This window comes from Serratia sp. DFXYC6, from assembly GCF_057196085.1.
In genome coordinates this window covers 66,623-121,106 of record NZ_JBXUNV010000004.1, presented here as the reverse complement: position 1 = coordinate 121,106, position 54,484 = coordinate 66,623, and the positions used below count along the sequence as shown (strand labels likewise).

At 58.4% G+C, this 54,484-nt stretch carries 58 protein-coding genes, 4 tRNA genes and 1 riboswitch (1 of these 63 only partly in view); of the genes, 15 read left to right on the top strand and 47 right to left on the bottom strand.

Translation table 11 applies throughout. The features are described from left to right. A protein-coding gene (gene ppiB / locus AC2CGQ_RS19595) for a peptidylprolyl isomerase B (protein ID WP_004940183.1) crosses the window boundary here: on the bottom strand, positions 1 to 430 show its 5' portion. It extends 65 nt beyond the left edge of the window; 430 of the gene's 495 nt are visible here — the first part of the coding sequence; the start codon lies at positions 428 to 430; its stop codon lies beyond the left edge, outside the window. A gap of 309 nt (positions 431 to 739) precedes the next feature. On the opposite strand from ppiB, the gene cysS reads away from it, so the two are divergent. After that, on the top strand, positions 740 to 2,125 hold the full coding sequence (gene cysS / locus AC2CGQ_RS19590) for a cysteine--tRNA ligase (protein WP_015376913.1): 1,386 nt from the start codon (positions 740 to 742) through the stop codon (positions 2,123 to 2,125). Between the two features lie 60 nt (positions 2,126 to 2,185). On the opposite strand, the gene ybcJ is transcribed toward cysS, so the two are convergent. Together ybcJ and folD are read right to left on the bottom strand one after the other, a co-directional pair. Next, a complete protein-coding gene (ybcJ, locus tag AC2CGQ_RS19585) occupies positions 2,186 to 2,398 on the bottom strand; it encodes a ribosome-associated protein YbcJ (protein WP_015376914.1) in 213 nt (70 codons plus the stop codon). Between the two features lie 10 nt (positions 2,399 to 2,408). Next, entirely contained in the window at positions 2,409 to 3,275 is an 867-nt protein-coding gene (gene folD / locus AC2CGQ_RS19580; RefSeq protein WP_004940177.1) for a bifunctional methylenetetrahydrofolate dehydrogenase/methenyltetrahydrofolate cyclohydrolase FolD, read from the bottom strand. A 205-nt stretch (positions 3,276 to 3,480) separates the two neighbouring features. Here folD and AC2CGQ_RS19575 point away from each other — a divergent pair, with 205 nt between their 5' ends. Next, entirely contained in the window at positions 3,481 to 3,690 is a 210-nt protein-coding gene (locus AC2CGQ_RS19575; RefSeq protein ID WP_171453459.1) for a hypothetical protein, read from the top strand. A gap of 412 nt (positions 3,691 to 4,102) precedes the next feature. Further along, positions 4,103 to 4,179, top strand: a tRNA-Arg gene (locus AC2CGQ_RS19570). Between the two features lie 337 nt (positions 4,180 to 4,516). On the opposite strand, the gene AC2CGQ_RS19565 is transcribed toward AC2CGQ_RS19570, so the two are convergent. The 4 genes from AC2CGQ_RS19565 to AC2CGQ_RS19550 all read right to left on the bottom strand — a co-directional run bounded on the left by AC2CGQ_RS19565 (position 4,517) and on the right by AC2CGQ_RS19550 (position 7,065). After that, positions 4,517 to 4,867 (bottom strand): helix-turn-helix domain-containing protein, encoded by a 351-nt coding sequence (locus AC2CGQ_RS19565; RefSeq protein WP_075201918.1) that lies wholly within the window; start codon positions 4,865 to 4,867, stop codon positions 4,517 to 4,519. 145 nt (positions 4,868 to 5,012) lie between these two features. Next, a complete protein-coding gene (locus tag AC2CGQ_RS19560; RefSeq protein ID WP_134954104.1) occupies positions 5,013 to 5,423 on the bottom strand; it encodes a hypothetical protein in 411 nt (136 codons plus the stop codon). A gap of 291 nt (positions 5,424 to 5,714) precedes the next feature. Further along, the gene (locus tag AC2CGQ_RS19555) at positions 5,715 to 6,245 is read right to left on the bottom strand and encodes a nuclear transport factor 2 family protein (RefSeq protein ID WP_197762514.1); all 531 of its coding nucleotides are present in this window, start codon (positions 6,243 to 6,245) and stop codon (positions 5,715 to 5,717) included. Positions 6,246 to 6,432: 187 nt separating this feature from the next. After that, a complete protein-coding gene (locus tag AC2CGQ_RS19550; RefSeq protein ID WP_033634142.1) occupies positions 6,433 to 7,065 on the bottom strand; it encodes a hydrolase in 633 nt (210 codons plus the stop codon). 420 nt (positions 7,066 to 7,485) lie between these two features. On the opposite strand from AC2CGQ_RS19550, the gene AC2CGQ_RS19545 reads away from it, so the two are divergent. The 6 genes from AC2CGQ_RS19545 (at position 7,486) to AC2CGQ_RS19520 (ending at position 14,068) form a co-directional block, all read left to right on the top strand. Next, positions 7,486 to 8,055, top strand: a complete 570-nt coding sequence (locus tag AC2CGQ_RS19545; protein WP_172574533.1) for an NADPH-dependent FMN reductase — start codon at positions 7,486 to 7,488, stop codon at positions 8,053 to 8,055. Between the two features lie 178 nt (positions 8,056 to 8,233). Continuing rightward, positions 8,234 to 9,151, top strand: coding sequence for a LysR family transcriptional regulator (locus AC2CGQ_RS19540; protein ID WP_099982416.1), 918 nt, complete (start codon positions 8,234 to 8,236; stop codon positions 9,149 to 9,151). Between the two features lie 159 nt (positions 9,152 to 9,310). After that, positions 9,311 to 9,454 carry a hypothetical protein gene (locus AC2CGQ_RS19535; RefSeq protein WP_015376917.1) on the top strand — a complete coding sequence of 48 codons (144 nt, stop codon included), beginning with the start codon at positions 9,311 to 9,313 and terminating at the stop codon, positions 9,452 to 9,454. A gap of 125 nt (positions 9,455 to 9,579) precedes the next feature. Continuing rightward, positions 9,580 to 11,112, top strand: coding sequence for a glycosyltransferase family 39 protein (locus tag AC2CGQ_RS19530; RefSeq protein WP_172574534.1), 1,533 nt, complete (start codon positions 9,580 to 9,582; stop codon positions 11,110 to 11,112). A gap of 324 nt (positions 11,113 to 11,436) precedes the next feature. Beyond that, positions 11,437 to 11,988, top strand: a complete 552-nt coding sequence (locus tag AC2CGQ_RS19525) for a flavodoxin family protein (RefSeq protein WP_085336537.1) — start codon at positions 11,437 to 11,439, stop codon at positions 11,986 to 11,988. A 631-nt stretch (positions 11,989 to 12,619) separates the two neighbouring features. Continuing rightward, positions 12,620 to 14,068 (top strand): GGDEF domain-containing protein, encoded by a 1,449-nt coding sequence (locus AC2CGQ_RS19520; protein WP_033634141.1) that lies wholly within the window; start codon positions 12,620 to 12,622, stop codon positions 14,066 to 14,068. A gap of 6 nt (positions 14,069 to 14,074) precedes the next feature. Here AC2CGQ_RS19520 and AC2CGQ_RS19515 read toward each other — a convergent pair whose 3' ends face one another. Both AC2CGQ_RS19515 and AC2CGQ_RS19510 read right to left on the bottom strand, forming a co-directional pair. Further along, a complete protein-coding gene (locus AC2CGQ_RS19515) occupies positions 14,075 to 14,236 on the bottom strand; it encodes a YnfU family zinc-binding protein (RefSeq protein WP_015376921.1) in 162 nt (53 codons plus the stop codon). 81 nt (positions 14,237 to 14,317) lie between these two features. Continuing rightward, positions 14,318 to 14,797 carry a cold-shock protein gene (locus AC2CGQ_RS19510; RefSeq protein ID WP_015376922.1) on the bottom strand — a complete coding sequence of 160 codons (480 nt, stop codon included), beginning with the start codon at positions 14,795 to 14,797 and terminating at the stop codon, positions 14,318 to 14,320. A 166-nt stretch (positions 14,798 to 14,963) separates the two neighbouring features. Here AC2CGQ_RS19510 and AC2CGQ_RS19505 point away from each other — a divergent pair, with 166 nt between their 5' ends. Further along, the gene (locus AC2CGQ_RS19505) at positions 14,964 to 15,473 is read left to right on the top strand and encodes a VOC family protein (RefSeq protein ID WP_004940041.1); all 510 of its coding nucleotides are present in this window, start codon (positions 14,964 to 14,966) and stop codon (positions 15,471 to 15,473) included. Positions 15,474 to 15,509: 36 nt separating this feature from the next. Here the strand turns inward: AC2CGQ_RS19505 and AC2CGQ_RS19500 are convergent, their stop codons facing one another. The 6 genes from AC2CGQ_RS19500 to AC2CGQ_RS19475 form a co-directional block, all read right to left on the bottom strand. After that, positions 15,510 to 16,337, bottom strand: coding sequence for an amino acid ABC transporter ATP-binding protein (locus AC2CGQ_RS19500; protein WP_015376924.1), 828 nt, complete (start codon positions 16,335 to 16,337; stop codon positions 15,510 to 15,512). A 9-nt stretch (positions 16,338 to 16,346) separates the two neighbouring features. Next, positions 16,347 to 17,234 carry an amino acid ABC transporter permease gene (locus tag AC2CGQ_RS19495; RefSeq protein ID WP_004940038.1) on the bottom strand — a complete coding sequence of 296 codons (888 nt, stop codon included), beginning with the start codon at positions 17,232 to 17,234 and terminating at the stop codon, positions 16,347 to 16,349. Between the two features lie 31 nt (positions 17,235 to 17,265). Then, on the bottom strand, positions 17,266 to 17,793 hold the full coding sequence (locus tag AC2CGQ_RS19490; RefSeq protein ID WP_004940037.1) for a GNAT family N-acetyltransferase: 528 nt from the start codon (positions 17,791 to 17,793) through the stop codon (positions 17,266 to 17,268). Positions 17,794 to 17,802: 9 nt separating this feature from the next. Next, positions 17,803 to 18,723 carry an ABC transporter substrate-binding protein gene (locus AC2CGQ_RS19485; RefSeq protein WP_004940036.1) on the bottom strand — a complete coding sequence of 307 codons (921 nt, stop codon included), beginning with the start codon at positions 18,721 to 18,723 and terminating at the stop codon, positions 17,803 to 17,805. 26 nt (positions 18,724 to 18,749) lie between these two features. Next, the gene (locus AC2CGQ_RS19480) at positions 18,750 to 20,075 is read right to left on the bottom strand and encodes an LLM class flavin-dependent oxidoreductase (protein WP_172574535.1); all 1,326 of its coding nucleotides are present in this window, start codon (positions 20,073 to 20,075) and stop codon (positions 18,750 to 18,752) included. 188 nt (positions 20,076 to 20,263) lie between these two features. Continuing rightward, complete coding sequence (locus AC2CGQ_RS19475; RefSeq protein WP_033633940.1) at positions 20,264 to 21,427, bottom strand: M20 peptidase aminoacylase family protein; 1,164 nt, start codon at positions 21,425 to 21,427, stop codon at positions 20,264 to 20,266. A gap of 345 nt (positions 21,428 to 21,772) precedes the next feature. Here AC2CGQ_RS19475 and cspE point away from each other — a divergent pair, with 345 nt between their 5' ends. Then, a complete protein-coding gene (cspE, locus tag AC2CGQ_RS19470) occupies positions 21,773 to 21,982 on the top strand; it encodes a transcription antiterminator/RNA stability regulator CspE (protein WP_004940030.1) in 210 nt (69 codons plus the stop codon). 57 nt (positions 21,983 to 22,039) lie between these two features. On the opposite strand, the gene AC2CGQ_RS19465 is transcribed toward cspE, so the two are convergent. From AC2CGQ_RS19465 to crcB, 3 genes are all read right to left on the bottom strand, one after another. Further along, positions 22,040 to 23,230, bottom strand: coding sequence for a multidrug effflux MFS transporter (locus AC2CGQ_RS19465; RefSeq protein ID WP_021504628.1), 1,191 nt, complete (start codon positions 23,228 to 23,230; stop codon positions 22,040 to 22,042). Positions 23,231 to 23,236: 6 nt separating this feature from the next. Beyond that, on the bottom strand, positions 23,237 to 23,833 hold the full coding sequence (locus tag AC2CGQ_RS19460; protein ID WP_033633938.1) for a TetR/AcrR family transcriptional regulator: 597 nt from the start codon (positions 23,831 to 23,833) through the stop codon (positions 23,237 to 23,239). Between the two features lie 288 nt (positions 23,834 to 24,121). Continuing rightward, positions 24,122 to 24,505 (bottom strand): fluoride efflux transporter CrcB, encoded by a 384-nt coding sequence (gene crcB, locus AC2CGQ_RS19455; RefSeq protein ID WP_004940022.1) that lies wholly within the window; start codon positions 24,503 to 24,505, stop codon positions 24,122 to 24,124. Positions 24,506 to 24,584: 79 nt separating this feature from the next. Then, a riboswitch (Fluoride riboswitch) is annotated at positions 24,585 to 24,647 on the bottom strand. An 83-nt stretch (positions 24,648 to 24,730) separates the two neighbouring features. On the opposite strand from crcB, the gene AC2CGQ_RS19450 reads away from it, so the two are divergent. Continuing rightward, entirely contained in the window at positions 24,731 to 25,159 is a 429-nt protein-coding gene (locus AC2CGQ_RS19450) for a GNAT family N-acetyltransferase (RefSeq protein WP_049278950.1), read from the top strand. 1 nt (position 25,160) lies between these two features. Here the strand turns inward: AC2CGQ_RS19450 and AC2CGQ_RS19445 are convergent, their stop codons facing one another. Continuing rightward, complete coding sequence (locus AC2CGQ_RS19445; protein WP_033633936.1) at positions 25,161 to 26,228, bottom strand: diguanylate cyclase; 1,068 nt, start codon at positions 26,226 to 26,228, stop codon at positions 25,161 to 25,163. Positions 26,229 to 26,446: 218 nt separating this feature from the next. Between AC2CGQ_RS19445 and tatA the strand changes: the two genes are divergently transcribed. Beyond that, entirely contained in the window at positions 26,447 to 26,662 is a 216-nt protein-coding gene (gene tatA, locus AC2CGQ_RS19440) for a Sec-independent protein translocase subunit TatA (protein ID WP_004940019.1), read from the top strand. A gap of 93 nt (positions 26,663 to 26,755) precedes the next feature. Here tatA and lipA read toward each other — a convergent pair whose 3' ends face one another. The 13 genes from lipA to leuS all read right to left on the bottom strand — a co-directional run bounded on the left by lipA (position 26,756) and on the right by leuS (position 40,254). Then, positions 26,756 to 27,721 (bottom strand): lipoyl synthase, encoded by a 966-nt coding sequence (gene lipA, locus AC2CGQ_RS19435; RefSeq protein WP_004940018.1) that lies wholly within the window; start codon positions 27,719 to 27,721, stop codon positions 26,756 to 26,758. Continuing rightward, on the bottom strand, positions 27,714 to 28,382 hold the full coding sequence (gene lipB / locus AC2CGQ_RS19430; RefSeq protein ID WP_015376934.1) for a lipoyl(octanoyl) transferase LipB: 669 nt from the start codon (positions 28,380 to 28,382) through the stop codon (positions 27,714 to 27,716). The genes lipA and lipB overlap by 8 nt, the downstream gene beginning before the upstream one ends. A 134-nt stretch (positions 28,383 to 28,516) precedes the next feature. Then, positions 28,517 to 28,783, bottom strand: a complete 267-nt coding sequence (gene ybeD, locus AC2CGQ_RS19425) for a DUF493 family protein YbeD (RefSeq protein ID WP_004940012.1) — start codon at positions 28,781 to 28,783, stop codon at positions 28,517 to 28,519. Positions 28,784 to 28,887: 104 nt separating this feature from the next. Beyond that, complete coding sequence (gene dacA / locus AC2CGQ_RS19420; protein WP_004940010.1) at positions 28,888 to 30,099, bottom strand: D-alanyl-D-alanine carboxypeptidase DacA; 1,212 nt, start codon at positions 30,097 to 30,099, stop codon at positions 28,888 to 28,890. 180 nt (positions 30,100 to 30,279) lie between these two features. After that, positions 30,280 to 31,362 carry an endolytic peptidoglycan transglycosylase RlpA gene (rlpA, locus tag AC2CGQ_RS19415; protein WP_166444935.1) on the bottom strand — a complete coding sequence of 361 codons (1,083 nt, stop codon included), beginning with the start codon at positions 31,360 to 31,362 and terminating at the stop codon, positions 30,280 to 30,282. A gap of 10 nt (positions 31,363 to 31,372) precedes the next feature. Beyond that, on the bottom strand, positions 31,373 to 32,485 hold the full coding sequence (gene mrdB / locus AC2CGQ_RS19410) for a peptidoglycan glycosyltransferase MrdB (protein ID WP_004940006.1): 1,113 nt from the start codon (positions 32,483 to 32,485) through the stop codon (positions 31,373 to 31,375). Positions 32,486 to 32,493: 8 nt separating this feature from the next. Further along, positions 32,494 to 34,389, bottom strand: a complete 1,896-nt coding sequence (gene mrdA, locus AC2CGQ_RS19405; protein ID WP_015376936.1) for a peptidoglycan DD-transpeptidase MrdA — start codon at positions 34,387 to 34,389, stop codon at positions 32,494 to 32,496. A gap of 38 nt (positions 34,390 to 34,427) precedes the next feature. Further along, the gene (rlmH, locus tag AC2CGQ_RS19400) at positions 34,428 to 34,898 is read right to left on the bottom strand and encodes a 23S rRNA (pseudouridine(1915)-N(3))-methyltransferase RlmH (protein ID WP_004940002.1); all 471 of its coding nucleotides are present in this window, start codon (positions 34,896 to 34,898) and stop codon (positions 34,428 to 34,430) included. Between the two features lie 3 nt (positions 34,899 to 34,901). Next, complete coding sequence (gene rsfS / locus AC2CGQ_RS19395) at positions 34,902 to 35,219, bottom strand: ribosome silencing factor (RefSeq protein ID WP_015376937.1); 318 nt, start codon at positions 35,217 to 35,219, stop codon at positions 34,902 to 34,904. Positions 35,220 to 35,413: 194 nt separating this feature from the next. Further along, positions 35,414 to 36,076 (bottom strand): nicotinate-nucleotide adenylyltransferase, encoded by a 663-nt coding sequence (gene nadD / locus AC2CGQ_RS19390; RefSeq protein ID WP_015376938.1) that lies wholly within the window; start codon positions 36,074 to 36,076, stop codon positions 35,414 to 35,416. After that, positions 36,066 to 37,100 carry a DNA polymerase III subunit delta gene (gene holA / locus AC2CGQ_RS19385; RefSeq protein WP_033633934.1) on the bottom strand — a complete coding sequence of 345 codons (1,035 nt, stop codon included), beginning with the start codon at positions 37,098 to 37,100 and terminating at the stop codon, positions 36,066 to 36,068. Before holA ends, nadD begins: the two co-directional genes overlap by 11 nt. Beyond that, positions 37,097 to 37,657, bottom strand: coding sequence for an LPS assembly lipoprotein LptE (gene lptE, locus AC2CGQ_RS19380; protein ID WP_049188482.1), 561 nt, complete (start codon positions 37,655 to 37,657; stop codon positions 37,097 to 37,099). Before lptE ends, holA begins: the two co-directional genes overlap by 4 nt. A gap of 14 nt (positions 37,658 to 37,671) precedes the next feature. Further along, on the bottom strand, positions 37,672 to 40,254 hold the full coding sequence (gene leuS / locus AC2CGQ_RS19375; RefSeq protein WP_031299996.1) for a leucine--tRNA ligase: 2,583 nt from the start codon (positions 40,252 to 40,254) through the stop codon (positions 37,672 to 37,674). A 286-nt stretch (positions 40,255 to 40,540) separates the two neighbouring features. Between leuS and AC2CGQ_RS19370 the strand changes: the two genes are divergently transcribed. Further along, a complete protein-coding gene (locus AC2CGQ_RS19370; protein WP_004939988.1) occupies positions 40,541 to 41,023 on the top strand; it encodes a zinc ribbon-containing protein in 483 nt (160 codons plus the stop codon). Between the two features lie 40 nt (positions 41,024 to 41,063). Here AC2CGQ_RS19370 and AC2CGQ_RS19365 read toward each other — a convergent pair whose 3' ends face one another. From AC2CGQ_RS19365 to miaB, 12 genes are all read right to left on the bottom strand, one after another. After that, positions 41,064 to 41,768 carry an FMN-dependent NADH-azoreductase gene (locus AC2CGQ_RS19365; RefSeq protein WP_484593827.1) on the bottom strand — a complete coding sequence of 235 codons (705 nt, stop codon included), beginning with the start codon at positions 41,766 to 41,768 and terminating at the stop codon, positions 41,064 to 41,066. Between the two features lie 148 nt (positions 41,769 to 41,916). After that, a complete protein-coding gene (rihA, locus tag AC2CGQ_RS19360) occupies positions 41,917 to 42,849 on the bottom strand; it encodes a pyrimidine-specific ribonucleoside hydrolase RihA (RefSeq protein WP_015376943.1) in 933 nt (310 codons plus the stop codon). Between the two features lie 113 nt (positions 42,850 to 42,962). Beyond that, positions 42,963 to 43,688 carry an amino acid ABC transporter ATP-binding protein gene (locus tag AC2CGQ_RS19355; protein WP_004939983.1) on the bottom strand — a complete coding sequence of 242 codons (726 nt, stop codon included), beginning with the start codon at positions 43,686 to 43,688 and terminating at the stop codon, positions 42,963 to 42,965. Further along, positions 43,688 to 44,362: a glutamate/aspartate ABC transporter permease GltK gene (gene gltK, locus AC2CGQ_RS19350; RefSeq protein ID WP_149559360.1), complete on the bottom strand. Its 675-nt coding sequence runs from the start codon at positions 44,360 to 44,362 to the stop codon at positions 43,688 to 43,690. The genes AC2CGQ_RS19355 and gltK overlap by 1 nt, the downstream gene beginning before the upstream one ends. After that, on the bottom strand, positions 44,362 to 45,102 hold the full coding sequence (locus AC2CGQ_RS19345; RefSeq protein ID WP_004939979.1) for an amino acid ABC transporter permease: 741 nt from the start codon (positions 45,100 to 45,102) through the stop codon (positions 44,362 to 44,364). The genes gltK and AC2CGQ_RS19345 overlap by 1 nt, the downstream gene beginning before the upstream one ends. Before the next feature lie 213 nt (positions 45,103 to 45,315). Continuing rightward, complete coding sequence (locus AC2CGQ_RS19340; RefSeq protein ID WP_004939976.1) at positions 45,316 to 46,212, bottom strand: amino acid ABC transporter substrate-binding protein; 897 nt, start codon at positions 46,210 to 46,212, stop codon at positions 45,316 to 45,318. A gap of 394 nt (positions 46,213 to 46,606) precedes the next feature. After that, the gene (lnt, locus tag AC2CGQ_RS19335; protein ID WP_015376946.1) at positions 46,607 to 48,136 is read right to left on the bottom strand and encodes an apolipoprotein N-acyltransferase; all 1,530 of its coding nucleotides are present in this window, start codon (positions 48,134 to 48,136) and stop codon (positions 46,607 to 46,609) included. A 7-nt stretch (positions 48,137 to 48,143) separates the two neighbouring features. Then, positions 48,144 to 49,022, bottom strand: a complete 879-nt coding sequence (gene corC / locus AC2CGQ_RS19330) for a CNNM family magnesium/cobalt transport protein CorC (protein WP_004939973.1) — start codon at positions 49,020 to 49,022, stop codon at positions 48,144 to 48,146. Between the two features lie 85 nt (positions 49,023 to 49,107). Further along, positions 49,108 to 49,581, bottom strand: coding sequence for an rRNA maturation RNase YbeY (gene ybeY / locus AC2CGQ_RS19325; RefSeq protein ID WP_004939970.1), 474 nt, complete (start codon positions 49,579 to 49,581; stop codon positions 49,108 to 49,110). Continuing rightward, positions 49,578 to 50,633: a PhoH family protein gene (locus AC2CGQ_RS19320; RefSeq protein WP_004939969.1), complete on the bottom strand. Its 1,056-nt coding sequence runs from the start codon at positions 50,631 to 50,633 to the stop codon at positions 49,578 to 49,580. The genes ybeY and AC2CGQ_RS19320 overlap by 4 nt, the downstream gene beginning before the upstream one ends. A 234-nt stretch (positions 50,634 to 50,867) precedes the next feature. After that, a complete protein-coding gene (locus tag AC2CGQ_RS19315) occupies positions 50,868 to 51,203 on the bottom strand; it encodes a zinc ribbon domain-containing protein YjdM (protein WP_021504619.1) in 336 nt (111 codons plus the stop codon). 118 nt (positions 51,204 to 51,321) lie between these two features. Further along, positions 51,322 to 52,746: a tRNA (N6-isopentenyl adenosine(37)-C2)-methylthiotransferase MiaB gene (miaB, locus tag AC2CGQ_RS19310; RefSeq protein ID WP_099982411.1), complete on the bottom strand. Its 1,425-nt coding sequence runs from the start codon at positions 52,744 to 52,746 to the stop codon at positions 51,322 to 51,324. Positions 52,747 to 52,943: 197 nt separating this feature from the next. Here miaB and ubiF point away from each other — a divergent pair, with 197 nt between their 5' ends. Then, on the top strand, positions 52,944 to 54,125 hold the full coding sequence (gene ubiF, locus AC2CGQ_RS19305) for a 3-demethoxyubiquinol 3-hydroxylase (RefSeq protein WP_021504618.1): 1,182 nt from the start codon (positions 52,944 to 52,946) through the stop codon (positions 54,123 to 54,125). A gap of 87 nt (positions 54,126 to 54,212) precedes the next feature. On the opposite strand, the gene AC2CGQ_RS19300 is transcribed toward ubiF, so the two are convergent. From AC2CGQ_RS19300 to AC2CGQ_RS19290, 3 genes are all read right to left on the bottom strand, one after another. Continuing rightward, positions 54,213 to 54,287: transfer RNA gene (locus AC2CGQ_RS19300), tRNA-Gln, on the bottom strand. 4 nt (positions 54,288 to 54,291) lie between these two features. After that, positions 54,292 to 54,368: transfer RNA gene (locus AC2CGQ_RS19295), tRNA-Met, on the bottom strand. Positions 54,369 to 54,409: 41 nt separating this feature from the next. Then, positions 54,410 to 54,484 (bottom strand) — tRNA-Gln (locus AC2CGQ_RS19290).

Here is a 54,484-nt window from a genome sequence, read left to right as displayed (position 1 = left end):
TGCGGCCGGTTTTCACGCCTTTGATCTTGTTGACCACGTCCATGCCTTCAACCACTTCAGCGAACACGCAGTAGCCCCAGCCCTGCACGTTTTCGCCGCGGAAGTTCAGGAAGTCGTTGTCAGCCACGTTGATGAAGAACTGTGCGGTGGCGGAGTGCGGATCGTTGGTGCGCGCCATTGCCAGGGTACCGATGGTGTTTTTCAGACCGTTGTTGGCTTCGTTCTTGATGGTCGCGTTAGTCGCTTTCTGGTTCATGCCCGGTTCGAAACCGCCGCCCTGGATCATGAAGCCGTTGATCACACGGTGGAAGATGGTGTTGTCGTAGAAACCGGCGCGGCAGTAGTTCAGGAAGTTTTCAACGGTAACCGGCGCTTTGTCAGCAAAGGTCTTGATAACGATATCGCCGTGATTGGTGTGGAAAGTAACCATAGTTTTAATCCTAACAAGGTGAAGTGAGACGTCACGTAAAGCGAGTGAACATTCAGACCGCCCTTATAACATATCCGCCCCAGCGAGTCAGCAGCGGCTCAACCGCGCACTGTCTGTGGTAATTGCATTTGTGTTATATTATAACAATTGTGCCGGCCGGCGAATTTCGCGCATTTTATTCGCGTGAAGTCAGCAAAGCTTGGCCTTAACCTTGCAATAGATCAGGCTTCAGGTTTCAATACGCTACCGGGCGTAAAACCTGAAGCCCGGTTATCTTTTTTGTTATCACGCACACCACGGAATCTCCCGATGCTAAAGATTTTTAATACCCTGAGTCGTCAAAAAGAGGAATTCAAACCCATTCATGCCGGGAAAGTGGGCATGTACGTGTGCGGGGTAACCATCTATGACCTGTGTCACATCGGCCACGGTCGTACCTTTGTCGCTTTCGACGTGGTGGCGCGTTATCTGCGCTATCTCGGCTATTCGCTGAACTACGTGCGCAACGTCACCGACGTAGACGACAAAATCATTCGCCGCGCGGCGGAAAATCATGAGACCTGCGACCAGCTGACCGAACGCATGCTGGCGGAAATGCATGCCGACTTCGACGCGCTGCTGATCGATCGCCCGGATCAAGAGCCGCGCGCAACCCAGCACATCGCCGAGATCATCGAGATCACGCAGCGTCTTATCGATCGCGATCACGCTTACGTGGCCAGCAACGGCGACGTGATGTTCTCCATCGACAGCGATCCGCAATACGGCCTGCTGTCGCGTCAGGATCTGGATCAGCTGCAGGCCGGCGCGCGCGTGGAGATCGACGACGTGAAGCGTAACCCGATGGACTTCGTGCTGTGGAAAATGTCCAAGCCGGGCGAGCCGAGCTGGCAGTCGCCGTGGGGGCCGGGTCGTCCGGGCTGGCATATCGAATGCTCCGCCATGAACTGCAAACAGCTGGGCACCCACTTCGACATCCACGGCGGCGGTTCCGATCTGATGTTCCCGCACCACGAGAACGAGATCGCGCAGTCGAGCTGCGCCCACGACGGCCCGTACGTCAATTACTGGATGCACTCCGGCATGGTGATGATCGACAAAGAGAAGATGTCCAAATCGCTGGATAACTTCTTCACTATCCGCGACGTGCTCGGCCATTACGATGCGGAGACGGTGCGTTACTTCCTGATGTCCGGGCACTATCGCAGCCAGCTGAACTACAGCGAAGAGAACCTTAAGCAGGCGCGCACCGCGCTGGAGCGCCTCTATACCGCGCTGCGCGGCACCGACGCCGATGCCGCGCCGGCCGGCGGTGAAGCGTTCGAAGCCCGCTTCCGCGAAGCGATGGACGACGACTTCAACACTCCGGAAGCCTACTCGGCGCTGTTCGATCTGGCGCGCGAAGTTAACCGCCTGAAGAGCGAAGACATGGCGGCGGCCAACGGCATGGCGGCGGAGCTGCGCAAGCTGGCGAAAGTGCTCGGCCTGCTGCAGCAAGAGCCGGAGCAGTTCCTGCAAGGGGGCGCACAGGTTGACGACGGCGAAGTGGCGGAGATCGAAGCGCTGATCAAACAGCGTAACGAAGCGCGTGCCGCCAAGGACTGGGCGCTGGCGGACGCCGCTCGCGATCGCTTGAACGAGATGAACATCGTGCTGGAAGACGGGCCGCAGGGCACCACCTGGCGCCGTAAGTAAGCCGGCCGAAGTGAAAACAAAAAAGGCGCTGAATTCAGCGCCTTTTTCTATGGCTGCAGGTTAGGGTTTAACCATGACCTTGCCGCCGTTGAACTCCACCACCTGATCGGCGACGATCTTGCAGCGCTTGCGGGTTTCGACCTTGCCGTCGACTTTCACCAGCCCTTCGGCGATGACTTCTTTGGCGGCGCCGCCGCTTTCACACCAGCCCTGGAACTTCAGCAGATCGCACAGTTCGACGTGGGGATGATTGTCCAGATTGAAAATTTCCATACTGCCTTACTTATTTAGGTTGAACGTCGTGATATTCCTCGCAGGCCTGCAAGGTATTTTGGATCAGTGTAGCCACGGTCATCGGGCCAACGCCACCCGGCACCGGGGTGATGTAGGCGGCGCGCTCGCTGGCGGCGTCGAAATCGACATCGCCCACCACTTTACCGCTTTCCAGACGGTTGATGCCGACGTCTACCACGATGGCGCCCGGTTTGATCCAGTCGCCCGGGATGAAGCCCGGTTTACCGACCGCCACCACCAGCAGATCGGCGTTCTCGACGTGGTGACGCAGATTTTTGGTGAAACGGTGGGTGACGGTGGTGGTGCAGCCGGCCAGCAGCAGCTCCATGCTCATCGGGCGGCCGACGATGTTGGAGGCGCCGACCACCACGGCGTTCAGGCCGTAGGTATCGATGTTATAACGCTCCAGCAGGGTGACGATGCCGCGCGGCGTGCACGGGCGCAGCTTGGGCGCGCGCTGGCACAGGCGGCCGACGTTGTAGGGGTGGAAGCCGTCGACGTCTTTATCCGGATGGATGCGCTCCAGCACCTTGACGTTATCGATGCCGGCCGGCAACGGCAGCTGCACCAGAATGCCGTCGATTTCCTCATCGGCGTTCAGCTGGTCGATCAACGCCAGCAGCTCGGCTTCACTGGTGGCAGCGGGCAGGTCGTAGGAGCGGGAGAGGAAGCCGACTTCATCGCAGGCGCGGCGCTTGCTGGCGACGTAAATTTGCGAGGCCGGGTTCTCGCCGACCAGCACAACCGCCAGGCCTGGGGCGCGTTTGCCGGCCGCCAGACGTTGTTTCACTTGCTCAGCCACTTCGTTTCTAACCTGCTGCGCAATCGTTTTACCATCAATAATCTTTGCTGACATCAGTGTGGAAATCCATCAATTAAGAAAAGCGGGGATGCCGCTATTCTGTCAGAAGCTGAGCGCGCTGTCAGGCGCAGAATCACCCTCGCCGCCGTTGCCGAGGCCGATTTATGCCTTTTTTATGCCGGCTTCAGGAACCTCTACGCCATTTTTACCGGCATTTGCATACGCTGGGGCCATACACAGGGCGAAAGAGGGCAGGATCATGAGAGCGATAACCCGGCTTTATCCGTTGCATCACCAGCCTGGCGAGCAACCGGCGCAGCCTAAACACGTGGGGGAGACGGTGTTCGATTCTTCGCTGCATCCGGCGGACAGTGAGCAACTCACCGCGCTGCATCAGCTCGGCAAGCATGAGGCTGCGCCGTCGTGGCGGGCACGCCTGAATGCGCTGTGGCGGAAGTTATGCGTATGAAGGGCTGCGCCTGGGCAGGCTGTACGCTGTTGCTGGTTTGGGCATCGGGGAGCCAGGCTTCTTTAAACAGCGCACGCCCTAACGTTGCATGGGTTGAAAACGTGGCGGCGACTTGCAACACACGGGTGATTGAGCATGCCGATTGGGGGGACATTGCCGCAGTGGTGATGTCTGCTCGCCTCTGCCAGCGGCGGGACAACGGGCGGCAAGGGCGTGAGCACGCGCCGATTTACGTAGGCGCCGGGCTGGCTCAGCGTAACGGCGCCCGTTGACGAGAACCCTCGCCGCGCGGGCGCTGGTGGAAAAAACGCCATAAAGCACGGCCGCCGCCGTAACGTCATGAAAAGGCATTGACTCGCTAACCTCTGACCGTATAATCGCAACCCGCAGCCGCAGGTTGCCGCATCTCAATGCGCCCTTAGCTCAGTTGGATAGAGCAACGGCCTTCTAAGCCGTAGGTCATAGGTTCGAATCCTATAGGGCGTGCCATTAACACTTCTCCTGATGTCTACTACAGTCCATAAATCCCCCGTATTTCTGCAAGTTCTCGATTATTCCTATGTCTGCTCGCATTTATTGATAGCACTTCTTATTTTATTGTATTGGGATATTGTTATCAGGTATATGACGTACAGATGTCCTAAATAAGCGACGCGTAGAGAGGCCTGACTCTTATCTCAAGTATGACAAGAATAATGTCAGTATTTTACTTCGTGATTTTTCGACCTGACTCTACTTAGACACCCGATCGTTTAGACGAGAGAAGGATTAACTCGGTACACGATATGAATGGGAAGAATTTTCCCATGATGATTAACTTGTTATATTATTTTTTGTCATTGTGCTTCATTTTTATTTTTCCGGGAGAGATGCCATAGCATTTTTTGAAGCTCCTAATAAAGGATTGTTGAGTCTTGAATCCTACAGCACAAGAAACAGCAAATACGGATAATTTTGTTGTAGAAAGCAAGTTATAAGATTTTTTTAATTTTCTTTCAAGAATATAGTCACCAAGGTTTTTTCCCGTATGTTTCTTAAATAACCTTTGAAAGTGCCAGTTTGAATAGCCTGATACCTTGGAAATGTCTGCAAGACTGATGCGATGTTCAAGGTTGTTTTCTATCCAACTCATGATCTCTGTGGTGATTTTTTTTTGAAAGCAAGTGTTTTCTTTCATGATATGCCTGAGTCATATTTTCAATTGATTATGCGTGTTTTTTTAATTGATCTATTTTAAATCTAATTATTGCAATTGAGTTTATTCTTTAAGGAAGTTGGATTAAAGGGCTTAGCATATGCTGCCCTTTGTGATGTTATCATGCTTAGCGCATTGTTTCTTTATGTGATAAAACAAGTGCGCAGGTTGAAAAAATAAATCCAACCGCCCAAAAAAGAGGCCCTAAAATCCCTGGCCAAATAGGCGTGTAACCAGGGATTAGAATGTAAATAATAAAGCCAATATCAGTGGCGCTGACAACGGCTAAATTTATCCACCATCCTCTGATGTCATTGCGCCAATTCAAGAAAATAGACGTCAAGGCAGCGCAAAGTGCAAAGCAAAATAAATTCCATGCATCTTGTTCTACTCGCCCACTTGCCATTCCTGGTGGCATGCTATCGCCTAATTTATAAACTCCCCAGGCAGCTTGAAAATGTAGAAGAGCCCAGATGAAATAAGCAATAGCCCCCCCTTTGGCGAACCAGGAAGATAAGTCTTTTTTCTGCATTGTCATGATACCTCAAGTTTGTTAATTATCGATCATCAACTGTTGACGGCATTCCTATTTACCACTCACTGCTTTTTAAAACTCTGGCTGGGCAGTGTAATAAATATATTTTCTTTTGTTGCTAGTGTTTTAAATGTATTATATGAGTCTGGAAGTATGGCTAATTATTTATGACAAAAACAATCCGATTGAAAAACGTCCTGTGTTCGCTGGTTGTTTTTGATGATGCAATGATGTGACTGAGGATATAGTTTTTAATCAGGTTATATCCTCAATCGTTATATCGCTCTCCCTGTATCAAATTTCCACTGTCGCACCACTGGGATCGGCTTTGATATGGTAGGTTCCACTCTCGCGAAAACTTCGTACTGTGGCGAAGGTATCTTCCATGAACTGTACGAAAGTTAACTTACCGTCCTTGGCGCGAGCCAAAATCGAGAGGGGGGAGGTGACCGTCTTACCCAAAACAGTAGAGCGATAAGTAAAATAACCGAAGACGGCAGCACCGTCGGCATTCTCAAAAGTGTCCTGTAATTCGAATGCCAGTGTAGACCAGTAGGCGTTCACATCCTTGAAGGTCTGGACCAAGCCTTCGGTTCCTGCTGTCGTCCCTGCCCAAGGCATGATGGCTTTTAGTTCCGGATGTTCATAATTGAGTGAAACATAGATGAAATTGTCCGCCGTAAATTGGCGGACATGCTCGAGATCCGCGGGTTTTTTCAGAAGGTCCAGCAGGAGAGCCAAAGGGCTGCTGAACGTGGCCGGCTTCGCGAGGCTACCAGCCTGCGCTTCTTTTATGTTAGCGGTTTTCTTGTAGACGTTTGACATGGTCTCCCCTTATTCCGGGAACGGCACGCTGAAGTGTGCCGTTCCCTTCAATAATCAATCTTCTGCTAAGACAGTTCTCTTGTCTTTTCCAATATGGTGCGCTGAATCGCCGAGTATGGTTGGCTGGCCAGACAGTGTTGACACGACGGCCAGAGGATTCTTCAACCAGCAATTTGCCAACCGCATTTTAGCCTTTGAAATCTTTCTCTGGATTAAAGCCGTCCCAGTTCTCGAATACGTCCATGAAACCAGGAACGGTCTCTTGGCGAGCCCAGTCTCGCTGCAGCTCGCACCAGAGCTGTGTCTTGGAAATCAGTTTGCCACCCGCTTGTTCGACGCGGCGTAGAGCCAACTCATGAGCCGCTACTGAAGTTCCGCCGATGGCGTCGGCGACGACATAGACCTCGTACCCTTCCCTGAGTGCATCCAGAGCGGGGAAGGCCAGGCAGACTTCGGTCCAGAGTGCCGTCATGATCAACTTCCGCCGTCCAGTTGCCTGCACTGCCTGCTTGAATTCGACGTCTTCCCAGGCATTAACCGTCGTACGATCAATAACGGGGTCATTAGGGAGTAGCGCCATGATCTCTTTAATTGGCGGTTTGTTTAAGCCCGTCGCAATATTTACCGCCGAATGAATAATAGGTACGTTATAATTCTTCACAGCTTTAATGCTATGGGTGATGTTGAAAACCAATTCCTTTTGGTCCATCGAACGGATCGAACTCACCTGAATGGGTTGATAGTCGATCACGATGAACACGCAGTTCTCAGGGGTCAGGAGGTGGTCAGCCTTAGGATCACGGATAGATTCACTGGTCATTAGATAACTCTCTTTCACGTTACAGATTAGGTTAGACTCATCGCAATCGCGATAGGCCAAAGAAGGGATCTCAATATCGCCTTCAATGAAAGCAATCTTAATTGGGGTCATGTAATTGTGAGATATCATGCTAAGTCGATACAGCGGGCCCGACAATCCCAATTCCGGAGAACATATTGTTCTCATTTTTGGGCTGTGAGAGTAGATCGTAACTTTAGTTGGGTGGGTTTAAGTCCTCGTCATTCACCCAGTCCTATCGCTGTACTTAAATAAGAGAACACAGTGTTCTTTTATTGAGGCTTTCTAATTTTTGTAGAGGAGGTAATGTTTGTCCTTTGTGGGGAGAAAGAACCGTCAGCACAAACGAACATTGTCATCTGCAGTAACGACAGTCATTCCATTGCAAAGAGCGAGTAGATCATGACCCATATCATTGGAATTTCAGGAAGTCTTCGCAGCGCTTCCTTTAACCATTCACTTCTTCAGGCTGCAGTGCAATTGGCACCCGAGAGCGTGACTCTGGATGTTCGTCGAATCAATGGGATACCGCTTTATGATGCCGATGTTGAAGTTAAATCTGGCATTCCCGCTTCTGTTGTCGAATTGAAGGAGGCGATCGCGGTAGCCGATGGCGTGCTCCTTGCCACCCCTGAGTACAATAATGGTATTCCAGGGGTATTCAAAAACGCCATTGATTGGGTTTCACGTCCAGACAGCGATATACGACGCGTTTTCGGCGGAAAACCTTTCGCCTTGATTGGTGCATCGCCGGGGGGATTTGGCACAATCCTATCTCAGGATGCTTGGCTACCCGTGTTGCGAGCACTTGGAACCCGACCTTGGTTCGGCGGACGGCTTCTCGTTTCCCACGCCAACCAACAATTCGACGTCGATGGCAATCTGACCGACGAGTCGACGCGTCTTCGCTTGGAGGGATTCTTGAGTGGGTTCGTGGAGTTTATTCGTTCGAACGAGCCTTCCATCCGTTAGAGAGCATCGCGCTACCCTGGATCCAGCAGCGCCTGCGCATAATACATTTTTCGGCATCGTCTGACGTGGGGGGCGGAAAGCGTGCGTCTCGATGCCGTTCCTCGAGAGGAATAGCGGTCGCTAAGTGATGCCGTATCATTGTGATTGACATATTTGGAATTGAAAAGGTTGCGGAAGCATGGCCGATCGCTTTGAGGAACTGAAAACTTATATTGCTGTTGTTGAGGCTGGCGGTTTTGCGGCGGCTTCAAAGCGCTTGGCCTTGGCTAAATCTGCGATCAGTCGCCGCATACGAGATTTGGAAATTCGACTTGGTGCCCCGTTGCTGAACCGGAGCACCCGACAGATCCATCTGACGGACACAGGGCTGAAGTTTTATGAGCAAGCCAAACGCATACTGACTGAGTTGAATGAGGCTGAAAATGCCGTTGGAGGGCGACATAACGATTTACAAGGGCGGTTGCGAATCGCCGCTCCCGTTTCGCTGACCGTACATTGCCTTAGCCGGGTGGTTGGTCAATTTATCGAGGCGAATCCGAATCTGGCACTGGAGTTTGATGCCGACGACAAGATGGTTGACATCATTCGTGATGGATTTGATCTCGCCATCAGGATTTCTAAATTGCGCGACTCTTCCTTGGTAGCCAGGCGGATCACAACCATTCGCCATGTCTGTTGCGCGAGCCCGTCTTTGCTAGATCGGTACGGTCGTCCAAATAGAGTGGAAGACTTGGCGGCATTGCCGGGCATTCGCTATAGCAACGTTGAAGAAAGTTATTATTGGCGCTTTGCTGGCGGTCATACGCCAATGGTGAAATCGCGGCTCTGTTTTTCCAACGGTGATGCTGTTCGTGAGGCCGCCGTCGCGGGTTTGGGGATCGCTATGTTGCCCACTTTCATCGCGCATGAGGCGATCAGAAAAGGTGAGCTCGAAGTTGTATTACGTGAGCATATGCGTCCTCCCATTGGTATGTATGCGGTTTTTCCTTCATCACAAAACATGCCTGCGAAAATGCGCGCATTCATTGATTTTTTACTTGCTAATTTCAGTGATGAGCCTTTTTGGGATCGCGATATATTGACCAATGAGAGATGAATCGCTTTGAAAAGAAGGCGTTTGCTTGAAAGTCGAATTACTCTAGCCGTTATGCTGCCGTCTTTCTGAATGAGCGCGAGGCTCTCGACCCGCCGCCAATTGAACCTTCGTTTAGTTTGTCGCGCTACAATAGGCGAAAATTTCCCCATGGAGCCTATCGTGCGCAAATCCAGATTCTTTCTCGTGACCTTGCTGTGCCTGTGCGCCGCCGCCGTGCTGTACGTGATGGCATATCGGGCGCTGGGGCATTACCTCAGTGACGGCGAGAAGGCCTACCCGGATATCAGCGTTGAAATTCGCTGAGAGCCGTGCGGCCTGAAGGGGACTGCGCCGACTTTTTCGCACTGATTTACCCGCCATTTACCCGCCGTCGGCAATGATGACGCTGCGTCTCCACATTGTGTGGTTCTCTTGGGCGGAATGCGGTTATGTCACTGCAGCAGGTTTCGAATGTCTCTTTAAGCAACAACGGCTTAAAGGGCATCGATTACAAACATTATGCGTTGGTGATCGTGGCGTTTTCGGCGCTCGTACGGTCTATATCCTTAACCGACAGGTATTTTTGGTGCGATGAAGCCTCCAGCGTGCTGACCAGCCGTTACGATGTGGGCGCGTTGCTCTATCACGCTTCTTTCGATGTTCACCCGCCGCTTTATTACCTGCTGTTGCATGGCTGGATGGTGCTGTTTGGCGATGGCATTCTGGCGGCCCGCTCGTTGAGCCTGACGTTCGGCGTGGTGACGGTGGCACTGGCGATGCGCTTTATCCGTTGGCTGGCCAATGAACGGGCGGCGCTGATCGCGGGCTGGCTGATGGCGATCATGCCGATGGCGGTGCGCTACAGCCAGGAGGCGCGCATGTATGCGCTGATGGGGCTGCTGGCGATCGCCGCCGCCATGGCGTTGGCGAAGTGGCTGAAAACGCCGGATAACCGCCGTTATCTGGCGTTGTATGCGCTGTTGATGACGCTGAGCTTTTATACCCATTACTTCACGATTTTCACGCTGATCGCGCATTGGCTGGTGGTGTTGGCGCTGTCGTGCCGCCGCGAAGGCGAGTGTTATATCAAGCGACCGGCATGGTGGCTGGCCAATGCGGCGATCGGGGTGGCCTACATTCCCTGGCTGCTGGTGTTGTTCAATCTGCTGGCGCATATCGCCGAGCTGAGGGTCGGCGGCGACGTCGGTTGGATCCCTCAGGTTTCCTGGAGCGATCTGCCGGCGATGTTCTGGCGTTTTCTCACCGGCCATGATGGCAGCAACTATCCCACGATCATTCTCTGGCTGTTGCCGGCGATGTTTGTCGCTTTATGTTCACTGCTGCTGTGGCGGCGCCAGATGCCGAGAAAATTCTCTCTGTTGTTGCTTGGCGGGATTCTGATCCCGGTGACGCTGGTATTCGCCATTTCCTGGCGTTCGCCGCTGTTTGTCGATCGCTATCTCTATTCCGCCGCGCTCGGCATTCCGCTGGTGTTGGGCGTGCTGATCGCCGGAACGAAAAACCGGGTGCGCGGGATCTCTTTGCTACTGTTCTTCAGCCTGCTGTTCGGCTACGGCGTACGTAACGACTACCCGGTCGAAAAAGATGAGTTCAAGGTGATGGTGCACTATATCAACAGCCACTATCAGCCTAACGATGCGGTGGTGGTCAGCAACATGTTCAACTACCTGAGCTATGTGTATTACAACAAGCAGGGCTACCGCGCCTTGCTGTATACCCCGGCCAGGCCCAATGGTATCTCGGGTAAGCCCAATGCCTATGGTTTCGGTACCTTTTTCCACGATCGGGCGGCGCAGACCTACGTCGATAAGCTCAGCGTTTTATCGAAAGGCCATCGCCGGGTCTGGCTGGTCAGCGGCGGGGATTTCAATCAGGACTTCGGCCGTTCGCCGCAGGGGTGGGTCAATACCGTTACCTTCAAGAGCGGCGGGTTCGAGTCGCGCCTGTTCGTGGTGCGTTGAGCAAAATGTCATATTTCCCATTCGGCGTTACATCTGGCCGAGCAAACTTACGCGGGGATGACAGTTCTATACATTGAGATTGGTACTGTAGCTCTACCCGATGATGTTGTGTGTTATCCATTCCCTGTAGTGTATTACCCCATCCCTGTTAAGTTTATCCCGCCTTGTGCGGGATTTTTTTTATCTGAGCATGCCTGGCGGGGTAACGCGATTTTTTTGAATAACACCGTCAGTTTTATTCGGTATTCAGTCGCTGTGCGCTTGATTAGATTGAACGCGAGAGGGGCGCCGTCGGCGCCTTTGTGCAATGAGTGGAGAATTTCTATGGCGAAGACAGTAGTGGTGTTTCATTCCGGCTACGGCCATACCGAGCGTTTGGCGAAAGTGGTGGCGGAAGGCGCCGGGGCGGAACTGATCGCCATCGATCAGAACGGCGATATCAGCGACGAAGCCTGGCAGACGCTGGATGAGGCGGACGCCATCATCTTTGGTTCGCCGACCTATATGGGCGGCCCATCCTGGCAGTTCAAGAAATTCGCCGACGCCAGCTCCAAAGCCTGGTTCGGCCGCAAGTGGCAGGATAAAGTGTTCGGCGGTTTTACCAACAGCGCCAGCCTGAACGGCGACAAGCAGGTGACGCTGATCGCGCTGCAGACGCTGGCTTCGCAACATGGCGGCCTGTGGGTCAGTCTGGGGCTGCTGCCGGCCAACACCAAATCGGCGCAGCGCACCGACGTCAATAACCTGGGCGGTTCGGTGGGGCTGTTGGTGCAAACGCCGTCGGATGCCGGCGTGGATGAGATGTTGTCGGGCGATCTGGCGACCGCCAAGCTCTATGGTCAACGCGTGGCGGGCTTTGCCGCCAAACTGGCGTAAGACCTATCGTGTAGATGGGACGGCGGTGCGGTTGAACGGATGCCGCGTTCATTTTCTCTGCACAATTGGCGTGTAACCTGCGAAATGTTATTAGCCTGCTTGGGCTAACACTGCATTTCGTACAAATATTCCCGGTTCCTAGGCCGGGTTTTTTGTTGCTAAGGTCTGCTTAAGCTTTCACCGCTATACTGCGCGTCAGCACGGTCATGCAATGCATGGCCGTGTCGTAACTGTCGATTTGCTGTTGTTCAAGCAAGCCCGCTTCATGCGGGCTTTTTTTGGGTTGTTATTGCACAGGCGGCCCAGTTGCAGGAAAATAATCGCGTAGTCATTCAAATATCATTCAACGAGCAATAACCACAATCTTATTAATGTAATTAACGTCGGTCGGCGGCCTATTACGCTATGCGCTATGCTGACAGCAGAGCTGAGCATTATTTTCCGACGGTATGCTGGGGAGTCCACCGCCGCCACATTAGGTTAAGAAAAGTCTGTTAATTAATTGTTAATGCTTTTTATTATTGATTTGTCTGGCTTTTTTGGTTGAAATCCGGGTTGATTATCCCTCACTGGCCGGGCGAGAGAGTATGCACATTATTATTCTGGTTATTAGCAAAATATGGGCGAGGCGATGAACGCCAGAATAAACGCCAGGCATGGCCTGCCGCTTACGGTTCAGCTCATCAATCTTTTCATGCTGGCCTTTTTACTTTCCCTGGTGGGCATTCTTAGCCGGCCGATTGGCTCGCTTTCTTTATTTTGGCCGGTGAATGCGATTTTGCTCGGCCTGCTGCTGCGCAAACCCGCTTACGCCACGCCGCTCGGCTGGCTCACGACCTACCTGGGCATGGTTGCCGCCGATCTCAGCACCGGCGAGGGCTGGTCTTTGGCGCTGTGGCTGAACGCCTGCAACATGTCGCTGATCGTCGTCGGTTACGGCATCATGCTGATGTTGCCGCAATCTCAACGGCGCATGGGCAAACCCCAGGCGATACTCTATATGTTCAGCGCCAGCCTGGCCGGTGCGGCGGTGGCGTCGACGCTGTCGGTGCTGCGTAACGACAGCCTGTACAACAATACGGTGGTGGTCGCCTGGTTGGCCTGGTTCAGTGAGCAGTTCTCGACGACCTTGTTGCTGTTGCCGGTGCTGATGGCGGCGCCGCGGTTGAAACAGCTGTTTCGCATGCAGGTGCGTTGGCGCCTGAAAGGCTGCCTGCCGCTATTGGCGCTACTGCTGTCGCTGGCGTTCAGCGTCTATATCGGCGGGCCGGGCGCCATCGCCTTCCCGATCCCGGCGCTGCTGTGGTGCGCAGTGCGCTACCAGTTGTTCCCCGTGACGCTGTTGACGCTGTTGACCGGCATGACCGAGATCAGCAACATTTCAGCCAACCTGGTGCTGTATGAAACGCCGAACAATCACAACGCCTTCCTCGACACCCTGATGTCCGCCCGCTTGGGCATCGCCATGCTGGTGATGGGGCCGCTGATCCTCGCCAGCTCTATCGCCGCCAATCGCAAGCTGATGCGGCGTCTGGAGCACAGCGCCAACCACGATTTCCTGACCGGGGTGCTGGCGCGCAGCGCGATGACGCGCAAAGCGGGCGAGCTGCTGGAGCACAAGCACCGCTCGAAAGAGGCGGTGTCGCTACTGCTGATCGACATCGATCATTTCAAGCAGATCAACGATACGCACGGCCACAGCGCCGGCGATCAGGTGTTGGCGTCGTTCGCGCACATCGTGCGGCGCGAGCTGCGGCACGATCAGCTGTTCGGCCGCTTGGGCGGGGAAGAGTTCGCCATCATGCTGCCGCGCGCGCTGGCGGCGCAGGGCGTGGCGCTGGGGGAGCATCTGCGCCGGTTGGTGGAGCAGGCGGAACTGCAGGCGGAAGGCAAACAGACGCTGAAAATCACCATCAGCGTCGGCGTCGCCAGCCTGGCGATGAACGAAGTGAAATCGCTGGAGCAACTGATGAATATGGCGGATATCGCGCTGTATCGCGCCAAATCGCAGGGGCGTAATCGGGTGGAGTCGTTCAACGTGGTGAACGGCAACAGCGTCGAGCATATTCTGTTCCGCTAACCGTTTTCAGCCTTGCCTGGGCTCGAAGCGGGTTTCGCAATTAGGGCAAATCAGTATCACGTCTTGCAGCATTGCCGCGCATTTTTGCCGGGTAACATAGCCGCATTTAGGGCAGACGATTTGGGTGGAGCGGTTGATAAAACCTTTGACGCTGCTGGAATCGGACATATCAATAGCCTGTGTCAGGTGAAAACTCACGCTAACACAGGCGACGACAAATTTCGTTGGTTATTTTCTGTACGCAGAGGCTTACAGGCTTTTCAACGCCTTGATGGTTTCATCCATGTCGATCTCGTGCTCGGAGAAGGTATGGGTGGTGTTCTGGAAGGTGGTGATGGTCAGCATGCGCAGCGTTTGCATGGCCTGCGCCTGGTCTTCGGACTGCGGGCGAATGCGGTTCATCAGCAGGCCGACCGACAGCACGGTGTTCTCTTTATCCACATCGGCTTTGACCGGCACTTCCTTGGTGAAGGTATTGAAAGACTTGATGCTGGCGATCTTGATTCTTTCATTGGCGATGATGATGTATTTGCTGGGCGCCAACACTTTGACCGCATAAGCCGACGGGCCTTTGGTGTTGTTGGTCGGTTCGAAGGTCACCGCCGCGTTTTTCTTAATCAGCTCCGGATTCTGCACTTTAATCACGTGAAAATAACGATTTTCTCCGTTCTCGTCGGTAATAAAGCCGAAGCCTTTGTCTTCAAAAAAAGTCGTTATCTTGCCGTTCATCGTTATTCTCACAAAAGGGATCAATACAGCGCTTATGATAGCGCGGAATGCCTTGCAGCGACAGATTGCGCGGGCGGCATTTAGTCATGCGATAACGGCATTTAGCGGCTTTCCCCCCACATGCTATGTTCATGCTGACTTCATTCAATGCGAAAAAGGAATATCGATGGGCATCAAACGTCTCAATCACGCCGTGCTGTATGTCAGCGACGTGCGGCAGAGCGCCGACTTTTATCATCAGGTATTGGGCTTCAAGCTGAAGCCGTCCGACAGCCCCGATCGGGCGGTATTTACCCAGGCCGCCGATTCGGACAACGATCACGATTTGGCGCTGTTCAGCAAGAATCTGGGCCAGCAGCGCGCCGGGGTGTTTCGCGCCAACAACGAGCCGCCGGCAGAGCATGAGCCACCGGCCGGGCTGTACCATCTGGCCTGGGAAGTGGACAGCCTGGAAGAGCTGGAGCGCATTCGTCACCAGCTGGCCGAACGCGGCATTCTCGGGCTGGAAGAGGATCACGGCGTGCACAAAAGCATTTATGGCCACGATCCGGACGGGCTGCTGTTTGAGGTGACCTGGTTTATTCCGCCGGCGCTGCTGACCGAAGAGGATAAAAACCAGCAGGGGATCCGTCCGTTGGATTTCGCCGCCGAGAAGCGGCGTTTCGCCGGCCTGTAAGCTGATCAGGTGTGGGGCGCCGCGGCGCCCCGACGATCACAGCACTTTGTTGAGGAAGTTAACGGTGCGAGGGTGCTGCGGCTGAGCCAGCACCTGCCTGGCGTCGCCCTGTTCGACGATCTGCCCGTCGACCATAAACACCACCCGATCCGCCGCTTCGCGCGCAAAGCCGATTTCATGCGTGACGACCACCAGCGTGACGCCCAGATCCGCCAATCCCTTAATCACGTCCAGCACTTCGCCGACCAGCTCGGGATCGAGCGCGGAGGTCGGCTCATCGAACAGGATCACCTTCGGGTTCAGCGCCAGCGCGCGCGCGATGGCGATGCGCTGCTGTTGGCCACCGGAGAGGTGGCGCGGGTAGGCATCCGCCTTGTGACGCAGCCCGACGGTATCCAGCAGCTCATAGGCCACCGCCTTCGCCCGTTCGCGGGAGTGAATTTTGTGCACCACCGGCGCTTCGATGATGTTTTCCAGCACCGTCAGGTGCGGGAACAGGTTGAAGTTTTGGAACACGTAGCCGACGTTGATACGCTGCCGGAGAATGGCCTTTTCCTTCAGCTCGTACAGCCGGTTGCCCTTGCGGCGGTAACCGACGTAGTCGCCGTCGATGCGGATAAAGCCTTCGTCCACGCGCTCCAGGTGGTTGATCGCCCGCAGCAGCGTCGATTTGCCCGAGCCGGAAGGGCCGAGGATCACGGTCACGGTGCCCGGCTGCAGCGTCAGGCTGACGTCGTCCAGCGCCTTGTGTTTGCCGAAAAACTTGCTGACATTGCTGATTTCGATCAGGCCGCGCGCCGGCACCGGGGTGAGATTGCGCGCCGGCTGCTCGGGCAAGGCGTAATAATCAATGGCTTCAGACATGCGGGTCTCCTAACGTTTTAGCCAGCCGGCCAGTTTCTGCCAGGGCGTCGGCGGCAGTTCGCGCACCGCGCCCCGGGCGAAATAGCGTTCGATGTAGTATTGGATCACCGACAGGGCGGTGGTGATGAACAGATACCAGACGGTGGCCACCATCAGCAGCGGTATCACCTGCTGGGTGCGGTTATAGATCACCTGGATGGTGTAAAACAGCTCCGGCAGCGCCAGCACATAAACGATCGAAGTGCCTTTCGCCAGACTGATGATCTCGTTGAATCCGGTCGGAATAATGGAGCGCAGCGCCTGCGGCAGAATGATGCGGAAGGTGCGGCGATAGCCCGGCAGGCCCAGCGCCGCCGCCGCTTCGTGCTGGCCGTAATCCACGCCCAGGATGCCGCCGCGGATGATCTCGGCGGTATAGGCGGACTGCACCAGCGTCAGGCCCAGCACCGCCACGGCGAACTGGCCGAGGATATCGATGGTCGGGTAGCTGGCGAACACCACCGAGGTAAAGGGAATGCCCAGCGAGATGGCGTCGTACAGATAGGAAAAGTTATACAGGATGATCAGCACCAGGATCAGCGGCAGCGAGCGAAACAGCCAGATATACCCCCAGGCCAGTGACGCCAACAGGTAAGAGCGCGACAGCCGCGCCAGCGCCAGCAGGGTGCCGAACAGGATGCTGAACAGCGTGCCGAGCAGCGTCAGCAGCAGAGTTTGCCCCAGCCCGGCCAGCACCGCCGGGGCGAAGAACCACTCGGCGAACACGCCCCATTCCCAGCGCGCGTTGCCCGCTACCGATTGCACGATGGCGGCCAGAATAAACAGCGAGAACAGGGCGCCGATCAGCCGCAGCGGATAGCGGGCGGGCACCACTTTCAAGACTTCTTGTTTGGACATGTCATGTCTCCTGACTACAGATAAAGGGGGTTTAGGCGATTTTCCTTTCCGACGCGCAACAACACGCGTCCTCTGCAATCAGGCTTTTGCGGAACGGCAGGCGGCCATCGTAGGGCGGGTGGCTGTAAACCTCGCTGTCAACGGTGGGATCGAACTGCGGCTGATAACCGTTGCTCAGGTACAGGCCCACCGCTTCGGGCTGGCGAAAGCCGGTGGTCAGGTAGAGCCGGCGATACCCCTGCGCCAGCGCCAGCGTTTCCAACTGCTGCAACACCCGCTGCGCCAGGCCCTGGCGGCGCAGATCGCCCCGGGTCCAGATGCGCTTCAGCTCGGCGGTTTGCGCGTCATAGCGTTTGAAGGCACCCATGGCGATCGGCGCACCGGCGCGCAGCAGCACGATGAAGGCCCCTTGCGGCGGTGCATACAGGTCCAGCGGTTCCGGTTCCTGGTCACCAAAATAGTCGCCGTAACGCTGGCGATACTCGCCGAACAGCCCCTCGATCACCGGGGCGATCAGCGGGTCGGTCGGCAACGTCTGAATGAAGGTGTCTTGCGTCATTGCGCGCTCCTAATCGCCCAGGCCGGGCGGGTTGATTTCCGACTGCGCAAGGCGTTCGACGCTCTCGCCCCAGCGATTGAGCACCTGATCGTACTGTCCGCCGCGGATCGCGCCGTTCAGCGCTTCGTTCACCGCCTGCACCAGTCCGTTGCCTTTACGGGTGGTGACGGCGATGTGCGCCGCCTTGGGCCAACCGCCTTCCACCGTGCCAGCGAGCCGGGTGCGGCCGTTCAGCGCCGCTTTATAGGCGCCCAGCACGTTCGGCCCGAAGTAGGCGTCGGCCCGGCCGGACTGGATCGCCAGCGTGGCGGCCGCATCGTCGGTCACGTAGATCGGCTGGAAGGGTTTGAGCCCCTGTTGCCGGTTCTGTTTGTCCCACGCCAGCAAGATGGCTTCCTGGTTGGTGCCGGAGCCGACGATGATCTTTAATCCGGCGATATCGGCAGGCTGTTTGATCGTTGCGATCTTGCCGCCGGTTTTGACGTAAAAGCCGAGCGAGTCGATGCGGTAGGTGGCGAAGTCGAAGCGGGTTTTGCGCTCTTTGGTCACGGTGACGTTGGTGATGGCCGCGTCATACTTGCCGGAAACCACCCCCAGCGGCCAGTCTTCCCACGACGTTTGCACTACGTTCAGCTCCAGGCCCAGGCTGTCGGCCACCAGCTGCGCGATATCCACTTCGCTGCCGATAAGCCGCCGGTTGTCGGCAGCGAACAGTGCCAGCGGCGGCGTGTTGAGCGCGGCGATTGCAACGGTGAATTGGCCCGGCTTCACGAAGTGGAAATCGGCCGGCAGTTTGGCGATCGCCTGCGGGTTTTTCGGCGCGTGGATCGGGGTTTCATTGGCCTGTAAATCGATGCCGGTGCCCGCCTGCGCGGCGCCGGTCAGGCTCAGCAAGGCCGCCACGAGAGCGGCGGTAACGGTTTTCTGCATAGCGGGTATCCCTGAAAACGATCTTATTATTGGGTGAATCTGTTCAACGGACGCTTCAGGCCCAGGTGTTCGCGCAGCGTATCGCCGTGGTACGCCCGGCGGAACAGGCCACGTTGTTGCAGGATGGGCACCACCCGATCGACGAAGTGCCCGAAGGCGTTGGGCGTACCGCCGCTGATGATGAAGCCGTCGGCGGCTTCGCCGTCGAACCAGCGTTGCAGGCCGTCCGCCACCGCTTCCGGCGTGCCGCTGAACACCGGGCGTGGCGAGGCGGCTTCCAGCGCCACCTGGCGCAGCGTGAGGTTCCGCTCGCGGGCGTTGTGCTTGATGGCGTCGGTGGTGCTGCGGAAGCTGTTTTGCCCCAGATCGCCGATGTCCGGGAAGGGGGCGTCCAACGGATGGCGGGAAAAGTCGTAATGTTCGAAGTAGCGGCCAAGGTAGTTGAGGGCGTTCTCGATGCTGACCAGGCGGGCGGTCTCCTGGTACTGACGCTCGACGTCCGCGTCGTCGTCGCCGACGATCACGCTGACGCCCTGGAAGATGCGCAGATCGTCCGGCTCGCGCCCCTGTTCCACCAGTTGCCGCTTCACGTCCTGGTAGAAATCCTGCGCCTGCTCCAGCGTGTCGTGATGGGTGAAGATCGCATCGGCGTGCTTGGCCGCCAGCCGTTTGCCGTCTTCGGAGGCGCCGGCCTGGAACAGGATCGGGCGGCCCTGCGGCGTACGGCCGATGTTCAACGGCCCCTGCACCGAGAAGAACTCCCCCTGGTGATTGAGGGTGTGCAGTTTCCCGGCGCGGAAAAATTCACCGCTGGCCTTATTGCGCACGAAGGCATCGTCTTCCCAGGAGTCCCACAGTCCTTTGGTGACGTCGAGAAACTCGCCGGCGATGCGGTAACGCAGGCTGTGCTCCGGGTGTTCGGCGCGCGAGAAGTTTTTTGCCGAACCTTCCAGCGGCGATGTCACCACGTTCCAGCCCGCGCGCCCGCCGCTCAGGTGATCGAGACTGGCGAACTGGCGGGCGACGGTGAACGGATCGCTGTAGGAGGTGGAGAGCGTGCCCACCAGGCCAATTTTGTCGGTGGCGGCGGACAGTGCGGCCAATAAGGTCAACGGCTCGAAACGGTTAAGAAAATGCGGAATGGACTTTTCGTTGATATATAAGCCATCGGCGACGAAGACGAAATCGAATTTGCCCTGTTCGGCTTTTTTCGCCGAGGCGATATTAAATTCGAGGTTGATGCTGGCGTCGGCGGTGGCGTCCGGGTGGCGCCAGGCGGACATATTTCCCGATGCGCCGTGCAGAATGGCGCCCAGCCGTAATTGCCGTTGATTATTCGCGTTGTCGCTCATCGTGATTATCCTGTCATGCGCTGAAAGGCGCGCGGTGTCTGATGCGTCCACTATTGATGAGCGCTGTCGGGATGTAAAACAACAAAACAGCATATTCAAATGTTGAAAACTGCAAATATCACGGCGAGCGAAAATAATAATCCCCGACGCGGCATCAGCGGCGTCGGAGAAATACTATTTCACGTTATTCAGGCGTTGCTGAGGGCTTTTTTCGCTGCGGTGGTTAATTGTTGCAGCGTGCGCTCCGCCAGCAGCGAAAAATAGTGGGCGGCAGGGAAGAGGGCGCGCTCATCGGGATTGAAACGCGGATGATGCAGTCCGAATTCGCTGGCGGAGCCGATGCTGACGAACGCGCCCGGCACGTGATGCAGATACAGCGCGAAATCTTCGCCGCCCATCTGCAGCTCCGCCTCTTCGACCCGGTAGCCGGCTTCGGCGGCGACGGTTTTGCTGAACGCCGCCCAATGGGCGTCGTTGATCACCGCCGGCGGCCCCGGCTGCCAGTGGAGTTCGGCCTGCGCGCCGAGCGCGGCGGCGACGCCGTCGATCACCTGGCGAATTTTATCCGGCACCTGGCGGCGCACCGCGTCGCTGTGGGTGCGCACCGTGCCTTCCAGCTCGACGGTTTGCGGCAGCACGTTCCAGGTATTGCCGCCTTCGATGCGCGTTACGCTCACCACCAGCGATTCCAGCGAGCTGAAGCTGCGGCTGGGCAGCGTCTGCAGCGCGCCGACGATCTGGCTGGCGGTGACGATGGTATCGACGCCCTGTTCCGGTTTGGCGGCGTGGGCGCCTTTGCCGGTGATGCGGATCTGGAAGCGATCGACGTTGGCGTAGAACGGTCCGGCGCGGGTGGCGAAGGTGCCGGTGGGCAGCTCCGGCGCGTTATGCAGACCAAATACCGCCGCGACGTTATCCAGCGCGCCGGCGTCGATCAGGTGCCGGGCGCCGTTGAAGGTCTCTTCCGCCGGCTGGAAGAAGATGCGCACCGTGCCGGGCAGCTCGGCCTCACGCGCTTTGAGCAGGTGCGCGGCGCCGAGCATCACCGAGGTGTGAAAGTCGTGGCCGCAGGCGTGCATCACGCCGCTGTTTTGCGAGCTGAAGGGCACGTCGGCGATTTCGTCGATTGGCAGGGCGTCGATGTCGCCGCGCAGGGCGATGATCGGCCCCTTGCCGCAGCCGATCTCCGCCACGACGCCGGTTTTCAGCGCCAACGGCAGAATACGAATGCCCGCCTCTTGCAGCCAGCGGGTCAGGCGGGCGGTGGTGGCGAATTCGTGATTGGAAAGCTCCGGGTTTTGGTGCAGTTCACGCCGATAGGCGATGATCTTGTCTGCCAACTGGCTGGTCATAGGCTTGGCTCACAGTGGGAAATAAACCCTAACCCTAGTGCAGGGGGCGCCGAAGCAAAAAGACCATCTGGTTATATTTCATAGCGATTGTGTCTGCACGGCGCGTCAACGATCGGGGGAAGGGGCAGGTTTAGGCGTTCGCGCGTTGTTTGCCGGCGCAGGGAGAGGATTGGCCTGGAACGGTAACGTATCGCAACCGGTGCAATGCATTTACACCGGGCAACACGGATTTTTTCACTCTTTATCGGATTTCTGTGATCGCGGTGGTGGACAAAATCCTGCCTGCTTGCTGTACTGTAATCGACACAGGTTTTGTGTCTTTCATTCACGTTAAAGGTAAGTTTGATGTCTAAGATTAAAGGTAGCGTTAAGTGGTTTAATGAATCCAAGGGCTTCGGTTTCATTACTCCGGAAGATGGTAGCAAGGACGTTTTCGTTCACTTCTCTGCCATCGTTAGCAACGGTTTCAAAACGCTTGCTGAAGGCCAGCGTGTAGAATTTGAAATCACGAACGGTGCCAAAGGCCCATCTGCCGCTAACGTTACTGCTATCTAAGCTGCGTAGCTGAATTTCTTAAAACCCGCTCATTGAGCGGGTTTTTTATTGGGCGCATTATGCTTCGCTGCGGCGGGCCAACAGGCTGAACAGCAGGATGGCGACGGCGTAACAGCCGACGATGGTCAGCGCCATCGACAGGCCTGAGGTGCCGCCCAGCCCGGTGAGCGGCACGGCGCAGGCGCCGAGCGCGAACATGCACACGCCGATCAAGGCCGACGCGCTGCCGGCTTTGTCCCCCTGGCTTTGCATCGCCAGCGACGAGGCGGTCGGGCCGACGATGCCGATCACCGCCACCGAGAAGAACAGCGGCACCAGCAACACGACCAACGGCGCATGCAGCGCGGCGGCCAACAACAGCAGCAGCGATGCGACGGCCGCCAGCGTTAACCCGCCCCTCAACACCCGGCGTTCCCCCCAACGTGAACTGAGACGGCTGGCCAGCTGCGCCGCAATGATCAGCCCGACGCCGTTAATGGCGAAGCACAGGCTGAACATCTGCGGGCTGAGGCCGTAGATCTGCTGCAAGACGAAAGGCGAAGCGCCGATATAGGCGAACATGCCGGCCATTACGAAGCCCTGCGTCAGGCACAGCCCCATAAAATAGCGCTGGGTCAGCAACCCGCCGAGCGACATCAGCATCGCCAGGATACCGCCCTGGCTGCGGCGCTCTACCGGCAGGGATTCGCGCAGCTTCAGCGCCGACAGGCTGAACAGCAGCACCGCGATGGCCGCCAGTACGCCGAAGATGCCGCGCCAGTTCATCACCTGCAGCATCACGCCGCCCAGCACCGGCGCGACGATCGGCGCCAGGCCGTTAACCAGCATCAGCAAGGCGAAGAAACGGGTCAGCTCATGGCCGGCGTACAGATCGCGGGCAATGGCGCGGGAAATCACCGCGCCACCGGCGCCGGCGATGCCCTGCAGCAGGCGGGCGATCAGCAACTGGTCGATGGTGGGCGCCAACGCGCACCACAGCGAAGCGCCCAGCAGCAGGATCAGCGACAGCAGCAGCGGACGCATACGGCCCAGCTTGTCGCTGTAAGGGCCGAAAATCAGCTGGCCGACGCCCAGGCCGAGCAGCCCGGCGGTCAGGCTGAGCTGCGCGGCGGCGGTGGAGGTATTCAGCTCGCCCGCCATTTCCGGCAGGGCGGGCAGATAGAGATCGGTGCACAGCGGCCCCAGCGCGGCCAACAGGCCAAGCACGACGGCGTACACCAGACGTTGTCTGGCTAAGTGTTTGGTCATGGGAGATTAAGATTTCCTGAACAGGTGAGAAATGGCCTGCTGATACAGATCGCGCAGCAGGGACGCATCGGCTTTTTGCGTGGTAAGGATCCGGTAACCGGTGCCTTCGCTCATGACGGCGATAAACTCCACCCGGGCGGCGATCTCTTCCTCGCTGAAATGGGGGTACAGCCGCTGCAGATTGTGGCACACGTGGCGAAACAGCCGCGCTTCCGCATCGCTGAGCATTTTGGCCACCACCGGGTTGCGCGTGGCCTCGGCGGTCACTTCCAGCATCAGCATGTGATCGGTTTCGCTCTCGCCCGGCTGCTGAAACAGCGTGCGCGCCGCCAACGTGCCGGCGATCAGGTTGATGTGATCGCCAAGGTTTTCCAGCCGCTGCATCTTGTTGGTGATGATGCGATTGACGATCTCTTCGATGATCGCGTCTTTATTGGCGAAATAGCGATAGATTTGCCCGACGCTAAGCTGCGAGCCCTGGGCGATCTCCGCCATGCTGGCGGCGTGGAAGCCGTGGCGGCGAAAGCTGGTTTTCGCCGCTTCGACGATCTGATCGCGGCGAGCCTGCACTTTGGCCTGTTTACTGTCGTTGGGGGGGAGCATCTGCCCGATCCTTTGCTACGCGTGAGCCGGGTTCACATTTTTGGGTGTGAACGTTCATTCTCAATTGTAGTGTAACCGACCGGAAAGACGCAAGATGAACGCGTGCTGCGATAAAAGGCGTTTAAGCGAACAGGTAGGATTTGATAAAGGCGGCGACGATCAGCACGCACAGCGCAACGGCGATCGCTTCGGCGGCGGTTTTCGGCAGGCTAAACATAGCGATTTCTCATCCAGTCAGGGGTACTGGATGAGATTATGCGCATGCAAGATTAAGGAAACATTAAGGCCTTATCGCCCGTTGACCCACATCACCAGCATAAAGGCCAGCAGCGTCATCGCCAGCGAGCCGGCCAGGTTGAGCAGCATGTTGGCCAGCGCCCAGCCGAAGCGGCCATCCTGCATCAGGTATACCACCTCCAGCGAAAAGGTGGAGAAGGTGGTCAGGCCGCCGCAGAATCCGGTGGTGATCAGTAATTTCCAGGTGGGATCCAGATGCGTCATGCGGGTGAAAATCGCCATTGCCAGGCCGATGATAAAACCGCCGATCAGATTGACCATCAGCGTACCGAGCGGAATGTGGGCGTTCAGCGGATTCATTTTCATACTTACCGCCCAGCGCAAAACGCTGCCGACGCCGCCGCCGATAAATACGGCCAGTAAAGAGCTCAACATGGGGCAACTACCTTTCAATCAGAGAAATTCACGAGGCTCGGAAAGGGACAGGCGTAACGCTACGCGCCTCTCTCCGAGAGGTTACGTAGACATCATCAGCCTGTGAAGGCGGTTAGGGAGGAATGTCATCTCCAGCGTGCCGCACGGCCTTTTTCGCCGCACCCGGTGGATGTTACACCTAATGCCGCCTATTTTGTAGTATCGACACTCTGCGAGGTAAAACGGATGGAAATCAGAACGGCGCGTCTGAGCGACCGGCACGCTATCGCTGAATTAATGACGGCGCTGGGTTATCCCGGCACCGAGGCGTTTCTGACACAGCGGATGCACCAACTTCTGGCGCACCCGGACGAGGCGTTGCTGGTGGCGGAGCAGGGCGAACAAGTGCTGGGCGTGTTGTCGTTGCATTTTCTGCCGCAGTTGGCGTTGGCCGGCGACATTGGCCGCATCAGCTATTTTTGCGTCGACGATCGGGCGCGCGGCGCGGGCGTAGGGCGGCGGTTGCTGGCGGCAGGCGAGGCGCTGGCGCACCGTCGCGGCTGCGATCGGCTGGAAGTCCATTGCCACAGCCGCCGCGAGCGGGCGCATGCGTTTTACCGGCGTGAAGGCTTTGTCGAAGCGCCGAAGTATTTTGCCAAGTTATTAAGTCAGTAAGTTACTCCCCTGGCGGCGCCGCCGTTTCCAGCCGGTTGCGGCCATTCTGCTTCGCCCGATAGAGCGCGCCGTCGGCCGCTTTCAGCCAGTCCAGATAACCGCCCAGCGCGGGGTGGAAGTTAGCGATGCCGGCGCTGATCTGCAGCCGCAGCTGCGGCGCCTCCTTGAAGCTGACCGCGTCCAGCCGCTGCTGGATGCGGCGCAGAACGATTTCCGCCTGTTCAGCACTGGTGTTCGGCAGCACTGCGCCAAACTCGTCGCCGCCGTAGCGCCCGACGATATCCACGTTGCGCATGCCGATCAGCAGCTCTTCCGCCAACGCCGCCAGGGCTTCATCTCCCAGCGGATGACCGAAGGTGTCGTTGATGGTTTTGAAGCGATCGATATCCATCAGGATCAGCGTGGCGTTGTCCTGGTAGCGGCGGCAGCTGTCGAACTGGCGATGCAGCAGGTGCTCCCAGTGGCGGCGGTTATATAAGCCGGTCAGCCCATCGCGGGTGCTGATGCGCTGCAGCTCCTGTTTCTTTTCCGCCAACCGTTTGGCGGTGCGGTAGGTCACCAGACCAAGCAGCGTCGGATAAAGGTAGATCATCGGCAGGCACAGATAGATTTGCAGCGCCGTGCTGTGCGGGTGAAACGGGAAGCCGAGCAGCGCGGCGGTGAGCATCGCCGTGGCCAGTTGAATGACCAATCCTTTCACAAACAGCGTTTTGCCGGCTGAAGCGATGTTATTCATGCTCATCATCGACAGGATGACGATGGCGGGCAGCGCGTTGAACGCCATCATCGCCGCCCAGAAGCCGCCGAAGGCGGAGTCGATCAAGAGGTTGCGGATCTCGGCTTTGAACGGATCTTTGGCGCGGCAGGCCAGGCGATAGGCGAGATGCGGCCAGAGAAAGCCGTGAAAGGCCAGCAATAGCCAGACCGCCGTGGGCGGAGCCAAGGGGTAGAGCGCGGCGCAAACGCAGATAAAGCCGAGCCCCAGACCGGCGACGCGGGGCAGATAGGTGCGTTTGGCGAAGCTGAGGCCGGATTTTCGGGCATCGAAAATGGGTGGAGCAATATACATCCGGCATCTCCCTGATAGGCATCACGGCAGAGTAGCATGCGGGTGATAAACTAAGAATAGTCTGGGATTCACGCCGCGGGGGCGCGTGGCATTCCTGCGACCGATCTCACTCTGTTACATGTTGCGGTTGTGCAAGCCGAAGGAAAGTCGCTAAATATTCGCAGGCAAGGTCAGTTTTTCTCGCTGTTCACGCAGCGTTTTATGATAAGAAGGTGAGTATGGAAGGTATCAGCATTACCAAACTTCTGGTGATTGCGGTGTTGGTGATTTTACTGTTCGGCACCAGCAAACTGCGCACGCTCGGCGCCGATCTTGGCGCGGCGCTGAAAGGCTTTAAAAAAGCCGTAGGCGACGACAGTACGCCGCCGGCCGCCGGCAACAATGCCGCCGAAAGCCAGTCCGCGCAGCAGAGCGTCGAGAAGAAAGACGTTTAATCTCGTCTGATGGCGCACAATAAAAAACGGATGCCTTGCGGACATCCGTTTTTTGGCGTTTTCGCCGTCTTTAGCGTAACAAACTATTACGCGTTATTTCACTTCCATCCCTTTGGCCTGCAGATCGGCGTGGTAAGACGAACGCACGAACGGGCCACAGGCGGCATGGGTGAAGCCCATCGCCATCGCTTCTTCTTTCATCTCGTCAAACTCGGCTGGGCTGACGTAGCGCTGCACCGGCAGGTGGTGACGGCTCGGCTGCAGGTATTGGCCCAGCGTCAGCATGGTCACGCCGTGGCGACGCAGATCGCGCATCACTTCAATGATTTCCGCGTTGGTTTCGCCCAGGCCAACCATCAGGCCGGATTTGGTCGGGATATCCGGGTGCGCTTCTTTAAAGCGCTCCAGCAGCTTCAACGACCACTCGTAGTTGGCGCCCGGGCGCACCTGGCGGTAGACGCGCGGCACGTTTTCCAGGTTGTGGTTGAACACGTCCGGCGGCGTGGCGGTGAGGATCTCCAGCGCGCGATCCATACGGCCGCGGAAGTCCGGCACCAGCGTTTCAATTTTGATGTTCGGGCTCTTGGCGCGGATGGCCGAGATGCAGTCGGCAAAGTGCTGAGCGCCGCCGTCGCGCAGATCGTCGCGGTCAACCGAGGTGATCACCACATAACGCAGCGCCATGTCGGCGATGGTTTGCGCCAGCTTTTCCGGCTCGTTGGCGTCCGGCGCGATCGGGCGGCCGTGAGCCACGTCACAGAACGGGCAGCGACGGGTGCAGATGGCGCCGAGGATCATAAAGGTGGCGGTACCGTGGTTGAAACACTCGGACAGGTTAGGGCACGAGGCTTCCTCACAGACGGAGTGCAGGCCGTTTTTACGCATCGCGGCTTTGATGCCCTGAATGCGCGTAGAGTCGGCAGGCAGTTTGATCTTCATCCACTCGGGTTTACGCAACAGCTCCTGCCGTTCGGTGACCACCGTTTTGACCGGGATCAGCGCCATTTTGTCAGCATCGCGGTATTTGACGCCGCGTTCCATCTGAATTGGTTTACTCATAATCGTGCAGGTTCCAGTTACGAAGCTCGACCGTCTGGTAGCCGAGTAAATGAACAAATTCCTGTACCAGGATTGGGTGTATGTCTTCAATGCCAACGCCGGGCGCCAGCGCGCTGACCTGCGTCATCTGCATGCCGGCGTAACCGCAAGGGTTGATGCGTTGGAAGGGGCTGAGATCCATCGCCACATTCAGGGCCAGGCCGTGGAATGAGCTGCCTTTGCGGATCCGCAAACCCAACGAACAGATTTTCTGCTCCCCCACGTACACGCCGGGCGCATCCGGACGGGCGCGCGATGCGAGGCGGAAGTGGGCGAGGGTGTTGATAACCGTATCTTCTATCGCCGTGACCAATTGGCGTACGCCGACCTTATTGCGCTTCAGATCGACCATCACGTACATCACCTGCTGGCCCGGCCCGTGGTAGGTCACCTGGCCGCCGCGATCGCTCTGGACAACCGGGATATCGCCGGGCATCAGCACGTGTTCGGCTTTGCCGGCCTGGCCCTGGGTGAATACCGGGTGATGCTGCACCAGCCACAGCTCGTCCGGCGTAGTCTCGGTACGACTGTCGGTGAAGTTATGCATGGCTTGGGATACAGGCGCGTAGGGCTGCAACCCCAGCTGACGCAAAATGATCTTGTCTGGTTGCAAAAGAGTCATCGTCAGGTTACAGAAGTGGTAAAGCCATTATACCGGGCGCTCCGGCTGGCGGCCAGCCTTTCGCTGACCAAAAATGCGCAACCCGGGAAGACGCTGCGCCATCCCGGGTTGATAAGCAGGGTTTTATGCTGGAATTACAGCACCATGCGAACAATTTCAATGTTGCCCAACTCCTCGTACAGGGTTTCGACCTGCTCGATGTGAGTGGCGTTGATGGTGATGGAGACCGAGTGGTAGTTGCCTTTGCTGCTTGGCTTAACCTGCGGGTTGTAATCGCCCGGCGCATGGCGCTGCACCACTTCAACTACCTGGTCAACCAGCTCAGGCTGCGCCAGGCCCATCACCTTGTAGGTAAACGAGCAAGGGAATTCGAGCAGTTCGTTCAGTTTAGTTTTTTGCATGTGCGTGCGCTCCAGAGTGCTAGCTAATCTATAAATTATAACTCCCGCCGGGGCGGGAGTTAATGTTATTCAGTATATGGGGGCAATTTCGCCCGTTTCAACCGTTAACCGAACCAGTGGTGGAACATCAGTTTGATGTAGTCCACGATGCGGCTGAAGAAACCACCTTCTTTCACTTCGTTCATCACCACCAACGGACGCTGGTCGATGGTTTTGCCGTCCAGCTGGAAGTTGATGCTGCCCACCACCTGGTTTTTCGCCAGCGGCGCGTGAATTTCCGGCGTGTTCAGCACATAGCTGGCCTTCAGATCTTTCATGCGGCCGCGCGGGATGGTCAGGTAGACGTCTTTATCCACGCCCAGCTCAACGCGATCGGCATCGCCGAACCAGACCGGCTCGGAGGCGAACTCTTTACCGACTTTCAGCGGCGCCACGGTTTCGAAGAAGCGGAAGCCCCAGGTCAGCAGTTTCTTGCTCTCGGCTTCGCGGCCTTTGTAGGTGCGGCCGCCCATCACGGCAGAGATCAGACGCATCTGGCCTTCGGTCGCCGAAGCCACCAGGTTGTAGCCCGCCGCGTCGGTGTGGCCGGTTTTGATGCCGTCGACGTTCAGGCTGTTATCCCACAGCAGACCGTTGCGGTTCATCTGGCGGATATTGTTGAAAGTGAACTCTTTTTCTTTGTAAATCGCGTACTCTTCCGGCACGTCGCGGATCAGCGCCTGGCCGATCAGCGCCATGTCGCGCGCCGAGCTGTACTGGCCCTGGGCATCCAGGCCGTGTACCGTCTGGAAGTGAGTGTTCTGCAGGCCCAGCTTGCTGACGTAGGTGTTCATCAGGTTGACGAACGCGTCCTGGCTGCCGGCGACGTAGTCGGCCATCGCCACGCAGGCGTCGTTACCGGACTGCAGGTTGATGCCGCGGGTCAGTTTGGATACCGGCACGCGATCGCCCGGCTTCAGGAACATCAGCGAGGAACCTTTGAACACCGGGTTGCCGGTCGCCCAGGCGTCCTGGCCGACGGTCACCAGATCGTCCTGGCCGATTTTGCCCGCTTTCAGCGCCTGGCCGATGACGTAGCTGGTCATCATTTTAGTCAGGCTGGCCGGATCGCGACGCGCATCGGCGTTCATCTCGGCCAGCACCTTGCCGGAGTTGTAATCAATCAGGATGTACGCTTCCGCATCGATCTGCGGGACACCTGGGATCATGGTTTTGATGTTAACGTCATCGGCATGTGCAACGGAGGCTGCGCTCATTGCGATAACGGTGCCGAGTGCGATGCTTTTGATTAAGCGAAAAGAAGTTACTTGTTTCATGATCGGGACTACAACATCCGTGAAAGTAAAGTTAAAAAACGAGCCACACTATAGCAGATGCGATCCCGGCAGGCATTATCCATTCATCTGACTAATTGCGGTTAGTGCCCTTTTAGCTGCAAGAAAATGTTTCAGCTAAATAACCGCTTAACAGCCGTGAATGCCCGCCGGGTTTAACGCTCAGGGTGCAGCAGTAACGAAAGACTGTTGTTGCGCTTCGCTGGCCAGGCGTTGTTGCAGTTGGGCCGCCTGCTGACGGCTGCTGAACGGGCCGAGCTGGACGCGGTAAACGTTGCCGTTGGCCGCCACTTTGCCCGGTACGCCAAACTGTTGGCTCAGGCTTTGCTGCCAGCTCTGGGCGCGCTCGGCGCTGCTCAACGCACCGACCTGCACCACGTAACCGCCGGAGGAGGAAGCGGCAGCCATGCCGGCAGCGGCAGCGCCGGCCGCGACCGGTGCGGCTACTGCGGCGGCTTCAGGCTCGGAACCTTCCAGCACCCCGGCCGGCACCGCGCTTGGCGCGCCGAGGAAACCACTGCGGCCGTTGGCGGCGTTGCCGGCGTTCGCAGGCGCGTCGTCATCGGTGCGCAGGGTGCTGTTATCAATAGGGCGCACCGCCGCGCCGCTGGCGACCGGCACGTCCTGTTGGATCGGGGTGCCCATGCCGCTGGAGCCAAGATCCGGGCGCGCCGGCAATGCGTAGCTCTGTTTCGCCACGATGGTGCCGATGGTGCCAGGGCCGCTCAGCGTGCCGTCCGGCGCCACGTTGATGAAATCGACTTTGACCTTGGTGTTGTTGGACAGGTTGAGGCGATCGGCGGCGGCTTTCGACAGATCGATGATACGGCCCTTGGTGTAAGGCCCGCGATCGTTGACGCGCACCACCAACTGACGGCCGTTGGCCAGGTTGGTGACGCGCACGTAGCTTGGGATCGGCAGCGTTGGGTGGGCCGCAGTCAGGCCATTAGGATCGAACTGCTCGCCCAGCGCGGTGGTGTTGCCGTTGGCTTCTTCGCCATACCAGGCCGCCAGGCCGGTCTGCGAGAAGTTCTGCGGATCTTTTACGATGCGGTAAGTATCGCCATTAACCTTATAATCCTGCATGTTATTAGGGTTATAGGGTTCATATTGAGGCTCGACGCCGCCGATTTCCACCACCGGGCCGTTGTACGGCTGCGGAGGGGCTTGCTGTTCCGTGGTCGGAGCGGTACAGGCGGAGAGCAACACCGCCGCGACGCCGATCCAAAGCCATTCCTTACGCATTACTCACCTCTTATAAACTTTTAGACAGCATTTTCCGATGCGTGTGGATCGACATGATGATGCCGAAACCGGCCATCAACACTATCAGCGCCGAACCCCCGTAACTGACCAGAGGCAAAGGTACGCCAACTACCGGCAAAATGCCACTGACCATACCGATGTTAACAAAGACATAAACGAACAAAATCAGCATCAAGCCGCCGACCATCACGCGGCCGAAGGTGGTTTGCGCCTTGGCGGCGATCATCAGCCCGCGAATGATCACCAGCAGGTAGAGCGCCAGCAGCACCAACACCCCGATCAGCCCCAGCTCTTCGGCCAACACGGCGAAGATAAAGTCGGTATGGCGCTCCGGCAGGAACTCCAGCTGCGACTGGGTGCCGTGCAGCCAGCCCTTGCCGGACAGGCCGCCGGAGCCGATGGCGATCTTGGATTGAATGATGTGATAACCGGCGCCGAGCGGGTCGCTTTCCGGATCGAGCAGCATCATCACACGGTCGCGTTGATAACCGTGCATCAGGAAGAACCACAGCACCGGGATAAAGGCCGCCAGCGCGACAGCGGCGACGGCGATCAGTTTCCAGCTCATGCCCGACAGAAACAGCACGAACAGGCCGGAGGCGGCGATCAGGATCGACGTGCCGAGATCCGGCTGCGCGGCCACCAGCAGCGTCGGCAGGAAGATCAGCACGAGCGCGATGGCGGTGTTTTTCAGCGAAGGCGGGCAGACATCGCGGTTCATAAAGCGCGCCACCATCAGCGGCACGGCGATCTTGGCGATTTCCGACGGCTGGAAGCGCACCACGCCGAGATCCAGCCAGCGCTGCGCGCCTTTACTGATCTGCCCGAAGGCGTCCACCAGGATCAGCAAAATCACGCAGAAAATATACAGATAGGGCGCCCAGCTTTCGTATACGCGCGGCGGGATCTGCGCCATGACGGCCATCACGATCAGCCCCATGACGATCTGCCCGATCTTGCGCTCCATCATGCCGATGTCCTGGCCACTGGCGCTCCACATCACGAAGGCGCTGTAGACCAACAGAGCCAGGATCAGCAGCAGGAACGTCGGATCGATGTGGATTTTGGTCCAGATCGAGCCTTTTTGTTGGCTTTCAGTCATGTTCTACCTTAGTCACCTTCTACGCCAGGCGGCAGCGGGGCCTCGCTTGGCAATTGCGTATTGTTGTCGCCCAGCAGAATATGGTCGAGGATCTGGCGGGTGATGGTGCCCACCGCCGGACCGGAGCCGCCGTTTTCCAGAATGATGGCGACCGACACCGTCGGGTTGTTGAACGGCGCAAAGGCGGTCATCAGCTTGTGATCGCGCAGGTGCTCCGCCAGTTTATGGGCGTTGTAGGTTTCGTAACCGAAGACCTGTGCGGTGCCCGATTTCGCCGCGGCTTTATAAGATGCGTCCGCAAAGTACTTGCGCGCCGTCCCGTTCGGACGGTTGGCCACACCGTACATGCCGTCTTTGGCGATTTCCCAGAAGCCGGAGTGAATATCGCCGATCTGCGTGTTCTCTTCCTGTTTGAACGGCACCAGCGCGCCGTTGACGCGGGTGCTCTGCAGCAGGTGCGGCGTTTTGACGGTACCGTCGTTGATCAGGGTGTTCAGCGCCTTGGCCATCTGGATCGGCGTGGCGGTCCAGTAACCCTGGCCGATGCCCACCGGAATGGTGTCGCCCTGATACCACGGTTTTTTATAGCGTTTCAGCTTCCATTCGCGCGTCGGCATCAGGCCGGAGCGCTCTTCGGCCAGATCGATGCCGGTGTACTGGCCGTAACCGAATTTGGTCAGCCAGCTCGACAGCCGATCGATCCCCATATCATAGGCGACCTGATAGAAGTAGGTATCCGCGGATTCTTCCAGCGCTTTGGTGACGTTCAGGCGGCCGTGACCCCATTTTTTCCAGTCGCGAAAGCGTTTTTCCGAGCCGGGCAGTTGCCACCAGCCGGGATCGAACACTACGGTGTTCTTGGTGATCACGCCGGCGCTGAGTGCCGACACGGCGATATAAGGTTTCACCGTTGACGCGGGCGGATAAACCCCCTGCGTGGCGCGGTTGATCAGCGGGCGATTCGGATCGTTCAGCAGACCCTGATAGTCCTTGCTGGAAATGCCGTCCACGAACAGGTTCGGATCGTAGCTCGGATTGGACACCATCGCCAGGATGGCGCCGGTGCGCGGATCGCTCACCACCACCGCGGCGCGGCTGCCAACCAGCAGCTGTTCGATATAGCGCTGCAGATCAAGATCGAGCGTCAGGTAGACGTCCTGGCCGGCGGAAGGCGGCTGCTCGTGCAATTGGCGGATCACCCGGCCGCGGTTGTTGACTTCAACCTCTTCGTAACCGGTTTTACCGTGCAGCGTGTCTTCGTAATAGCGTTCGATGCCCAGCTTGCCGATATCGTGGGTGGCGGCGTAGTTGGCCAGCTTGCCGTCTTTATCCAGACGTTCAACGTCGCGATCGTTGATCTTCGACACATAGCCGGTGACATGGGTGAGGGCGGATCCGTAAGGATAGTAGCGGCGCTGGTAGCCTTTCACTTCCACGCCGGGGAAGCGGAACTGATTGACCGCAAAGCGGGCGACCTGCACCTCGGTCAGCGCGGTTTTCACCGGAATGGAGACGAAACGGCGCGAGCGCTTGCGCTCTTTTTCGAAATTGGCGATGTCGTCGTCAGTCAGATCGACCACCGTGCGCAGCGCCTGCAGCGTGGCCTTGAGATCGTCGACCTTCTCCGGCATCAGCTCCAGCTGATAAATGGTGCGGTTGAGCGCCAGCGGGGTGCCGTTGCGATCGTAGATAATGCCGCGGCTGGGCGCGATGGGCACCAGCTTGATGCGGTTTTCGTTGGAACGGGTGCGGTAATCCTCGACGCGGACCACTTGCAGATTATACAGGTTGGCGATCAGGATGCCGGACAGCACCAGGATGACCAGGAACGCCACCAGGGCGCGGCGTACAAACAGGGCGGATTCAGCCGTATAGTCGCGAAAAGGGTTACGTTCTATTTTCATCCCGCTGCTTTATTTCACTCTGTCACGGTCACCACCGGCTATTCCCGGTGGTAAGGATGATTTGTTGTAATACTCCAGGCGCGGTAGAGGCTTTCGGCCACCAGGACGCGCACCAAAGGATGCGGCAGCGTCAACGGAGAAAGCGACCAGCTCTGCTCGGCAGCGGCTTTGCAGGCGGGCGCCAGCCCTTCCGGGCCGCCGATCAGCAAGCTGACATTGCGGCCATCCTGCTTCCAGCGCTCAAGCTGCTGCGCCAGCTGCGGCGTTTCCCACGGCGTGCCTGGGATATCCAGCGTAACGATGCGGTTGCCTTTGCCCACCGCCGCCAGCATCTGTTCGCCTTCCTTGTCCAGAATGCGCTTGATGTCGGCGTTTTTGCCGCGTTTGCCCGCTGGGATCTCGGTCAACTCAAACGGCATGTCTTTGGGAAAGCGGTGCAGGTAATCCATAAAGCCGGTTTGCACCCAGTCTGGCATTTTGGTGCCGACCGCCACCAATTGCAGTTTCACCGCTTAGCTCCAGAGTTTTTCCAGCTCGTACAGGCGACGGCTCTCTTCCTGCATCACGTGCACGATCACTTCGCCCAGATCGACCACGATCCAGTCGGAGGCTTCCTGGCCTTTCATGCCGTACAGCTCCATGCCCGCGGCGCGGGATTCCTGCACCACGTGGCTGGCGATCGACATCACGTGGCGCGTTGAGGTGCCGGTGCAGATGATCATGCAATCGGTGATGCTGGATTTGCCCTGGACGTCCAGAGCGACAATGTCTTGGCCTTTCAGATCATCGATTTTATCGATGACGAAATCTTGGAGCGCTTTACCTTGCAAAGGTTCCCCCTCGGGTGTGTTCTGTTCAGTCGGCTGCGGCGGGCAAAATGCGCGCGCCGCGGCGTAACCGGATAATAGTTTCGGCAGGCTGCCGCTGAAAGCCAGCTAACTGGTGACTGCCCGGCCAGCTAAGGTTTCCGGGGTTTTCAGCGGATACCTGAAAAATAGCGGCGCAGTATATCACGCACCTTTCACTAGCGATATAAACCCTGCAACTCGATATAGCGCTGCACCGGGCGCGGCAGCAGGTCGTCGCAGTTGAGGCCCTGATGGCGGCGCTGGCGGATCTCGGTGGCGGAAATTTCCAGCTCCGGCGTATCGGCCAGATAGATATGGCCGTGCGGGCGACGGCTGAGCAGCGCCGGGTCGGCGGTGCGATGGCGTTCCAGCCACTGCTGCAGTTCCGGCGTGTCCATGCGATCGTTATAGCCCGGGCGCGCCAGCACCAGCAGGTGGCAGACGTCCAACAGCGCCTGCCAGCGGTGCCACTTATGCAGCGTCAGCAGCGAGTCCTGGCCAATAATAAACGCCAGCGGCTGGGCGGCGCCACGCTCTTTACGAATCGTTTCCAACGTCTCGATGGTGTAGGAGGGCGTGGTGCGGTGCAGTTCGCGATCGTCGACCGCAAACAGCGGGTTGCCGGCGATCGCCAGCTCGACCATCTTCAGGCGCTGTTGCGCATTGGCCTCCGGCTGCGGGCGGTGCGGCGGCACATGGTTAGGCAGCAGCGTGACGCGATTCAGGCCCACTTCGGCGGCCAGCGCCTCCACCGGCCGCAGGTGGCCGTAGTGGATCGGATCAAAGGTGCCGCCGAACAGCGCGTGCAAAACGGTGGGGTGTTCCGGGTTAGTGGGCATCGCTAAAACTCGTGGCCAGGGGTTTGCCGCACAGCAGCATCGACAGGGTTTCCAGTTCCGGCCAGACCGACTGGCCATAGTCCTGCTTGAGGGTCAGCTCGATTTGCGTCAGCAGCTGTACCGCCTGCTGCAGCTGGGGGCCGGACAGGCGTTGCAACGCCTGGGTCACCAACGGGCGGCGGTTCTGCCAGACCTTGTGCTGATCGAACAGCGAGCGCAGCGGCGCGGAAGCCATGCGGCGCTGCAGCGTCAGCAACAGCAGCAGTTCGCGCTGCAGGGTGCGCAGCAGGATCACCGGCTCCACGTCCTCTTGCTGCAACTGCTGCAAAATATGCCAGGCGCGCTTGCTCTTACCGGCCAGCAGGGCATCCAGCCAGTGGAACGGCGTGAAGTGGGCGGCGTCGTTCACCGCCTGCTCGACGCGCGGCAGGGTGAGCTTGCCGTCCGGGTGCAGCAGCGACAGCCGCTCCAGCGCCTGCGACAGCGCCAGCAGGTTGCCTTCGTAGCAGTAGCACAGCAGCTGATTGGCCGCGTCGTCCAACTCCAGTTTCATCGACTTGGCGCGCGCGGCGACCCAGCGCGGCAGCTGCGCCTGTTCAGGCGTCTGGCAACTGACGAGAGCGCCGTGTGGGCTGAGCGCCTTGAACCAGGCGCTGTTTTCCTGCGCTTTGGTGAGGCGCGGGCCGCGCAGGATCAGCAGAATATCCTCGTGCAGCAGCGTGGCAAGCTTGGTCAGCTGTTCGCCGATCGGCGCCGTCGGGCCGTTTTCCGGGAAGATCAGCAGCAGCGTCTGGCGGCTGGCGAACAGGCTCATCGCCTGGCAGATGCCGAAGATGGCGTCCCAGTCGGTATGGGCGTCGAGGGAAATGCTGTAGTGCTCGCTGAACTGCTGCTGTTGCGCGGCCTGCCGGAGTAAATCCTGGCTCTCCTGCAGCAGCAGCGGTTCATTGCCGCTCAATAAATAACAAGCGCGCAGCCCCTCACGGAGCTGCGCGGCAAGTTGTTCCGGATAAATACGGATCATTGTGCGGTTTGGCTTGCCGCTCGTTCGCCGGCGGCAGCGGCTTTCTGCCGGTTTTCTTCTTCCGCCGCATGCACGGTCAGCAGTTTACGCACCAGTTGCTGCGCCGCCTGCTCACGCATTTCCTGGCGAATGATCTCCTGCTCGGAGTCCTTGGCCAGCGCGGTCAGCGGGTTGTCGAAGAACGAACGGAACACTTTCACCGACAGCGGATACAGGTCGTGGCCCGGGAGCAGCACCTGCGCCTGCACGGTCAGCACCAGCTGGTACTCGGCGGTTTTACCGTCCTGGAAGATCGAGGCGGTATCCTGGCTTTCCGTCGCGCCGAGGATGCGCAGAGAAGGCACGTCTTTACGCTTCGGATCGCTGACGATGGTCACGGCGTTCAAACGCAGCTGCTCACGCACCGCGCGCGTCAATGGCCCGTAAGGATCCGAACTGTCCAGGATCAGCGTTTTCATTTCATTAGGCACCTGCGTGGTGCCACGCAGGTGAAAACCGCAGCCGGCGGTGACCAGCACCGCCAACCCCAGCAACAGCGTCAGAATACGTTGTCGCACAACTCCTCCTTGTGTTAACCCACAACCAGGTTAAGCAGTTTGCCCGGAACGTAAATCACTTTGCGAATCGTGACGCCGTCCAGATATTTAGCCACCAGATGCTCTTCGGCAGCGCGCGCGCGCACTTGCTCTTCGGTCGCATCGGCAGATACGGTGATTTTAGCGCGAACCTTGCCGTTCACTTGCACCACCACCAGCTTGGAGTCCTCGACCATCGCCTGTTCGTCGGCAACCGGCCATGGCGCGGTGTCCACGTCGCCTTCGCCACCCAGCGCCTGCCACAGGGTGAAGCACACGTGAGGGGTGAACGGATACAGCATGCGCACCACGGCCAGCAGCGCTTCTTGCAGCAGCGCGCGATCCTGCTCGCTCTCCTGCGGCGCGCGGGCCAGCTTGTTCATCAGCTCCATCACGGCGGCGATTGCGGTGTTGAAGGTCTGACGGCGGCCGATATCGTCGGTCACCTTGGCGATGGTTTTGTGCAGATCGCGGCGCAGCGCTTTCTGATCTTCGTTCAGCGACGCCACGTTCAGCGGCTGTACCGCGCCTTTTTCCACGTGATCATAGGCCAGTTTCCACACGCGTTTCAGGAAGCGGTTAGCCCCTTCCACGCCGGATTCCTGCCACTCCAGCGTCATTTCTGCCGGTGAAGCGAACATCATGAACAGACGCACGGTGTCCGCGCCGTATTTTTCCACCATCTCCTGCGGGTCGATGCCGTTGTTTTTCGACTTCGACATTTTGCTCATGCCAGCATAGACCAGTTCACGGCCTTGCGGATCCGTAGCCTTGATGATGCGGCCCTTGTCGTCGCGCTCGACGGTGGCGTCAACCGGGGATACCCAGACGCGCTCGCCGCTGTTGCCGGTGTAGTAGAAGGCGTCGGCCAGCACCATGCCCTGACACAGCAGGCGCTTGGCCGGCTCATCGGAATCCACCAGGCCCGCATCGCGCATCAGCTTGTGGAAGAAGCGGAAGTACATCAGGTGCATGATGGCGTGTTCGATGCCGCCGATATATTGATCGACCGGCAGCCAGTAGTTGGCGGCGGCCGGATCCAGCATGCCCTGGTCATACTGCGGGCAGGTGTAGCGTGCGTAGTACCAGGAGGACTCCATAAAGGTGTCGAAGGTGTCGGTTTCGCGCAGCGCCGGCTGGCCGTCGACGGTGGTTTTCGCCCACTCAGGGTCGGCCTTGATCGGGCTGGTGATGCCGTCCATGACCACGTCTTCCGGCAGGATCACCGGCAGCTGGTCTTCCGGCGTCGGCATTACGGTGCCGTCTTCCAGCGTCACCATCGGGATTGGCGCGCCCCAGTAACGCTGGCGGGAGACACCCCAGTCGCGCAGACGGTAGTTAACCTTACGCTGGCCTACGCCCTTGGCGACCAGTTTGTCGGCGATGGCGTTGAAGCCCGCTTCATTGTCCAGACCGTCGAACTCGCCGGAGTTGAACAGCGCGCCTTTGTCGGTCATCGCTTCGGCGCTCACGTCAGGCTGGCTGCCGTCGAGGTTCAGGATCACCGGTTTGATCGGCAAATCATATTTGGTGGCGAATTCCCAGTCGCGCTGGTCGTGCGCCGGTACTGCCATCACGGCGCCGGTGCCGTATTCCATCAGCACGAAGTTGGCGACCCACACCGGCAGCTTCTCGCCGCTCAGCGGGTGGACCACGAACAGGCCGGTCGGCATGCCTTTCTTCTCCATCGTCGCCATTTCTGCTTCGGCCACTTTGGTGTTGCGGCATTCGTCGATGAACTCGGTCAGCGCCGGGTTGTTGCGCGCGCCCTGTTGCGCCAGCGGGTGGCCCGCGGCGACCGCCACGTAGGTGGCGCCCATGAAGGTGTCCGGGCGGGTGGTGTAAACCGTCAGCTTCTCTTCGCTGTCCGCCACGTCGAAGGTGATTTCCACGCCTTCGGAGCGGCCAATCCAGTTGCGCTGCATGGTTTTCACCTGCTCCGGCCAGCTTTCAAGCGTGTCCAGATCGTTCAGCAGCTGATCGGCGTAAGCGGTGATTTTGATGAACCACTGCGGGATCTCTTTACGCTCGACCTTGGTGTCGCAGCGCCAGCAGCAGCCATCGATAACCTGTTCGTTGGCCAGCACGGTCAGATCGTGCGGACACCAGTTCACCGCCGAAGTCTTCTTGTAGACCAGGCCTTTTTCATACAGCTTGGTGAAGAACCACTGTTCCCAGCGATAGTATTCCGGCTGGCAGGTGGCGATTTCGCGATCCCAGTCGTAGCCGAAGCCCAGCAGTTTCAGCTGGTTCTTCATGTATTCGATGTTGTCGTAGGTCCACGGGGCCGGCGCGGTGTTGTTTTTCACCGCTGCGCCTTCCGCCGGCAGGCCGAACGCATCCCAGCCGATCGGCTGCAGTACGTTTTTGCCCAGCATGCGCTGATAGCGCGAGATCACGTCGCCGATAGTGTAGTTACGAACGTGGCCCATGTGCAGTCGGCCGGACGGGTAAGGCAGCATGGATAGGCAGTAGTACTTTTCCTTGCTGTCGTCTTCGGTAACTTTGAAAGTCTGCTTCTCTTGCCAGTGAAGCTGTACGTTCGATTCTATGTCTTCTGGACGGTATTGCTCTTGCATGGCGGCCGGTGGTCCTGTAGGTGTAAACCGTTGCCCCGGTCAGAGGCAACGCAATGAACATTTAGTATTCGTAGATCCGCATAGCATAGCTGATAAGACCTCCCGGCAACAACTCCAAGCGCCTGACTCGGCGCATTTAAAAAAAACGCCGTCATGACGCGGCTCACAACCTGCGGATCCCGCGTCTTGCCAAGTGACATCAGTCATTTACGGCTAAAATAAGAACAAGTAGCTTAGGGGGGATCCCTACAGCCAAGTCCGGCGCAGCGTTTATTGAGGAGAGTCTATGAACAAGGTTGCTCAGTATTACCGCGAATTGGTGGCATCGCTGAGCGAACGCCTGAAAAACGGCGAACGCGATATCGATGAACTGGTGGCCAGCGCGGAGCGGCGCTTGAACGAGGCCGAAGATTTGACCCGCGACGAAGTGCGGCAGGTGACGCAGGCGGTGCGGCGCGATCTGGAGGAGTTCGCTCGCAGCTATCAGGAGAGCCGGGACGAGTTTACCGACAGCGTGTTTATGCGCGTGATCAAAGAGAGCCTGTGGCAGGAACTGGCGGATATCACCGACAAAACCCAACTGGAGTGGCGCGAGGTGTTCAAGGATGTCAGCCACCACGGCGTTTACCACAGCGGTGAAGTGGTGGGGCTGGGCAATCTGGTGTGCGAGCAGTGTCACTACCATTTGGCGTTTTACACGCCGGAGGTGCTGCCGCTCTGCCCGAAATGCGGTCACGACCAGTTCCAGCGCCGGCCGTTTGAACCTTGATGACGTTCCCCGCCAGGGCGGGGAACGCTAAGGCCGGCGTTTAACGGAACAGTTTCTTCAGCAGGTTGCTCAGGAAACCGCCGCTGACGGTTGCCGGGGCAACGTACGCCTGCGCCGGTGCGCTGGCCGGTACGGCGACGCCGGCCGGGATTTTCTGCACGACTGCGATGCGGCTGTCCTGGGCGGCTTTCTCCGCCGCTTCCGGGCCATAGGCGAAGCCTTCCGCCAGCACGAATTCAACGTCGGTGATGCCGATAAAGCCCAGGAACAACTTCACGTACGGCGTGATCAGATCCGTCGGCGTGTCGGCGTGGATGCCACCGCGGCTGGAGATGACGATCGCTTTCTTGCCCGTCACCAGCCCTTCGGCGCCAGCGGAGGTATAGCGGAACGTCTGGCCGGCGCGGGCGATAAGATCGAAGTAGATCTTCAGCTGCGTCGGGATGTTGAAGTTGTACATCGGGGCGCTGATGATCAGCGTGTCGTGCGATTTCAGCTCGGCAATCAGCTCATCGGACAGCGCCAGGGTGCTTTGCTGATGCGGCGTCAGCGGTTTGTCGCCGGCGGTAAAGCCGGCCATCACTTCACCATCCAGTTCCGGCAGCGTTGGGTTGGCCAAATCACGCACGGTAAACGTGTCTTCAGGGTGAGTTTCACGCCATTGTTCAACAAAAAAATCGACTAATTTTCCAGACTGGGAATATTCACCCAGAATGCTTGATTTCAGGACCAGTACGCGGCTCATTGGCTTATCTCCAGGCGAAGGCTAATCGGTAACGATGTCAGTCGGTGTAAACGCATGGTAGAGGCAAGCGATGAACAGTGATAGCGCAAAAATTCGCTGAGTTAAATCAAAAAAGTTGAATGAGGGGCGCGAGCGCGCCCCGATAGGATCAATAACGCGCTACGCGCTCGGCCAGCAGATCGATAAAGCCCTCGCGGTTGATGCCGGTCAGCACTTCCACGTTGGCCGCGTTGCCGGTTTGCTGGAAATAGTCCACCACCGTCATGCCGACGGTGTATTCCCCTTTGGTCTCCACGCCGACCCAGCGTTCTACGCCGGTGAACAGCTGTGGCGCCAGCAGCCAGGCGATGGTGCAGGGATCGTGCATCGCTGCGCCGGGCAGGCCGCGCGGATGGCTGAGGTACAGCGGCAGATAAAAATCGAGCATCTCCGCGACCGCCTGCGCGACCGGATTGTCTATCTGACGAATACGCTCGATATCCTGCGGCAACACCAGCGCCTGATGGGTGACATTCAGCCCGGCCATGGTCAGCGGCACGCCGGATTTCAGCACCATTTCGGCGGCTTCGGGATCGACGAAGATGTTGAACTCCGCCACCGGCGTAGTATTGCCGGCGTTCATGCCGCCGCCCATGAATACGATGCGCTCGATGCGGCTTTTCAACTCGGCATGCTGGGCCAGTAGCAGGGCGATATTGGTCATCGGGCCGGTCACCACCAGGGTTATCGGCTGTGGGCTGGCGCGCAGCAGGTCGGCGATCAGCTCGACGGCGCCGCGGGGATCGGGTTTGAGGGTCGGCGTCGGCAGGTGGGTGTTGCCCATGCCGGTTTTGCCGTGGACATAGTCGGCGATCACCAGCTCGCGCATCAGCGGGCCGCCGGCGCCGGCGGCGACCGGGATGTCCTCGCGCTGCATCAGGGTCAGCAGGCCCAGCGCATTATGCAGGGTTTTCTCCGGCGTCTGGTTGCCGGCGGAGGTGGTAATGGCTTTGACGTCCAGCTCCGGCGAACGCAGCGCCATGGCCAGCGCGATGGCGTCGTCGAGGCCGGGATCGCAATCGATGATAATAGGGCGGGGCATGTTCTTTCTCCTCTGTTTGTTATCCAGCGAGCATCGGATCAAAACCGGGGAGAAACAAGCGCTTTTAGTGCCGGGAGAAAAGATGCGCCCCTGGCGGGGCGCATCGAGAGCGTTTAGTGCAGGATCTTGGCCAGGAAGTCCTTGGCGCGATCGGACTCGGGGTTGTTGAAGAAATCGTCTTTGTTGCGGTCTTCGACGATTTTGCCTTCGTCCATAAAGATCACCCGATTCGCCACCTTGCGGGCGAAGCCCATTTCGTGGGTTACCACCATCATGGTCATGCCTTCGTTCGCCAGTTCGACCATCACGTCCAGCACTTCGTTGATCATTTCCGGATCGAGCGCCGAGGTCGGTTCATCGAACAGCATGGCTATAGGATCCATGCACAGCGCGCGGGCGATGGCGACGCGCTGCTGCTGGCCGCCGGACAGCTGGCCGGGGAACTTGTTGGCATGGGCGGAGAGGCCGACGCGTTCCAGCAGCTTCAGGCCCTTCTCGCGTGAGGCGGTCTTATCGCGCTTGAGCACTTTCACCTGCGCCAGCGTCAGGTTGTCGATGATAGACAGGTGCGGGAACAGCTCAAAATGTTGGAACACCATGCCGACTTTGGCACGCAGCTGCGCCAGGTTGGTTTTCTTGTCGTTGACCGGCGTGCCGTTCACCAGGATGCTTCCCTGCTGGATCGGCTCGAGGCCGTTGACGGTTTTGATCAGGGTGGATTTGCCGGAACCTGAAGGACCGCAGACGACGACCACTTCGCCTTTTTTCACTTCGGTGGTGCAATCGGTCAACACTTGGAAGTGACCGTACCACTTGGAAACATTTTTCAGGGATATCATCAAACAGTCCTTTTCTTCAAATAGCTTACCAGCGCCGAGGCGGCGAGGCTGATAACAAAATAGACAAAACCGGCGAACAGGATCATTTCAACCTGGGTGCCGTCGCGTTCGCCGATGGTCGACGCGGTGCGGAAGAAGTCGGCCAGGCTCAGTACGTAAACCAGCGAGGTATCCTGGAACAGTACGATGCCCTGGGTCAGCAGCAGTGGCACCATGGCGCGGAACGCCTGCGGCAGGATCACCAGCCGCATGGACTGCCAGTGGGTCATGCCCAGCGCCAGCGCGGCGGAGGATTGGCCACGCGAGATGCTGATGATACCGGCGCGGATGATTTCCGAATAATAGGCCGCTTCAAACAGGGAAAAGGCTACCATAGCCGAGATCAGGCGAATATCGGTTTTCGGCGACAGCCCTAGAACCTGTTGTAATAAGCTTGGAACCACCAGATAGAACCACAGCAGCACCATCACCAGCGGCACCGAACGGAACAGGTTGACGTACAGGGTGGCGAACCAGCTTATCGGCTTGAACGACGACAGACGCATCACCGCCAGCACGGTGCCCCACAGGATGCCGACCACGATGGCGGTCACGGTGATCTTCAGCGTGATCACCATGCCTTGCAGCAGATAAGGGAAGCTTGGGACGATCGACGCCCAGTCAAATTCGTACATTATTTACTCCCCAGGTTGCCAGGCAACTGCACTTTCTTTTCGACCAGACGCATAAACAGCATGATAACGGCGTTGATGCCGATATAAGCCAGCGTGATGGCGGTAAAGGATTCATAGGCGTGTGCGGAGTAATCCAACAGCTTGCCGGCCTGCGCGGCCATGTCCACCAGCCCGATGGTGGAGGCGATGGCGGAGTTTTTGACCAGGTTGAGCATCTCCGAGGTCATCGGCGGCACGATCACCCGGTAGGCGTTCGGCAGCAGCACGTAGCGGTAGGTTTGCGGCAGCGTCAGGCCCATCGCCAGCCCGGCGGCTTTCTGACCGCGCGGCAGGGATTGAATGGCGGCGCGAACCTGTTCGCAAACGCGGGCGGCGGTAAACAGCCCCAGGCAGAGCATGGAAGAAACGAAGAACTGCACGTTGGGATCCAGCTCGGTTTTGAACCAGGTGCCGATATTGGCCGGCAGCAGCTCGGGGATCACCAGATACCAGGTAAAGAATTGCACGATCAGCGGCACGTTGCGGAACAGTTCGACGTAACAGGTGCCGAGGGTGGAAAGAAAGCGGTTGGGCACGGTACGCAAGATACCGAACAGTGAACCGACGAAGAAAGCGATAATCCAGGCACAGACGGAGAGGGCCACCGTGACCTGAAAGCCGGACCAGATCCAGCCGAGGTAAGTGGTGTTCCCAAACGGGGCCTGCTGCAGGAAGATACCCCAGTTCCAATCTATTGACATAACAAACTCCGATAAACGGGCGCAGGGCGCCGAAGATTGATGACTTGATGAGCGCCGATCGCCGCGCGGCCAGTCTGGCTGGCTTGTTGTGTACGGGTGTCGGTGATGCGCCTTGGAGAAAATGAGGGAGGGGAACGGCCCCCCTCATTCCTGTCTGTCCCAGTCATCAACTGGGCCGGTTTGGCCTGGCGGCCGCGCCGGCTTTTGTTCTATTTAGTTCAACGCTTTGTCGTTTGGCTCTTTGAACAGTTGCTTCATGTCGTCCGACAGTTCGAAGTTCATGTTGAGGTTTTTCGGTGGAATAGGCTGCTTGAACCATTTCTCAAACCACTTGGCCGCTTCACCGGAGGTTTGCGCCTGGGCGATGGTGTCATCGACCAGCTTTTTAAACTCAGGATCGTCTTTGCGCAGCATGCAGCCGTAGGCCTCTTTCGACTGCGGCGTGCCGATGATTTCCCACTGATCCGGTTTCTTGGCCTTGGCGCGTTCGCCCGCCAGCAGGGCATCATCCATCATGAAGGCCACGGCGCGGCCGCTTTCCAGTGTGCGGAAGGAATCGCCGTGGTCTTTGGCGCTGATGATGCGCATGTTCATCTTGTCGCTGTCGTTCAGCTTGTTCAGCAGCACTTCGGAGGTGGTGCCGGAGGTGACCACCACCGGTTTGCCGGCCAGGTCTTTAAAGTCTTTGATGTCGGAGCCCTTTTTCACCAGCAAGCGGGTGCCGACCACGAAAATGGTGTCGGAGAAGGCGGCCTGTTTCTGGCGCTCGAGGTTATTGGTGGTGGATCCGCACTCGAAATCATAGGTGCCGTTTTGCAGCAGCGGGATGCGGTTCTGCGAGGTAATCGGCAGCATTTTCACCTGCAGATTCGGCGCATTCAGCTTTTTCTTAACGGCTTCAACGATTTGGTTGGAGTAGTCCTGAGAGTAGCCCACAACTTTTTGTTGGTTGTCGTAGTAGGAGAACGGCACTGACGATTCGCGGTGGCCGACAACGATCACACCATTGTCTTTGATTTTCTTCAGCGTACCGGTCAGGTCTTCCGCATGCGCCACGCTACCTGCCGCACCGAGCAGCAGTAACGATAACGCCAATTTACGCATTTGCATGGTCCAACTCCTTTGCTGTTGTTGTGGCTCTGACTAAAGAGCGTCAGGTTAAATCGACTGTTTATTGCTCAAGTTATAAAGATAGTCTTATGAACTGAACGCTGTTAAAAAATAACCGATTGTGAACACCTTGAAACTAAAATGTTTCATTTTTTGAGACGCCGCGCGCACCAAATCAATGCAACAAAACGTCGGCGCACCCGCGCGGTGCGCTTAATGCACCCAAAATGTGCGCAGGTGCGACAAAACGTCAGCAAAAGTAAACCGGCGCGCGATGTCGCCATAGATAAAAGCAAGGAGTGTGCCAGCCGCGTTGATTTAACGACGTTTTCTGACTGAGGCGGGGATATTGACGGGAACGCGGGGCGCGGCGGGCGCGCCCCGGCGAAGAGGATTATTTGCGGCGCAAGCCCAACATCAGCGCCCAGCCGCCCAGCAGCAGGGTAATCACCCACAGCGGTGTGGCGCCGAAGCGCGCATAAGGCGTGACGCCGGTGGTCGGCGTGACCTTCACTTCGAGCACCTGGCGGGTAAACTGCGGGATCTCGGCGATCACCTCGCCGTTTGCATCCACCGCGGCGGTGACGCCATTATTGGTGCTGCGTAGCAGCGGCCGGCCGAGCTCCAGCGCCCGCATGCGCGCCATCTGGAAGTGCTGCCACGGGCCGATGGAGTGGCCGAACCAGGCGTCGTTGGAGATGGTCAGCAGGAAGTTGGTGTCCGGGCGGAAGTTATCGCGCACCTGCTGGCCCAGCACGATCTCGTAACAGATGGCCGCCGTCAGGTTGTAGCCGCGTACGCTGAGCTGCGGCTGCACGTAGTCGCCGCGGCTGAAACCGGACATCGGCAGATTGAAGAACGGCGCGATAGGGCGCAACAGTTCACCCAGCGGCACGAATTCGCCGAACGGCACCAGGTGATGCTTGTTGTAGCGATCTTTGGCCGGGTAGCTGTACGGCGTCGGTTCGCCCAGCACGATGGCGCTGTTGTATTCCTGCACGCCTTGTGGGGTGGCGCGCGCATCGACGATGCCGGTGATCAGGCTGCTGTTCTTCGCCCGCATCAGGTCATCCATCATGGTCAGGAAGCCGTTCTGACGCGGCTCGAAGTCAGGGATGGCGGACTCTGGCCAGATGATGATCGGCGCCTTGCCCATGTAAGGGCGGGTTTCGTCCAGATAGGTTTGCAGCGTGCTGAGCAGAATGCTCGGATCCCACTTCATTGACTGGGGAATGTTGCCTTGCACCATGGCGACGTTCACCGCTTTCTCCGGCTGCGGGGTAAACCACTGCAGCTGGCGCAGCGGCCACGGCAACAGCAGCAGCGCGGCGGCGATCACGGCTGCCGACAGGCGCCGTTGATTGACGGCGTACACCAGCAGGCCGGCGATGGCCATCAGCACAAAGGTGATGGCGTCAACACCCAGCAGCGGCGCGATGCCCTTCAGCGGGCCGTTGATCTGGCTGTAGCCGAACTGCAGCCACGGGAAGCCGGTCAGCACCCAGCCGCGCAGGAATTCGGTCACCTGCCACAGCGCCGGCGCGGCGATGGCCAGCCGCCACCAACTGGTGGCCGGCCACAGGCGCGTCAGCAGCCCGGCGAACAGTCCGGTGTACAGCGACAGGTAAGCGGCGAGCAGTACCACCAGGAAGACGTTGACGGCGAACGGCATGCCGCCGAAATCGGCGATGCTGACATACACCCAGTTGATGCCGCTGCCGAACAGCCCGAAGCCCCAGACAAAGCCGAGCAGGGCGGACTGTTTGGTGGTGCGATTGAGGGTAACGGCCAGCAGGCCGAACAGGGAGACGATGGCCGCGGGCCAGAAGTCGTAGGGCGAGAACGCCAGCGTCCCGCCGGCACCTGACAACAGCGCCAGCAGGGCGCGAACCCGCTGGCGTTCAAGTAATGAGGCTTTAGCCATGTTGGATTTAATCTTCCAGTTTCGGTGGTGGAGAATCGTCCGGAATTTTTACATGAACCTGGATGATACGTCGACTGTCGGCCATGGCAACTTTAAATAGGTAACCTTCGATTTCAATGGTTTCCCCGCGCGCCGGCAGGTGGCCGAAGGCCTGCATCACCAGACCGCCGATGGTATCGACCTCGTCATCGCTGAAGTGGGTGCCGAAGGCTTCGTTGAAGTCTTCGATCGGGGCCAGCGCGCGCACGGTGTACATGTGGCGGCTGAGCTGGCGGATATCCAGATCGTCTTCGTCGTCATATTCGTCTTCGATCTCGCCGACGATCAGTTCCAGGATATCTTCGATGGTGACCAGGCCGGACACGCCGCCGAATTCGTCAATGACAATCGCCATGTGATAGCGCTGGGAGCGGAATTCTTTCAGCATCCGGTCGACGCGCTTGCTTTCCGGCACCACCACCGCAGTGCGCAGCACCTTGTCGATGCTGAACGGCTCGGAATCTGCGCGCATGAACGGCAGCAGATCCTTGGCCATCAGGATGCCTTCGATGTGATCTTTGTCTTCGCTGATCACCGGGAAACGCGAGTGGGCGGAGTCGATAATCACGTCCAGGCACTCTTCCAGCGTCTGGTTGCGCTTGAGCGTCACCATCTGGGAGCGGGGGATCATGATGTCGCGCACGCGCTGTTCGGCGATATCCATCACGCCTTCCAGCATGTCGCGGGTATCGGGATCGATCAGGTCGTTTTGTTCGGAATCGCGGATCAGCTCGACCAGATCGCCACGGTTTTTGGGCTCGCCGTGGAACAACTGGTTAAGGATAAGAGTAAAGAACCCCTTCTTGGGACTGGGGCTGTCATTGCTTTGTGAATGGTCGTCGCTCATGGCGTTTTCGTTACTGTCACTCATGTCAGAGTTAAGGGGCGTCAGCGACAGCCCCGCAGAGGGGCTGTAGGGTAAACGGCTGACGTCAGACGGGGTCTTTTTCCGCCAGGTACGGATCAGGATAGCCCAGTCCGTGCATGATTTCGGTTTCCAAAGACTCCATTTCTTCGGCTTCATCGTCTTCGATGTGGTCATACCCTAGCAGATGGAGGCTGCCGTGGACAACCATATGCGCCCAGTGGGCCTCCAGCGCCTTGCCTTGCTCAATCGCTTCCTGTTCAACCACCTGGCGGCAGATGATCAGATCGCCGAGCAGCGGCAGCTCGATGCCCGGCGGGGCTTCGAACGGGAAAGAGAGCACGTTGGTCGGTTTGTCTTTGCCGCGGTAGGTCAGGTTCAGCTCGTGGCTTTCCGCTTCGTCCACCAGACGCACGGTCACCTCGGCCTCTTCCTGAAATTGCGGCAGCACGCCTTCCAGCCAGCGCTGGAAGGTGGCCTCGTCCGGCAGGCCGTCGCTGCTTTCACAGGCAATCTGCAAATCCAAAATCACCTGGCTCATGGTGTCTCCTGCTCGGAGGCGGCGAGCGCCTCGCGCTTACGTTGTTCGGCAATCGCGTCTTTGCGTTTCTGTTCGGCCGCTTCCCAGGCCTCATAGGCGATGACCACGCGGGCCACCACCGGGTGGCGCACCACGTCTTCGCTGTGGAAGAAGTTGAAGCTCAGCTCTTCCACGTCCGACAGCACTTCCACCGCGTGGCGCAGGCCGGATTTCTGGTTGCGCGGCAGGTCGATCTGGGTGACGTCGCCGGTGATGACCGCCTTCGAGTTGAAACCGATGCGCGTCAGGAACATCTTCATCTGTTCGATGGTGGTGTTCTGGCTCTCATCCAGAATGATAAAGGCGTCGTTCAGCGTGCGGCCGCGCATATAGGCCAGCGGCGCGACTTCGATCACGTTGCGTTCGATGAGCTTCTCCACGCGCTCGAAGCCCAGCATTTCGAACAGGGCGTCGTACAGCGGGCGCAGATAAGGATCGACCTTCTGGCTCAGATCGCCCGGCAGGAAGCCCAGCTTTTCGCCGGCTTCGACTGCGGGGCGGGTCAGCAGAATGCGGCGAATTTCTTGGCGTTCCAGCGCATCCACCGCGGCGGCGACCGCCAGGTAGGTTTTGCCGGTGCCCGCCGGGCCGATGCCGAAGGTGATGTCGTGATCGAGAATGTTGGCGATGTATTGCGCCTGGTTAGGCGTGCGCGGTTTCACCATGCCGCGCTTGGTTTTAATGGTGACCGCCTTGCCGTAATCCGGCACGCTGTCGGCCACCTGTTCCAGCACCCGGCTCTCTTTGATCGCCAGATGGATTTGCTCCGGATCGATATCCGGGATCACGCCGCGAATCGGCGCGGTATCCACGTAAAGATGGCGCAGGATATCGGCGGCGGCGACCACGCACAGGTTCTTGCCGACCAGCTTGAAACGGTTGTCGCGGCGATTGATTTCGATGCCCAATCGGCGCTCGAGTTGCTTGATGTTGTCATCAAACGGGCCGCACAGGCTGAGCAAACGCTGGTTGTCTGCGGGCTCTAACAAAATTTCTTGTGTTGCGACGTTCAAACTATTCCTCTAGGTCACATCGGGCCTGGTTGATGTCACATAGCGCGTCCGGGACGCGCGCGTTCAGGACGAGCCTGAATACTCTCTTTCTTGAATTATTCATGGTGCGCCGCAACGGCGCAAGTTTACCGCTGATCTATCTGTGCGCCGTCGGCGGAATTCAAGGGAAGACAAGGAAAAAACGCGGCGGGGCGCAAAGCCCGCCGCGTCATCACAGGACAAGACCGCCGGGAATCAGTTCTTTTTCACGAATTCGGACTTCAGTTTCATCGGGCCGAAACCGTCGATTTTGCAGTCGATGTTGTGATCGCCTTCCACCAGACGAATGTTTTTCACCTTGGTGCCGATCTTCAGCATCGAGGAGCTGCCTTTAACCTTCAGGTCCTTGATCACGGTGACCGCGTCGCCGTCCGCCAGCAGGTTGCCGTTGGCGTCTTTGACGATCAGCGCGTCCTGATCTTCCGTCGGGGCGCTGTCGCTCCACTCATGGGCGCACTCAGGGCAGATGAACAGGGCATTGTCCTGGTAGGTGTATTCGGAGTTGCACTTCGGGCAGTGTGGGAGTTGCATGTTATGTCGCCTCTTCAACAATAAAAAAATAAAAAAAAACATCACCGGGCGCGGACGCCCGGCGGAGAAACGGTAAGGAGTAACGCGAACGGGCGGCGATAAGGCGGCCGCCGCAGCGTCAGGGCTGGTAAATGCCGACGCCCAGCGTGTTTTCTTTGCGGGTACGGGCGATCACCGACTGCGGGGATTCATGTACGCGCAGATCCATCTGCTGTTCGGTGCGCACCACTGCGCCACGCAGGGTGTTGGTCAGCACCTCGGTAATTTCCACGTCGACAAACTGGCCGATCATGTCAGGCGTGCCTTCGAAGTTTACCACACGGTTGCATTCCGTGCGCCCGGCCAGTTCCATCACGCTTTTGCGCGAGGTGCCTTCCACCAGAATGCGCTGGACGGTGCCGAGCATGCGGCGGCTGAACTGCAGCGCCTGCTGGTTGATGCGATCCTGCAGAATGTACAGCCGCTGCTTTTTCTCTTCTTCGCTGACGTCGTCAACCATGTCCGCCGCCGGGGTGCCCGGGCGCGACGAATAGATGAAGCTGAAGCTGACGTCGAAGTTGACGTCGGCGATCAGGTTCATGGTCTGTTCGAAGTCGGCCTGGCTCTCGCCCGGGAAACCGACGATGAAATCGGAGCTGAGCTGAATGTTCGGGCGCGCCTTGCGCAGCTTGCGGATAATCGCCTTGTACTCCAGCGCGGTATGCGCGCGTTTCATCATGGTCAGGATGCGATCCGAACCGCTCTGCACCGGCAGATGCAGGAAGCTGACCAGCTCCGGCGTGTCTTCGTACACCGCGATGATATCGTCGGTGAACTCGATCGGGTGGCTGGTGGTGAAGCGAATGCGATCGATGCCGTCGATGGCCGCCACCAGGCGCAGCAGTTCGGCGAACGAGCAGATATCGCCGTCATGCGTGGCGCCGCGGTAAGCGTTGACGTTTTGGCCGAGCAGGTTGACCTCGCGCACGCCCTGCGCCGCCAGCTGGGCGATTTCGAACAGCACGTCGTCGCTCGGACGGCTCACTTCTTCACCGCGGGTGTAAGGCACCACGCAGAAAGTGCAGTATTTGTTGCAGCCTTCCATGATCGACACGAACGCGGTCGGGCCTTCGGCGCGCGGTTCCGGCAAACGGTCGAATTTTTCGATCTCCGGGAAGCTGATATCAACCACCGGGCTGCGGGTGCCCTGAACGTGGTTGATCATTTCCGGCAGGCGGTGCAAGGTCTGCGGGCCGAATACCACGTCGACGCACGGCGCGCGGCTGCGGATCAGTTCCCCTTCTTGCGAGGCCACGCAACCGCCGACCCCGATGATGACAGACGGGTTTTTTTCTTTCAGCAAGCGCCAGCGCCCCAGCATGGCGAAAACTTTCTCCTGCGCTTTTTCGCGGATCGAGCAGGTGTTCAGCAACAGCACGTCCGCTTCTTCGGCGTTGTCGGTCCACTCGAAGCCGTGCGTGCTGTTCAACAGGTCGGCCATTTTCGATGAATCGTACTCATTCATCTGGCAGCCCCAGGTTTTGATATGTAGTTTTTTCGTCATTGACTTGCCATTACTCAGTGCGGAGCGAAAGTTGCGTTACGCGACATGCAGGGCGCGTATTGTAATCATTTGCCGCCGTTGTGACCAGCGCGGGGGAAAATGGCACGCAACCTGAAGCCGAAGCGAAAATCCGGTACACTGCGCAAAACGCCATGCCGGGTGGGATGGCGAGCATTCACACAGAAAACATAGCCAATATGAAGACATCTCAAAATCGGTATGACGCGGTGGTCGTGGGCGGCGGCATGGTCGGCGCGGCGGCGGCCCTCGGGCTGGCGCAGGCGGGCTGGTCGGTGGCGTTGCTGGAACATCAGGCGCCGCAGGCGTTCGAGGCGCAAAGCCCGCCGGATCTGCGCATTTCCGCTATCGGCTGCACCTCGGTGGGGCTGCTGAAACAGCTCGGCGCCTGGCCGGCCGTGACGGCGATGCGCACGGCGCCGTATCGCCGGCTGGAGACCTGGGAATGGGCATCGTCGCGGGTGGCGTTCGACGCGGTGTCACTGGGGCTGCCGGAGCTGGGCTTTATGGTGGAAAACCGTATTCTGCAGTTGGCGCTGTGGCAGCAGTTCGCGCAGTGCGCCAACCTGACGTTGCTGTGCCCCGCCAGGCTGCAATCGCTGCAGCGGGCGGACAAGGCCTGGCAGTTGACGCTGGACAGCGGTGAAACGCTGCAGGCGCGGCTGGTTATCGGCGCCGATGGCGCCAACTCGCAGGTGCGCAAGCTGGCGGCGATCGGCACCAACGGCTGGCAGTATCGTCAGGCGTGCATGTTGATCACCGTCGATACCGGCGCGCCGCAGCAGGATGTGACCTGGCAGCGCTTCTTCCCGTCCGGGCCGCGCGCCTTCCTGCCGCTGTACGACAGCTGGGCATCGCTGGTGTGGTATGACAGCCCGCAGCGCATTCGCCAACTGCAGGCGATGCCGCCGGCGCAGCTGGAGCGTGAGATCGCCACCGCTTTTCCAGCGCGGCTGGGCCCGGTCAAGGTGCACGCCGCCGGATCGTTCCCGTTGACGCGGCGTCATGCGCAGCGTTACGTGCTGCCGGGGTTGGCGCTGCTGGGGGATGCGGCGCATACCATCAACCCGCTGGCCGGGCAGGGCGTCAATCTGGGATATCGCGACGTGGATGCCTTGCTGAGCGTGTTGAGCGAGGCGCGGGAGCAGGGAGAGGACTGGAGCAGCGAGGCGGTGCTGCTGCGTTATCAGCGCCGTCGCCGTACCGACAATCTGCTGATGCAGAGCGGCATGGATCTATTTTATACCGCCTTCAGCAATAATCTGGCTCCGCTGAACGTGGCGCGCAATCTGGCGCTGATGGCCGCGCAGCGGGCGGGCAAGCTGAAAGAACATGCGTTGAAGTACGCGTTAGGATTGTAACCGACAGGGCTCAGCGGCGGCTGGGCCTATTAAGGATGGCTGAACGCCAGACAGCAAAAAGCCCGCCGAAGCGGGCTTTTCTAAATATGGCTGGGGTGCCAGGATTCGAACCTGGGTATGCTGGTATCAGAAACCAGAGCCTTACCGCTTGGCGACACCCCAATTATGGTGGCTACGACGGGATTTGAACCTGTGACCCCATCATTATGAGTGATGTGCTCTAACCAGCTGAGCTACGTAGCCGATGTTACTTTTTACTTCTTTGATTTGCAAGCAGTTTGTTATGGCTGGGGTACCTGGATTCGAACCAGGGAATGCCGGTATCAAAAACCGGTGCCTTACCGCTTGGCGATACCCCA

Bases quoted from the DNA above. Each gene is read 5' to 3' on its own strand.
- AC2CGQ_RS19355 (WP_004939983.1), bottom strand. From the start codon at position 43,688: ATGATATCCCTGAAAAATGTTTCCAAGTGGTACGGTCACTTCCAAGTG.
- AC2CGQ_RS19345 (WP_004939979.1), bottom strand. From the start codon at position 45,102: ATGTCAATAGATTGGAACTGGGGTATCTTCCTGCAGCAGGCCCCGTTT.
- ybeD (WP_004940012.1), bottom strand. From the start codon at position 28,783: ATGCAAAAAACTAAACTGAACGAACTGCTCGAATTCCCTTGCTCGTTT.
- AC2CGQ_RS19365 (WP_484593827.1), bottom strand. From the start codon at position 41,768: ATGAGCCGCGTACTGGTCCTGAAATCAAGCATTCTGGGTGAATATTCC.
- AC2CGQ_RS19370 (WP_004939988.1), top strand. From the start codon at position 40,541: ATGAACAAGGTTGCTCAGTATTACCGCGAATTGGTGGCATCGCTGAGC.
- AC2CGQ_RS19465 (WP_021504628.1), bottom strand. From the start codon at position 23,230: ATGACCAAACACTTAGCCAGACAACGTCTGGTGTACGCCGTCGTGCTT.
- AC2CGQ_RS19560 (WP_134954104.1), bottom strand. From the start codon at position 5,423: ATGACAATGCAGAAAAAAGACTTATCTTCCTGGTTCGCCAAAGGGGGG.
- AC2CGQ_RS19545 (WP_172574533.1), top strand. From the start codon at position 7,486: ATGACCCATATCATTGGAATTTCAGGAAGTCTTCGCAGCGCTTCCTTT.
- AC2CGQ_RS19515 (WP_015376921.1), bottom strand. From the start codon at position 14,236: ATGTCCGATTCCAGCAGCGTCAAAGGTTTTATCAACCGCTCCACCCAA.
- leuS (WP_031299996.1), bottom strand. From the start codon at position 40,254: ATGCAAGAGCAATACCGTCCAGAAGACATAGAATCGAACGTACAGCTT.
- AC2CGQ_RS19490 (WP_004940037.1), bottom strand. From the start codon at position 17,793: ATGACGCAAGACACCTTCATTCAGACGTTGCCGACCGACCCGCTGATC.
- AC2CGQ_RS19520 (WP_033634141.1), top strand. From the start codon at position 12,620: ATGAACGCCAGAATAAACGCCAGGCATGGCCTGCCGCTTACGGTTCAG.
- AC2CGQ_RS19475 (WP_033633940.1), bottom strand. From the start codon at position 21,427: ATGACCAGCCAGTTGGCAGACAAGATCATCGCCTATCGGCGTGAACTG.
- lipB (WP_015376934.1), bottom strand. From the start codon at position 28,382: ATGACTCTTTTGCAACCAGACAAGATCATTTTGCGTCAGCTGGGGTTG.
- rlpA (WP_166444935.1), bottom strand. From the start codon at position 31,362: ATGCGTAAGGAATGGCTTTGGATCGGCGTCGCGGCGGTGTTGCTCTCC.
- ybcJ (WP_015376914.1), bottom strand. From the start codon at position 2,398: ATGGAAATTTTCAATCTGGACAATCATCCCCACGTCGAACTGTGCGAT.
- folD (WP_004940177.1), bottom strand. From the start codon at position 3,275: ATGTCAGCAAAGATTATTGATGGTAAAACGATTGCGCAGCAGGTTAGA.
- corC (WP_004939973.1), bottom strand. From the start codon at position 49,022: ATGAGCGACGACCATTCACAAAGCAATGACAGCCCCAGTCCCAAGAAG.
- AC2CGQ_RS19340 (WP_004939976.1), bottom strand. From the start codon at position 46,212: ATGCAAATGCGTAAATTGGCGTTATCGTTACTGCTGCTCGGTGCGGCA.
- ybeY (WP_004939970.1), bottom strand. From the start codon at position 49,581: ATGAGCCAGGTGATTTTGGATTTGCAGATTGCCTGTGAAAGCAGCGAC.
- AC2CGQ_RS19550 (WP_033634142.1), bottom strand. From the start codon at position 7,065: ATGACCAGTGAATCTATCCGTGATCCTAAGGCTGACCACCTCCTGACC.
- cspE (WP_004940030.1), top strand. From the start codon at position 21,773: ATGTCTAAGATTAAAGGTAGCGTTAAGTGGTTTAATGAATCCAAGGGC.
- mrdB (WP_004940006.1), bottom strand. From the start codon at position 32,485: ATGACTGAAAGCCAACAAAAAGGCTCGATCTGGACCAAAATCCACATC.
- crcB (WP_004940022.1), bottom strand. From the start codon at position 24,505: ATGTTGAGCTCTTTACTGGCCGTATTTATCGGCGGCGGCGTCGGCAGC.
- AC2CGQ_RS19575 (WP_171453459.1), top strand. From the start codon at position 3,481: ATGAGAGCGATAACCCGGCTTTATCCGTTGCATCACCAGCCTGGCGAG.
- AC2CGQ_RS19500 (WP_015376924.1), bottom strand. From the start codon at position 16,337: ATGTCTGAAGCCATTGATTATTACGCCTTGCCCGAGCAGCCGGCGCGC.
- gltK (WP_149559360.1), bottom strand. From the start codon at position 44,362: ATGTACGAATTTGACTGGGCGTCGATCGTCCCAAGCTTCCCTTATCTG.
- AC2CGQ_RS19485 (WP_004940036.1), bottom strand. From the start codon at position 18,723: ATGCAGAAAACCGTTACCGCCGCTCTCGTGGCGGCCTTGCTGAGCCTG.
- AC2CGQ_RS19315 (WP_021504619.1), bottom strand. From the start codon at position 51,203: ATGCAACTCCCACACTGCCCGAAGTGCAACTCCGAATACACCTACCAG.
- cysS (WP_015376913.1), top strand. From the start codon at position 740: ATGCTAAAGATTTTTAATACCCTGAGTCGTCAAAAAGAGGAATTCAAA.
- AC2CGQ_RS19530 (WP_172574534.1), top strand. From the start codon at position 9,580: ATGTCACTGCAGCAGGTTTCGAATGTCTCTTTAAGCAACAACGGCTTA.
- AC2CGQ_RS19445 (WP_033633936.1), bottom strand. From the start codon at position 26,228: ATGTATATTGCTCCACCCATTTTCGATGCCCGAAAATCCGGCCTCAGC.
- dacA (WP_004940010.1), bottom strand. From the start codon at position 30,099: ATGAAACAAGTAACTTCTTTTCGCTTAATCAAAAGCATCGCACTCGGC.
- miaB (WP_099982411.1), bottom strand. From the start codon at position 52,746: ATGACGAAAAAACTACATATCAAAACCTGGGGCTGCCAGATGAATGAG.
- AC2CGQ_RS19525 (WP_085336537.1), top strand. From the start codon at position 11,437: ATGGCGAAGACAGTAGTGGTGTTTCATTCCGGCTACGGCCATACCGAG.
- nadD (WP_015376938.1), bottom strand. From the start codon at position 36,076: ATGCCCACTAACCCGGAACACCCCACCGTTTTGCACGCGCTGTTCGGC.
- mrdA (WP_015376936.1), bottom strand. From the start codon at position 34,389: ATGAAAATAGAACGTAACCCTTTTCGCGACTATACGGCTGAATCCGCC.
- AC2CGQ_RS19450 (WP_049278950.1), top strand. From the start codon at position 24,731: ATGGAAATCAGAACGGCGCGTCTGAGCGACCGGCACGCTATCGCTGAA.
- AC2CGQ_RS19495 (WP_004940038.1), bottom strand. From the start codon at position 17,234: ATGTCCAAACAAGAAGTCTTGAAAGTGGTGCCCGCCCGCTATCCGCTG.
- AC2CGQ_RS19565 (WP_075201918.1), bottom strand. From the start codon at position 4,867: ATGAAAGAAAACACTTGCTTTCAAAAAAAAATCACCACAGAGATCATG.
- AC2CGQ_RS19540 (WP_099982416.1), top strand. From the start codon at position 8,234: ATGGCCGATCGCTTTGAGGAACTGAAAACTTATATTGCTGTTGTTGAG.
- AC2CGQ_RS19555 (WP_197762514.1), bottom strand. From the start codon at position 6,245: ATGTCAAACGTCTACAAGAAAACCGCTAACATAAAAGAAGCGCAGGCT.
- AC2CGQ_RS19510 (WP_015376922.1), bottom strand. From the start codon at position 14,797: ATGAACGGCAAGATAACGACTTTTTTTGAAGACAAAGGCTTCGGCTTT.
- tatA (WP_004940019.1), top strand. From the start codon at position 26,447: ATGGAAGGTATCAGCATTACCAAACTTCTGGTGATTGCGGTGTTGGTG.
- lipA (WP_004940018.1), bottom strand. From the start codon at position 27,721: ATGAGTAAACCAATTCAGATGGAACGCGGCGTCAAATACCGCGATGCT.
- ubiF (WP_021504618.1), top strand. From the start codon at position 52,944: ATGAAGACATCTCAAAATCGGTATGACGCGGTGGTCGTGGGCGGCGGC.
- holA (WP_033633934.1), bottom strand. From the start codon at position 37,100: ATGATCCGTATTTATCCGGAACAACTTGCCGCGCAGCTCCGTGAGGGG.
- rihA (WP_015376943.1), bottom strand. From the start codon at position 42,849: ATGCCCCGCCCTATTATCATCGATTGCGATCCCGGCCTCGACGACGCC.
- AC2CGQ_RS19505 (WP_004940041.1), top strand. From the start codon at position 14,964: ATGGGCATCAAACGTCTCAATCACGCCGTGCTGTATGTCAGCGACGTG.
- lnt (WP_015376946.1), bottom strand. From the start codon at position 48,136: ATGGCTAAAGCCTCATTACTTGAACGCCAGCGGGTTCGCGCCCTGCTG.
- AC2CGQ_RS19480 (WP_172574535.1), bottom strand. From the start codon at position 20,075: ATGAGCGACAACGCGAATAATCAACGGCAATTACGGCTGGGCGCCATT.
- AC2CGQ_RS19460 (WP_033633938.1), bottom strand. From the start codon at position 23,833: ATGCTCCCCCCCAACGACAGTAAACAGGCCAAAGTGCAGGCTCGCCGC.